Source organism: Vreelandella nanhaiensis, from assembly GCF_003990185.1.
Taxonomy (GTDB): domain Bacteria; phylum Pseudomonadota; class Gammaproteobacteria; order Pseudomonadales; family Halomonadaceae; genus Vreelandella; species Vreelandella nanhaiensis.
In genome coordinates this window covers 57672-114087 of sequence record NZ_RZHF01000016.1, presented here as the reverse complement: position 1 = coordinate 114087, position 56416 = coordinate 57672, and the positions used below count along the sequence as shown (strand labels likewise).

Annotated in this window: 55 protein-coding genes and 2 tRNA genes (1 of these 57 running past the window's edge); 39 read left to right on the top strand and 18 right to left on the bottom strand. The window is 52.5% G+C overall.

The window, feature by feature from the left end:
* The first annotated feature begins 53 nt into the window (after positions 1–53).
* The 8 genes from ELY38_RS12795 to sthA all read left to right on the top strand — a co-directional run bounded on the left by ELY38_RS12795 (position 54) and on the right by sthA (position 7990).
* A complete protein-coding gene (locus ELY38_RS12795) occupies positions 54–1403 on the top strand; it encodes a Na(+)-translocating NADH-quinone reductase subunit A (protein WP_127062668.1) in 1350 nt (449 codons plus the stop codon).
* Positions 1403–2629 carry an NADH:ubiquinone reductase (Na(+)-transporting) subunit B gene (locus ELY38_RS12790; RefSeq protein WP_127062667.1) on the top strand — a complete coding sequence of 409 codons (1227 nt, stop codon included), beginning with the start codon at positions 1403–1405 and terminating at the stop codon, positions 2627–2629. Before ELY38_RS12795 ends, ELY38_RS12790 begins: the two co-directional genes overlap by 1 nt.
* Positions 2629–3450, top strand: a complete 822-nt coding sequence (locus ELY38_RS12785; protein ID WP_127062666.1) for a Na(+)-translocating NADH-quinone reductase subunit C — start codon at positions 2629–2631, stop codon at positions 3448–3450. The genes ELY38_RS12790 and ELY38_RS12785 overlap by 1 nt, the downstream gene beginning before the upstream one ends.
* Before the next feature lie 2 nt (positions 3451–3452).
* The gene (locus tag ELY38_RS12780) at positions 3453–4121 is read left to right on the top strand and encodes an NADH:ubiquinone reductase (Na(+)-transporting) subunit D (protein ID WP_127062665.1); all 669 of its coding nucleotides are present in this window, start codon (positions 3453–3455) and stop codon (positions 4119–4121) included.
* Between the two features lies 1 nt (position 4122).
* Entirely contained in the window at positions 4123–4740 is a 618-nt protein-coding gene (nqrE, locus tag ELY38_RS12775; protein ID WP_127062664.1) for an NADH:ubiquinone reductase (Na(+)-transporting) subunit E, read from the top strand.
* A gap of 71 nt (positions 4741–4811) precedes the next feature.
* Positions 4812–6044 (top strand): NADH:ubiquinone reductase (Na(+)-transporting) subunit F, encoded by a 1233-nt coding sequence (gene nqrF / locus ELY38_RS12770; RefSeq protein WP_127062663.1) that lies wholly within the window; start codon positions 4812–4814, stop codon positions 6042–6044.
* Between the two features lie 221 nt (positions 6045–6265).
* The gene (nqrM, locus tag ELY38_RS12765; protein WP_126949918.1) at positions 6266–6520 is read left to right on the top strand and encodes a (Na+)-NQR maturation NqrM; all 255 of its coding nucleotides are present in this window, start codon (positions 6266–6268) and stop codon (positions 6518–6520) included.
* 78 nt (positions 6521–6598) lie between these two features.
* Positions 6599–7990 (top strand): Si-specific NAD(P)(+) transhydrogenase, encoded by a 1392-nt coding sequence (gene sthA, locus ELY38_RS12760; protein ID WP_127062662.1) that lies wholly within the window; start codon positions 6599–6601, stop codon positions 7988–7990.
* Between the two features lie 115 nt (positions 7991–8105).
* On the opposite strand, the gene ELY38_RS12755 is transcribed toward sthA, so the two are convergent.
* The 5 genes from ELY38_RS12755 to leuS form a co-directional block, all read right to left on the bottom strand.
* Positions 8106–9047 (bottom strand): PA2778 family cysteine peptidase, encoded by a 942-nt coding sequence (locus ELY38_RS12755; protein WP_127062661.1) that lies wholly within the window; start codon positions 9045–9047, stop codon positions 8106–8108.
* Positions 9048–9059: 12 nt separating this feature from the next.
* Complete coding sequence (locus ELY38_RS12750; RefSeq protein ID WP_127062660.1) at positions 9060–9464, bottom strand: PA2779 family protein; 405 nt, start codon at positions 9462–9464, stop codon at positions 9060–9062.
* 103 nt (positions 9465–9567) lie between these two features.
* Positions 9568–10635 (bottom strand): DNA polymerase III subunit delta, encoded by a 1068-nt coding sequence (holA, locus tag ELY38_RS12745; RefSeq protein WP_127062659.1) that lies wholly within the window; start codon positions 10633–10635, stop codon positions 9568–9570.
* Entirely contained in the window at positions 10632–11126 is a 495-nt protein-coding gene (locus ELY38_RS12740; RefSeq protein WP_127062658.1) for an LPS-assembly lipoprotein LptE, read from the bottom strand. Before ELY38_RS12740 ends, holA begins: the two co-directional genes overlap by 4 nt.
* Positions 11123–13708 (bottom strand): leucine--tRNA ligase, encoded by a 2586-nt coding sequence (leuS, locus tag ELY38_RS12735; protein ID WP_127062657.1) that lies wholly within the window; start codon positions 13706–13708, stop codon positions 11123–11125. The genes ELY38_RS12740 and leuS overlap by 4 nt, the downstream gene beginning before the upstream one ends.
* A 162-nt stretch (positions 13709–13870) precedes the next feature.
* Between leuS and ELY38_RS12730 the strand changes: the two genes are divergently transcribed.
* Positions 13871–14392, top strand: coding sequence for a zinc ribbon-containing protein (locus tag ELY38_RS12730; protein ID WP_127062656.1), 522 nt, complete (start codon positions 13871–13873; stop codon positions 14390–14392).
* Between the two features lie 101 nt (positions 14393–14493).
* Here the strand turns inward: ELY38_RS12730 and ELY38_RS12725 are convergent, their stop codons facing one another.
* Entirely contained in the window at positions 14494–15810 is a 1317-nt protein-coding gene (locus ELY38_RS12725) for a hypothetical protein (protein WP_127062655.1), read from the bottom strand.
* 342 nt (positions 15811–16152) lie between these two features.
* On the opposite strand from ELY38_RS12725, the gene ELY38_RS12720 reads away from it, so the two are divergent.
* The 3 genes from ELY38_RS12720 to ELY38_RS12710 all read left to right on the top strand — a co-directional run bounded on the left by ELY38_RS12720 (position 16153) and on the right by ELY38_RS12710 (position 17820).
* Positions 16153–16701 (top strand): nucleotidyltransferase family protein, encoded by a 549-nt coding sequence (locus tag ELY38_RS12720; RefSeq protein WP_127062654.1) that lies wholly within the window; start codon positions 16153–16155, stop codon positions 16699–16701.
* A gap of 175 nt (positions 16702–16876) precedes the next feature.
* On the top strand, positions 16877–17299 hold the full coding sequence (locus ELY38_RS12715) for a GFA family protein (protein ID WP_185858982.1): 423 nt from the start codon (positions 16877–16879) through the stop codon (positions 17297–17299).
* A 110-nt stretch (positions 17300–17409) separates the two neighbouring features.
* Positions 17410–17820, top strand: coding sequence for a VOC family protein (locus ELY38_RS12710; protein WP_127062653.1), 411 nt, complete (start codon positions 17410–17412; stop codon positions 17818–17820).
* Positions 17821–17832: 12 nt separating this feature from the next.
* On the opposite strand, the gene ELY38_RS12705 is transcribed toward ELY38_RS12710, so the two are convergent.
* Positions 17833–18711, bottom strand: coding sequence for a LysR family transcriptional regulator (locus tag ELY38_RS12705; protein WP_127062652.1), 879 nt, complete (start codon positions 18709–18711; stop codon positions 17833–17835).
* A 161-nt stretch (positions 18712–18872) separates the two neighbouring features.
* Between ELY38_RS12705 and leuC the strand changes: the two genes are divergently transcribed.
* From leuC to ELY38_RS12630, 15 genes are all read left to right on the top strand, one after another.
* The gene (gene leuC, locus ELY38_RS12700; RefSeq protein ID WP_127062651.1) at positions 18873–20324 is read left to right on the top strand and encodes a 3-isopropylmalate dehydratase large subunit; all 1452 of its coding nucleotides are present in this window, start codon (positions 18873–18875) and stop codon (positions 20322–20324) included.
* A gap of 3 nt (positions 20325–20327) precedes the next feature.
* Positions 20328–20975, top strand: a complete 648-nt coding sequence (leuD, locus tag ELY38_RS12695; protein WP_127062650.1) for a 3-isopropylmalate dehydratase small subunit — start codon at positions 20328–20330, stop codon at positions 20973–20975.
* Between the two features lie 116 nt (positions 20976–21091).
* Positions 21092–22171, top strand: a complete 1080-nt coding sequence (leuB, locus tag ELY38_RS12690) for a 3-isopropylmalate dehydrogenase (RefSeq protein ID WP_127062649.1) — start codon at positions 21092–21094, stop codon at positions 22169–22171.
* Between the two features lie 129 nt (positions 22172–22300).
* Positions 22301–23413, top strand: a complete 1113-nt coding sequence (gene asd / locus ELY38_RS12685) for an aspartate-semialdehyde dehydrogenase (RefSeq protein ID WP_127062648.1) — start codon at positions 22301–22303, stop codon at positions 23411–23413.
* 179 nt (positions 23414–23592) lie between these two features.
* Positions 23593–25311 (top strand): type IV pilus assembly protein FimV, encoded by a 1719-nt coding sequence (locus ELY38_RS12680; protein WP_127062647.1) that lies wholly within the window; start codon positions 23593–23595, stop codon positions 25309–25311.
* Positions 25312–25339: 28 nt separating this feature from the next.
* Entirely contained in the window at positions 25340–26275 is a 936-nt protein-coding gene (gene truA, locus ELY38_RS12675) for a tRNA pseudouridine(38-40) synthase TruA (RefSeq protein ID WP_127062646.1), read from the top strand.
* Entirely contained in the window at positions 26272–26913 is a 642-nt protein-coding gene (locus ELY38_RS12670; RefSeq protein WP_127062645.1) for a phosphoribosylanthranilate isomerase, read from the top strand. The genes truA and ELY38_RS12670 overlap by 4 nt, the downstream gene beginning before the upstream one ends.
* A 77-nt stretch (positions 26914–26990) precedes the next feature.
* Positions 26991–28250: a tryptophan synthase subunit beta gene (gene trpB, locus ELY38_RS12665; RefSeq protein WP_422822338.1), complete on the top strand. Its 1260-nt coding sequence runs from the start codon at positions 26991–26993 to the stop codon at positions 28248–28250.
* A gap of 22 nt (positions 28251–28272) precedes the next feature.
* Positions 28273–29076: a tryptophan synthase subunit alpha gene (gene trpA / locus ELY38_RS12660; protein WP_127062644.1), complete on the top strand. Its 804-nt coding sequence runs from the start codon at positions 28273–28275 to the stop codon at positions 29074–29076.
* Positions 29077–29168: 92 nt separating this feature from the next.
* On the top strand, positions 29169–30176 hold the full coding sequence (gene accD, locus ELY38_RS12655) for an acetyl-CoA carboxylase, carboxyltransferase subunit beta (protein ID WP_127062643.1): 1008 nt from the start codon (positions 29169–29171) through the stop codon (positions 30174–30176).
* The gene (gene folC, locus ELY38_RS12650) at positions 30157–31449 is read left to right on the top strand and encodes a bifunctional tetrahydrofolate synthase/dihydrofolate synthase (RefSeq protein WP_246009137.1); all 1293 of its coding nucleotides are present in this window, start codon (positions 30157–30159) and stop codon (positions 31447–31449) included. Before accD ends, folC begins: the two co-directional genes overlap by 20 nt.
* A 34-nt stretch (positions 31450–31483) precedes the next feature.
* Positions 31484–32164 carry an SPOR domain-containing protein gene (locus tag ELY38_RS12645; RefSeq protein WP_127062641.1) on the top strand — a complete coding sequence of 227 codons (681 nt, stop codon included), beginning with the start codon at positions 31484–31486 and terminating at the stop codon, positions 32162–32164.
* A 3-nt stretch (positions 32165–32167) separates the two neighbouring features.
* Entirely contained in the window at positions 32168–32740 is a 573-nt protein-coding gene (locus tag ELY38_RS12640; RefSeq protein ID WP_127062640.1) for a CvpA family protein, read from the top strand.
* Positions 32741–32853: 113 nt separating this feature from the next.
* Positions 32854–34374 (top strand): amidophosphoribosyltransferase, encoded by a 1521-nt coding sequence (gene purF, locus ELY38_RS12635; protein WP_127062639.1) that lies wholly within the window; start codon positions 32854–32856, stop codon positions 34372–34374.
* A 41-nt stretch (positions 34375–34415) separates the two neighbouring features.
* Positions 34416–35615, top strand: coding sequence for an O-succinylhomoserine sulfhydrylase (locus ELY38_RS12630; protein ID WP_127062638.1), 1200 nt, complete (start codon positions 34416–34418; stop codon positions 35613–35615).
* Between the two features lie 101 nt (positions 35616–35716).
* Here ELY38_RS12630 and ELY38_RS12625 read toward each other — a convergent pair whose 3' ends face one another.
* A complete protein-coding gene (locus ELY38_RS12625; RefSeq protein ID WP_127062637.1) occupies positions 35717–35995 on the bottom strand; it encodes a hypothetical protein in 279 nt (92 codons plus the stop codon).
* Between the two features lie 355 nt (positions 35996–36350).
* On the opposite strand from ELY38_RS12625, the gene ELY38_RS12620 reads away from it, so the two are divergent.
* The 3 genes from ELY38_RS12620 to ELY38_RS12610 all read left to right on the top strand — a co-directional run bounded on the left by ELY38_RS12620 (position 36351) and on the right by ELY38_RS12610 (position 39033).
* Positions 36351–36908 (top strand): cytochrome b, encoded by a 558-nt coding sequence (locus ELY38_RS12620; protein ID WP_127062636.1) that lies wholly within the window; start codon positions 36351–36353, stop codon positions 36906–36908.
* A gap of 117 nt (positions 36909–37025) precedes the next feature.
* A complete protein-coding gene (locus ELY38_RS12615) occupies positions 37026–37610 on the top strand; it encodes a YceI family protein (RefSeq protein WP_127062861.1) in 585 nt (194 codons plus the stop codon).
* A 145-nt stretch (positions 37611–37755) separates the two neighbouring features.
* Positions 37756–39033: an MATE family efflux transporter gene (locus tag ELY38_RS12610; protein ID WP_422822337.1), complete on the top strand. Its 1278-nt coding sequence runs from the start codon at positions 37756–37758 to the stop codon at positions 39031–39033.
* A 15-nt stretch (positions 39034–39048) separates the two neighbouring features.
* On the opposite strand, the gene ELY38_RS12605 is transcribed toward ELY38_RS12610, so the two are convergent.
* From ELY38_RS12605 to ELY38_RS12590, 4 genes are all read right to left on the bottom strand, one after another.
* Positions 39049–40533 carry an NCS2 family permease gene (locus ELY38_RS12605; RefSeq protein ID WP_127062634.1) on the bottom strand — a complete coding sequence of 495 codons (1485 nt, stop codon included), beginning with the start codon at positions 40531–40533 and terminating at the stop codon, positions 39049–39051.
* Between the two features lie 233 nt (positions 40534–40766).
* On the bottom strand, positions 40767–41957 hold the full coding sequence (locus ELY38_RS12600) for an amino acid aminotransferase (RefSeq protein ID WP_127062633.1): 1191 nt from the start codon (positions 41955–41957) through the stop codon (positions 40767–40769).
* Complete coding sequence (locus tag ELY38_RS12595; RefSeq protein WP_127062632.1) at positions 41958–42296, bottom strand: 4a-hydroxytetrahydrobiopterin dehydratase; 339 nt, start codon at positions 42294–42296, stop codon at positions 41958–41960. It lies immediately after the preceding gene.
* Positions 42297–42332: 36 nt separating this feature from the next.
* Entirely contained in the window at positions 42333–43229 is an 897-nt protein-coding gene (locus tag ELY38_RS12590) for a GGDEF domain-containing protein (RefSeq protein WP_127062631.1), read from the bottom strand.
* Positions 43230–43522: 293 nt separating this feature from the next.
* Here ELY38_RS12590 and cobA point away from each other — a divergent pair, with 293 nt between their 5' ends.
* From cobA to dcd, 4 genes are all read left to right on the top strand, one after another.
* Complete coding sequence (gene cobA, locus ELY38_RS12585; protein WP_127062860.1) at positions 43523–44317, top strand: uroporphyrinogen-III C-methyltransferase; 795 nt, start codon at positions 43523–43525, stop codon at positions 44315–44317.
* Positions 44318–44458: 141 nt separating this feature from the next.
* Entirely contained in the window at positions 44459–45622 is a 1164-nt protein-coding gene (locus ELY38_RS12580) for a coiled-coil domain-containing protein (RefSeq protein WP_127062630.1), read from the top strand.
* A gap of 146 nt (positions 45623–45768) precedes the next feature.
* Positions 45769–46569, top strand: a complete 801-nt coding sequence (apbC, locus tag ELY38_RS12575; protein WP_127062629.1) for an iron-sulfur cluster carrier protein ApbC — start codon at positions 45769–45771, stop codon at positions 46567–46569.
* 9 nt (positions 46570–46578) lie between these two features.
* Entirely contained in the window at positions 46579–47145 is a 567-nt protein-coding gene (dcd, locus tag ELY38_RS12570; protein ID WP_127062628.1) for a dCTP deaminase, read from the top strand.
* A gap of 95 nt (positions 47146–47240) precedes the next feature.
* Here dcd and purN read toward each other — a convergent pair whose 3' ends face one another.
* Together purN and purM are read right to left on the bottom strand one after the other, a co-directional pair.
* Complete coding sequence (gene purN / locus ELY38_RS12565; RefSeq protein WP_127062627.1) at positions 47241–47978, bottom strand: phosphoribosylglycinamide formyltransferase; 738 nt, start codon at positions 47976–47978, stop codon at positions 47241–47243.
* A complete protein-coding gene (gene purM / locus ELY38_RS12560; protein WP_127062626.1) occupies positions 47975–49042 on the bottom strand; it encodes a phosphoribosylformylglycinamidine cyclo-ligase in 1068 nt (355 codons plus the stop codon). Before purM ends, purN begins: the two co-directional genes overlap by 4 nt.
* A 197-nt stretch (positions 49043–49239) precedes the next feature.
* Here purM and ELY38_RS12555 point away from each other — a divergent pair, with 197 nt between their 5' ends.
* Positions 49240–50352: an AI-2E family transporter gene (locus ELY38_RS12555; RefSeq protein ID WP_127062625.1), complete on the top strand. Its 1113-nt coding sequence runs from the start codon at positions 49240–49242 to the stop codon at positions 50350–50352.
* Positions 50349–51053: a DnaA regulatory inactivator Hda gene (gene hda, locus ELY38_RS12550; protein ID WP_127062624.1), complete on the top strand. Its 705-nt coding sequence runs from the start codon at positions 50349–50351 to the stop codon at positions 51051–51053. The genes ELY38_RS12555 and hda overlap by 4 nt, the downstream gene beginning before the upstream one ends.
* 65 nt (positions 51054–51118) lie before the next feature.
* Here the strand turns inward: hda and ELY38_RS12545 are convergent, their stop codons facing one another.
* A complete protein-coding gene (locus ELY38_RS12545; protein WP_127062623.1) occupies positions 51119–51493 on the bottom strand; it encodes a phasin family protein in 375 nt (124 codons plus the stop codon).
* Between the two features lie 331 nt (positions 51494–51824).
* Between ELY38_RS12545 and ELY38_RS12540 the strand changes: the two genes are divergently transcribed.
* Positions 51825–53201, top strand: a complete 1377-nt coding sequence (locus ELY38_RS12540; RefSeq protein WP_127062622.1) for a class II fumarate hydratase — start codon at positions 51825–51827, stop codon at positions 53199–53201.
* Between the two features lie 23 nt (positions 53202–53224).
* Here the strand turns inward: ELY38_RS12540 and ELY38_RS12535 are convergent, their stop codons facing one another.
* Complete coding sequence (locus tag ELY38_RS12535; RefSeq protein WP_127062621.1) at positions 53225–54298, bottom strand: endonuclease/exonuclease/phosphatase family protein; 1074 nt, start codon at positions 54296–54298, stop codon at positions 53225–53227.
* Positions 54299–54474: 176 nt separating this feature from the next.
* On the opposite strand from ELY38_RS12535, the gene ELY38_RS12530 reads away from it, so the two are divergent.
* Together ELY38_RS12530 and ELY38_RS12525 are read left to right on the top strand one after the other, a co-directional pair.
* Positions 54475–54551: transfer RNA gene (locus ELY38_RS12530), tRNA-Val, on the top strand.
* An 18-nt stretch (positions 54552–54569) separates the two neighbouring features.
* A tRNA-Val gene (locus ELY38_RS12525) sits at positions 54570–54646 on the top strand.
* Between the two features lie 592 nt (positions 54647–55238).
* Here the strand turns inward: ELY38_RS12525 and ELY38_RS12520 are convergent.
* Both ELY38_RS12520 and ELY38_RS12515 read right to left on the bottom strand, forming a co-directional pair.
* A complete protein-coding gene (locus ELY38_RS12520) occupies positions 55239–55700 on the bottom strand; it encodes a GAF domain-containing protein (protein ID WP_127062620.1) in 462 nt (153 codons plus the stop codon).
* A 73-nt stretch (positions 55701–55773) separates the two neighbouring features.
* A protein-coding gene (locus ELY38_RS12515) for a MetQ/NlpA family ABC transporter substrate-binding protein (RefSeq protein WP_127062619.1) crosses the window boundary here: on the bottom strand, positions 55774–56416 show its 3' portion. 149 nt of this gene lie beyond the right edge of the window; 643 of the gene's 792 nt are visible here — the last part of the coding sequence; the start codon falls outside the window, past its right edge; its stop codon occupies positions 55774–55776.

Sequence of the window (56416 nt, the reverse complement as noted above, 5' to 3'; positions counted from 1 at the left end):
AAGCATTCGAACCCCTTACCTTCGTATATCCGATCCATCAACTGGGCGAGACTATGATCGAAGTCAAAAAAGGCCTGGATCTCCCCATCACGGGAGCGCCCGAGCAGCGTATTGAAGATGCGCAGCCTGTGCGTTACGTGGCAATCCTGGGTACTGACTATGTTGGCATGAAGCCAACCATGGAAGTTCAGGAAGGGGATAAGGTCAAACTGGGCCAACTGCTTTTTACCGACAAGAAAGTTGAGGGTGTGCGTTTTACGGCACCTGCGAGCGGTGAAGTAGTCGCAATAAACCGTGGCGAAAAGCGTCGCCTACTCTCTGTGGTCATTAAAGTCGACGAAAATGAAGAAGCGATGACATTCGCCTCTCACGAGCGTTCTACTTTAGCGCAACTTGACCGTCAGTTAGTCGTCGACCAACTGGTTGAGTCAGGATTATGGACAGCGTTACGCACGCGTCCTTTCTCACGCACGCCAGCCATCGACAGTGTTCCTGCTGATATTTTTGTAACGGCTGTGGATACCCATCCGCTAAGTGCTGATCCTGCGGTTATCATCAACGAAGATACCCAGGCGTTTGAAGACGGCCTCAAGGTGCTAACCCGCCTGACCGAGGGCAACGTTTTCCTGTGCACGGGTACTGATGGCAATATCCCTGGCGGGGATGTTGAGGGTGTGAAAGCTGAGAGCTTTGCTGGCCCGCATCCAGCTGGCCTGGTAGGCACGCATATTCACTACCTTTCGCCAGTGGCGCTGCATAAAAGAGTCTGGCACATCGGTTATCAGGATGTAATGGCGCTCGGCAAGCTGTTCACCGAAGGAAAGCTGAGCACTGAACGTGTGATTGCCATTGGTGGTCCGCGTGCTGAGAAACCTCGCCTCGTGCGTACCCGCATGGGCGCCAGTACCGAGGAACTACTGGCAGGCGAAGTCATCAAACCCGACGACACTCGCGTGATTTCCGGTTCTGTGTTCTCTGGCTTTACAGCTGAGGGAAATCTGACCTACCTGGGGCGCTTCAGCAACCAGATCAGCTTGCTTGAAGAGGGCAACAAGCGCGCTTTAATGGGCTGGCTGTCGCTAGGTGCAGATCGCCATTCGGTTCTGGGTATTTATCTTTCCCGCATTAAAGGCCTGCGTAACTACGCGCCGACTACTTCTACTAATGGTTCCGAGCGAGCCATGGTGCCGGTAGGTTCGTACGAGACCGTCATGCCATTGGATATCATGCCGACTCAGCTGCTGCGTTCGTTGATCGTGGGCGACATTGAAGTTGCCATGCAACTCGGGTGTCTTGAGCTAGACGAAGAGGATCTGGCGCTGTGTACCTATGTTTGCCCAGGCAAATATGAGTACGGCCCCATCCTGCGTGACAACCTCACCATGATCGAGAAAGAGGCCTGATGATGGGTATTCGACAAACACTCGATAGTCTCGAGCCGCATTTCCATAAAGGCGGGAAATATGAAAAGTTCTATCCGCTTTATGAAGCGGTAGATACGATCTTCTATTCCCCGCCCAGCGTTGCTAAAACCACGGCTCACGTGCGTGATGGTATCGACCTGAAGCGCATCATGATCACCGTTTGGTTGTGCACCTTTCCGGCCATGTTCTTCGGTATGTGGAACGCAGGCTGGCAGGCAAACGTGGCAATCGATGCAGGCTATGCCTCTATGGGGGGCTGGCGCGAAGCTATCTTGATGACCTTGGCAGGCGGGCACGACGCTGGCAGCTTATGGTCTAACTTTTTACTGGGCGCCACATACTTCCTTCCTATCTACTTGGTAACCTTTGCCATTGGTGGTTTCTGGGAAGTACTGTTTGCTATTAAGCGTGGCCATGAAGTTAACGAAGGCTTCTTCGTGACCTCGGTGCTGTATGCGCTGATTCTTCCAGCGACCATTCCGCTTTGGCAGGTAGCCCTCGGTATCACCTTTGGTGTCGTGATTGGTAAGGAAATTTTTGGCGGCACAGGCAAAAACTTCCTTAACCCGGCGCTTACCGGTCGTGCTTTCCTCTACTTTGCTTATCCGGCGCAAATTTCCGGCGATGCAATCTGGGTAGCGGCTGATGGCTATACCGGTGCTACGGCGCTTTCAATAGCATTTCAGGATGGTATGGACACACTGACCAATACCTTTAGCTGGTGGGACGCCTTCCTTGGCTTTGTTCCAGGCTCAGTGGGTGAGGTGTCAACGCTTGCGATCATGATTGGAGCGCTGGTGCTGCTTTATACACGGATTGCCTCATGGCGAATCATGCTGGGTGTATTCCTTGGTATGGTCGCGACCAGCACGTTGTTCAATCTGATTGGTTCAGACACTAACGCCATGTTCGACATGCCATGGTACTGGCACTTCGTGATTGGTGGCTTTGCATTCGGTATGGTCTTCATGGCAACCGATCCGGTCTCTGCTTCCATGACCAACCAGGGACGCTTGATTTTTGGCGTGCTGATTGGTGTGTTGACGGTGCTGATTCGGGTAGTCAACCCGGCTTTCCCGGAAGGCATTATGCTGGCAATTCTGTTTGCCAACCTGTTTGCACCGCTGATTGACCACTTCTTCGTCCAGGCCAACATCAAGCGCCGCGTAAAGCGTACTGGCGTACCGGCCGAGGAGACTGCCTAATGGCACAAGGTAATAACTCCATCAAGAAGATTCTGATTGTGGCGTTTTCGTTGTGTATCGTGTGCTCGGTTATCGTTTCGACGGCCGCCGTGGCATTGCGTCCTGCACAGCAGCTCAATCAGGAATTAGACCGCAAAACCAACATCCTTAACGTGGCGCGCCTATATGAGCCGGGTATGGATGTGGAAGAAGCTTTTCGGGAGCAAATCACCGCGCGTGTCGTCGAGCTTGAAACGGGCGAGTACACCGATGAGTTTGATCCTGAAACGTTCGATGGCTTCGAAGCCGCACGTGATCCGGCAACGGGCCGTACGCTGTCTGGCGACCGTGATATTGCAGGCCTCTCGCGCGTTGAAAACTACGCGACCGTTTACCTCGTAGGTGAAGAAGAAGACCCCGACCAGATCGTTCTGCCCATTCGTGGCCAGGGCCTTTGGGGCCGTATGATGGGCTTCTTGTCGGTTGAAGGTGACGGTAATACGATCGTAAGTATCACTTACTACGATCATAGCGAAACGCCGGGCTTGGGTGCTGAGGTTAATAATCCGCGCTGGCAGGCTCAGTGGGAAGGTAAAGAGATTTACGATGAAGAGGGCGACCTCTCACCGGCAATCCACCTGACCAAAGGCGGCGCTAGCAACGAAAATGAAGTAGACGCGTTATCCGGCGCTACGCTCACCAGTAATGGTGTCACCAACATGCTGCAGTTCTGGCTGAGCGAAGAAGGTTTTGGTCCGTACCTTGCGAAATTCCGCAGCGGTACTGAGCCGGAAGACGCCGAAAACACCGATACTGACTTCGAAGACGGTGAGGGGGCTTAATCATGGCGGACGTAAATGCAAAAAGCGTTTTAACAGCGCCAATCTTCCAGAACAACCCGATTGCACTTCAGATATTGGGGATCTGTTCGGCGTTGGCGGTAACCACCAGCATGAGCGTGTCGTTGGTAATGGCTTTGGCCGTTATTTTTGTAACGTCGCTCTCTAGCTTCTTCGTATCGCTGATCCGGAATCATATTCCATCCGCGATCCGTATTATTGTGCAGATGACCATTATTGCTTCTTTGGTAATTGTGGTTGATCAGATCCTCAAGGCCTACGCTTATGAAATGTCCAAGCAGTTATCGGTCTTTGTTGGCCTGATCATTACCAACTGTATCGTAATGGGTCGTGCTGAAGGCTTTGCCATGTCTAATACGCCGGGCATGTCGTTTTTAGACGGCATCGGTAACGGTCTAGGCTATGGTTTCGTGCTATTGGTCGTTGGTTTCTTCCGCGAGCTGTTAGGTGCGGGTAGCGTGTTTGGCTTTACTATCCTGCCGATGGTTCAAAACGGCGGTTGGTATGTGCCTAATGGCCTGATGCTATTGCCGCCATCTGCCTTCTTTATTATCGGTCTGTTGATTTGGGTGCTGCGCTCAATCAACCCCGAGCAAGTAGAAAGCACTGAATTCAAGATGAAGGAAAACTCTAAGCCGCAGGAGGCCGTGTAACATGGAACACTATATAAGCCTTTTCGTTGCTTCAGTTTTCGTTGAGAACCTGGCGCTGGCCTTCTTCCTGGGGATGTGTACCTTTCTTGCGGTATCTAAAAAGGTATCCTCAGCGTTTGGCCTGGGTATCGCGGTTATTGTAGTACTGACTATTTCAGTGCCAGTTAATAACTTGGTATTCAAGCTTCTGCTCGCGGAAGGTGCGCTCTCTTGGACGGGAATTAGCGGTGCTGAAAATATTGACCTCTCTTTCCTTGGGCTCTTGAGCTATATCGGTGTTATTGCAGCGCTAGTACAAATCCTCGAGATGTTTCTGGATAAGTACGTGCCTGCGCTGTACAACGCGTTGGGCGTATTCCTGCCGCTTATCACCGTAAATTGTGCCATCTTAGGTGGTGTGCTGTTCATGGTTGAGCGTAATTACAACTTCGGCGAGGCCGTTATCTACGGTTTCGGGTCCGGCGTTGGTTGGGCGCTAGCTATTACGGCTTTGGCAGGTATTCGTGAAAAGCTGAAGTACAGCGATGTACCAGGTGGCCTGCAAGGGCTGGGTATCACGTTCATCACCGTAGGTCTGATGTCGTTGGGCTTCATGTCCTTCTCGGGCATTCAGCTCTAATCGGGGCCGGTTTTTCCCGGCGGTACAAGGTACCGTCGGGTTACAGGAAACCTTAGCAATAGGAAACCGACATGGTTGATACAACTATCATCTTGCTCGGTGTTGTCATGTTCACGATCATCGTTATCAGCTTAACGGCGATCATTCTGGCAGCGCGCAGCAAGCTCGTGAGTAGCGGGGACGTGACCATTGAGGTCAATCACGACCCTGAGCACACCCTGACGACTCAAGCTGGTGGCAAGCTTTTAAACACGCTGGCAGCAAACGGTATTTTCCTTTCTTCTGCGTGCGGTGGCGGTGGTTCATGCGCCCAATGCAAGTGCCGTGTGGAAGAGGGTGGTGGTTCCATTCTGCCGACCGAAGAGTCCCACTTCACCATGCGTGAAAAGAAAGAGGGCTGGCGGCTCTCTTGTCAGGTGCCTGTTAAGCAGGACATGAAGGTCGAAGTGCCTGAAGAAGTGTTTGGCGTCAAGAAATGGGAAACCGAAGTAACGGCTAACCCCAACGTCGCTACCTTCATCAAGGAACTGAACCTTAAACTGCCGGAAGGTGAAGAAGTTGCTTTCCGTGCCGGTGGTTATGTTCAGCTGGTGGCTCCCCCTTACGATATCAAATTCTCTGATTTCGATATCGAGGAAGAATATCGCGGCGACTGGGAAAAATTCGGCCTGTTCGATGTATCCCATAAGAACAACGAGGAAGTGATTCGCGCATACTCCATGGCGAACTACCCGGAAGAAAAGGGCCTCCTCAAGTTCAACATCCGTATCGCCACGCCGCCTCCAGGAAGCAACCATCCGCCTGGTCTGATGTCTACCTATGTCTTCAGCCTGAAGCCGGGTGACAAGGTGACCGTAATGGGGCCGTTTGGTGAGTTCTTTGCCAAGGATACCGATGCAGAAATGGTCTTTATCGGCGGTGGTGCTGGTATGGCCCCCATGCGTAGCCATATCTTCGACCAGCTTAAGCGTTTGAAGTCTGATCGCAAGATGAGCTTCTGGTACGGTGCGCGTTCCTGGCGTGAAACCTTCTATAACGAAGAGTACGATCAGCTGGCCGAAGAGTTTCCCAATTTCGAGTGGCATCTGGCGCTGTCAGATCCGCAGCCCGAAGATAACTGGGAAGGCCCAACTGGCTTTATCCATAATGTGCTCTATGAGAACTATCTAAAGGACCATCCTGCGCCTGAAGATTGTGAATACTACATGTGTGGGCCACCCATGATGAACGCTTCTGTGATCAAGCTGCTGCTGGATCTTGGGGTTGAGCCTGAAAACATCATGCTGGATGACTTCGGCGGTTAAGTACCCAACGCTGCAGTTTGCCTTCGGGCGCAAGGGGCTGGCCATAAGGCTGGCCCTTTTGTCTATGCGCGTTTATCTAGGCAGGTGTTAAAAGCGGTGCTGACGCTGATAAGTCGCAGGTCACTGAGGTATAATACGCTAACAGCAAATAACCATAGGGCACTTATTGGTTAAACAGTTGTCGGCAGGTAAGGCTTTAATAGCAATACTGGGAGATTAACATGGCAATCTGGCTACTGGTGTTTGGTTTTATGGCGCTGATCATGGGCGCAATGGCGGTTGGCGTTTTGATGGGTCGCAAGCCTATTGCGGGTTCATGCGGCGGCCTGAACCAAATCGGCATGAAAGACGGCTGTGATATATGTGGCGGCAAAGACGAAGTATGCGAAGAAGAGAACCGTAAACGGGGCAGCGTGCGCCGTCGCAGCGATGAAAGCCGCGGGGCAGACCTTGGCTACGAAGCCACTCGTCGCTAGCCAAACGTGTGGAAATAGTGAGGCGCAGCCGAGAGATCCGCTGCGCCTAATTTTTGGGAACAAGGAGACGCAGCGAGTATGGCGGTTCACAATTACGATGTCGTGGTTATCGGTACGGGCCCTGCGGGGGAAAGTGCAGCCATCAATGCAGCCAAGCACGGTTTGCGCGTGGCGATTATTGAAAAACAGGCGCAGGTAGGCGGTAACTGCACACACTGGGGCACCATTCCTTCCAAGGCGTTGCGCCACCAGGTCAAGCAGATCATGGCGTTTAACACTAACCGTATGTTCCGCGATATCGGTGAGCCTCGCTGGTTCTCTTTCCCTAAAGTAATGGAGCGCTCGCGCGGCACGATCGACAAGCAAGTGGAAATGCGTACCACCTTTTATGCCCGCAATCGTATTGACCTGTTCCACGGCATTGCCCGCTTCAAGGATGAACATACTGTCGTCGTGCGTGGTCAGCACGAAGGGATGGAAGAGCTCGTCGCCAAAAAGATCGTCATTGCGACTGGCTCGCGACCCTACCGCCCGGCAGATATCAACTTTCGTCACCCACGTATCTACTGCTCCGACACCATTTTAAGCCTTTCTCATACGCCGAGGACCCTGGTAATTTTCGGGGCTGGCGTTATCGGCTGTGAATACGCGTCGATATTTTCAGGGCTTGGTCTGAAGGTTGACCTGATCAATAACCGCGATAGCCTGCTGTCATTCCTGGACGATGAGATCAGTGATGCGCTCTCTTACCATTTACGTAAGCACGGCGTTCTGATCCGTCATAATGAAGATTACGTAAGCGTTGAAGGCGATGAGTCAGGTGTTGTGGTGCAACTGAAATCGGGTAAAAAGATCCGCGCTGACGCTTTTCTGTGGGCGAACGGGCGCACTGGCAACACGGATAGCCTTGGCCTTGAAAATATCGGTCTGCAAGCAAATAGCCGCGGGCAGCTAAGTGTGGATGAGCACTACCGTACGGCAATTCCGCATATCTATGCTGCGGGTGACGTCATAGGCTGGCCAAGCCTTGCCAGTGCCGCTTATGATCAGGGGCTTAACTCTTCCAACGAACTGCTTGATAAAGAGTATCGCTTTGTCAGCGATGTGCCCACCGGTATCTATACCATTCCCGAAATCAGCTCATTTGGTCCTAACGAGCGCGAGCTAACCGAGGCCAAGGTCCCTTATGAAGTTGGCAAGGCATTCTTCAAGGATACCGCGCGGGCTCAGATTACGGGCGATGTCGTGGGCATGCTGAAGATTCTATTCCATCAGGAGACGCTGGAAATTCTAGGCATTCACTGCTTTGGGGATCAGGCCTCCGAGATCCTGCATATCGGCCAGGCCATCATGCAGCAGCCGGGCGAGGCAAATACCCTCAAGTACTTTGTGAATACGACCTTCAATTACCCCACTATGGCCGAAGCGTATCGCGTGGCGGCGCAAAATGGGTTAAATCGAGTGTTTTGACGTATCGCTGTATACGTAAAAAGGGGCCAAATGGCCCCTTTTTGTTTTTGCAGAGTTATGCGTATCTATAAAAAGATCTTGGTTTAAAGTTAGCCTCTACACTTCGTCCGCACATTTAAATATCAGTCAATAATGCTTGAGCGCGCTCCTGCCAGCTGCCTTCAATCGACGCTGCTTGCATTAAGGCGTTGCGTGCTTCTTCGGGTTTATTTTGCTGCAGTTGTAAAATCCCCAAGTTAAGCCAGGCAGCGCCCATATAGGCATCGTGCTGGGTGGCGGCTTCGAAAGCGGTAATCGCTTTTTCAGGCTGGCCATCGGCATAAAGGGCGTTACCCAGGGCGAACTGTCCAAGCGGGTTGGCAGGGTAGCGTTCGACCAGCGCCTGCCAACTGGTTAATGCCTCTTTAGGCCCATGAGTTTCTTCGTAGGCGCTAATGGCTTCCAGCGCGTTACGCGCGGTAATGCCTTCTGGCAATGTGCCGGGGTTGGCAACAATAAAGCCCCAGCGATCACTGCGTGCCCAAGTCGCATCAAAACGGCTAAACGACAGCGTATGGCGCTTATGCTCGCCGCTACGTAAAAGGATGGTTTCTTCTGGCAGGTCAAAGCCGATTGCCACTGCATAGTGCCACATAGGGTAGATAGGCAGCGATAGGTTCTGCATGACTACCACCGGATCGCCCGCTTCCAGATGTCCCAGAAGCGCATCCATGGTGCCACGGATAGGGTAGGCGAGTTGGTGGTGGCGGCGAACGGTTGCCAGCATCTCCGGTTGCACGCTGCCGTCACGCCCCGGCAAAAATACCTGAGGGATCAGCTCATCAACGTTTGTGTCCACGCCTTGGTAGTTAAGAACCATGGCCAGTGTCGCCGGGCCGCACTGATATTCAGTCTGGGAAAAAAACGGGACGTCGTTGTTTTCAACCTGGGGTGCCAGTGAGGCGTAGGTACTATCCAGCAAGACCGGGTTTTGTGCGCAGGCGGAAAGTGCTAATGGAAGTACTAACGCGAGCATGAAAACGCCCGCATAGCGGGCGTGAGACAGCAATATTTTCATCGGTGAACAAGCTTAGCGGGTAAACGGATAAACGTCGGTCAGGCCGAGAATATCGGTAATCAACAAGATGATGAAAACGGCAAACAGAGCGCCTACTACGCCACCGCCTGCACCCGCAGGAAGCTGCTCAAGCTGCTGGGCCATCTGTTGGGCTTCGGCATCGCTTAGCGCAGCAACACGCGCATCTACTTCAGCAAGGTCTACACCCTGTTTAACCAATTGCTCTTGCACGTCGGCGCGGGCGAGGATCTCATTGATTCGTTCACGGTCAGCACCGGCACGGTCATTGGCCAGAACTGACTGGGTTGATACCAGATCCATCGACTGGGGAGACACCGGGGCAGCAGCAACCGGCAGACTGGTAATAACCAGAGCCGCGATCAACAGCGTAGAGAGGTAAGCGCGCAATGTTTTCATCGTCTTCTTCCTTATAGACTAGTCAGAGAGGTCTGGTATTTTACTGCTGGAATCAAGAGTATAGAAATAAAACGCGTGGGTTTTAAGTCAATTATGCAAGATGCTAATTATTTGCACTAATGCGATAAGTCCAGGCAGTTTCAGCAAGGATGCCTTTGCCGCCAGCCATGGTCATTGCCAAGTCGTGCAGGCCTGGCCATAGAGGCACGGCAGAGGCGCCTTTTACCGCAAGATCAAGCCGCTGGGCCATCAATAAAAGCTTATGCAAGCGCTTCATAGAAAGTCGCTTGATTGCTTTCTGATATGCAGGGCGGCGTTTGTCAAAGATCATCGGCTTTTGCGTTTTACAGGCATGATCAAAACTTTGGCCCTGATCTAAATGCTGATGCAAAGAGAGCAGGGTACGCAGCTCGCGGCTTAATGCCCAGAGCACGATAGGCGCTTCAACCCCTTCACTGCGTAGTCCCTGCACAATGCGTGAAGCGCGGCTGGGCTCGCCCTTCAGGCAGGCATCTGCCAGGTTGAACACATCATACCTTGAGCTGTCCTCCACGCCTTGAGCAATACTCTCAACATTTAAGCGCGTCCCCTGAGGGTGAATCAGCGCGAGCTTTTGAAGCTCCTGGTCGGCTGCCAGCAGGTTGCCTTCAGTACGTTCACCTAGGAGTCGCGCGGCTTCCAGGTCGATTTGTAACCCGTGTAGTGCTGCACGGTCACGCAGCCAATAACCCAAGCGTGAATTATCCACCGGCCATACCGGCACAAACAGACCGTGCTTATCGAGCGCCTTAAACCAGGCGCTTTTCTGTTGCTTAGCGTCCAGTTTGCCCATGCTGAGAAGTAGCACATCATCACTGCCGTCAAGCATCTCAGCGTGCTGTGCCAAGGCCTTGCTGCCTTCCTGGCCGAGCTTGTGTGTACCTAAGCGCACTTCCATCAGTTTGCTGGTGGCAAACAGAGAGAGGTTGCTGGCCGCTTCCAGTAAACGGCCCCAGGCGAAATTGGCGTCAACATCCAGTACTTCGCGCTCTTCAATACCTGCTTGCCGAGCGGCTATCCGCACGGCATCGCAGGCATCGCGGTGTTGTAGCGGCTCGTCGCCGGCCACAATCACTACCCTGGGCAATTTTTTGGCAAGCGCTGCTGGCAACTGGTCGGCAAAGACCTTCACTCAAAGCCCTCAATATAAGCAAGACGCTCCAGAATACGCTGGGCCAGTTGGCGGGCCAGCACTTGCTCGGCCTCCTGAAAAAGCGTTTCCCGATTCAGCAGATCGTCATCATTGACCCGAATGCGTGTGCTAACGGCCACGGTGGCGTTATTAAGTGCATAGGCGTTTGTATCACGCTGCTGTACTGAAAGCGTGGTGCTGAGCGTCAGCTCATGCTCCCGGCTGGACCGGCTGTCGCTTCCAATACGCCGCTGCAGCATGGAAGGCGTTCCCAGGGTGACGCGCCAGAGCGCGCTCGGGGTTACTTCCGTGCCCATTTGTTGCAGGCGGGTGCGCAGATACTGTGCAGTGGCGCTGTTGCTGTCACCTTCAAGAGCCAATGCAGGTAAGTCAGGCACCGAGCCGGTGCCCCGTAAATGAAAGCCACAGCCGCTGAGTAGCACCGCCGCTGAAGCGGCGATGCTAGTGGTTAGAAACGTGCGTCGGTTCATCCGCTTACCACGATGTTTACCAGCTTGCCCGGTACAACGATGACTTTACGCACCGTTTTACCTTCCAGGTGGCGCTGGACGTTGTCGTTTTCCATCGCGAGCTTCTCGATGGCTGCTTTATCCGCACTGGCTGGGGCTTCCAGGCGAGCGCGTAATTTACCGTTTACCTGAACCACCAGTTCGATACTATCGCGGGCCAGGGCGGCTTCATCAATGGTGGGCCAGCGAGCCTCAATGGCTGGCTGGGTGTGGCCCAGGTTTTGCCACAGTTGGTGGCACACGTGGGGAGTAATGGGTGACAACAGCAGTACGCAGGCTTCCAGTGCTTCGCGGCTTACCGCCAGGCCAAGTTCAGAGGTATCCTCGAACTTGCCAATTGCATTGGAAAGCTCCATTACGGCGGCGATAGCCGTATTGAAAGTGGTACGACGGCCGATGTCATCACTGGCTTTCTTGATCGTCTCATGGGTTTTACGGCGCAGCGCTTTGTGGTCATCGTTAAGCGCGTCAACGGCTAGCTCGCCTGGGATGCCCGCTTCAAGATGCTCACTGACCTGGCGCCAAATCCGCTTGAGGAAGCGGTGCGCGCCCTCTACGCCGGAATCAGACCACTCCAGTGACTGTTCGGGCGGGGCGGCAAACATCATGAACAGGCGCACCGTGTCGGCACCGAACTTGTCGATCATCGACTGTGGGTCAACGCCGTTGTTTTTCGACTTGGACATCTTTTCGATGCCGCCCATCTCAACTGGCTGGCCGTCGCTCATCAAGATGGCACTTAACGGGCGACCTTTTTCATCACGTTTGACTTCTACATCCGCCGGGTTGAACCACTGCTTGCCGCCGTTATCAGCATAACGGTAGAAAGTTTCGGCGATGACCATGCCCTGGGTAAGCAGCTGCTGGAAAGGTTCATCAGAATCCACCAGGCCAAAATCACGCATCAGTTTATGGAAGAAGCGCGCGTAGAGCAGGTGCAAAATGGCGTGCTCTATACCACCGATATAAAGATCGACCGGCAGCCAATAGTTAGCACGCTCATCCAGCATGGCGTCGTGGTTGTCCGCACAGCAGAAGCGTGCGAAGTACCAGGAGGACTCCATAAAGGTATCAAAGGTATCGGTTTCGCGTACCCAGCCGTCGCCCAGGTCGGAAAACTCGGGCATTTTCTTAAGCGGTGAGCCTGAAGCATCGACGGTGACTTCCATGGGAAGCGCAACCGGGAGCTCCTCGTCGGTTAATGGCACGGTTTGGCCTTCCGGGCCGTATTTAACCGGAATCGGCGCGCCCCAGTAGCGTTGGCGAGCAACACCCCAGTCGCGCAAGCGGTAGTTGGTTTTTACTTCACCACGGCCCATTTCAGCAAGCTTGGCGGCAATCGCGTCAAAAGCTTGCTCGAACTCAAGGCCATCGAACTCACCAGAATTGATCAGCGTGCCGTGCTCAACGTAGGCCGCCTGGGTCAGATCCGGCGTTTGGCCATTTTCATCGGCAATAACTGGTTTTATTTCAATGTTGTACTTGGTGGCAAACTCCCAGTCGCGCTGGTCGTGGGCCGGTACGGCCATAACGGCGCCGGTACCGAACTCCATAAGAACAAAGTTGGCGACATAAACCGGCACTTTATCGCCGGTCAGCGGGTGAACCGCCCTATGTCCGGTCGCCATGCCGAGTTTTTCCTTGGTCGCCATTTCTGCTTCTGAGGTGCCACCTTTTGCGCACTCTTCGCAAAATGCTGCCAGCTCGCTGTTCTGTTCCGCTGCCTGTTTGGCAAGGGGGTGGCCAGCGGCAACCGCCACATAGGTAACGCCTAACAGTGTATCTGGGCGAGTGGTGTAAACCGCCAGCGGCTCGGCCGCGCTGCCGTCGGCCGCTTCGATATCAAAGGTCAGCTCGACGCCACGGGATTTTCCAATCCAGTTGCGCTGCATGGTCTTGACCTGTTCAGGCCATTCTACTTTGTCCAGATCAGTTAGAAGCTCATCGGCGTAGTCGGTGATCTTCAAGAACCACAGCGGGATTTCCTTGCGCTCAACCAGAGCGCCTGAACGCCAGCCGCGACCATCGATGACCTGCTCATTGGCAAGTACAGTCTGGTCAACCGGGTCCCAGTTCACCGTGGACATCTTCTTGTAGACCAAGCCTTTTTCCACCAGCTTGGTAAAGAACCACTGCTCCCAGCGATAGTAGCTGGTATCGCAGGTGGCAAATTCACGGCTCCAATCGTAGGCAAAGCCCAACGCCTTCAATTGGTTACGCATGTAATCAATATTCTGATAGGTCCACTCGGCAGGCGGTACCTGATTCTGGATTGCCGCATTTTCTGCAGGCATACCGAAGGCATCCCAGCCCATGGGCTGCATGACATTCTTGCCCTGCATGCGCTGGAAACGTGAAACAACGTCGCCGATAGTATAATTACGCACATGGCCCATATGCAGCTTGCCGCTGGGGTAGGGAAACATGGATAGGCAGTAAAACTTTTCGCGATTCGCGTCTTCTACTGCTTTGAAGCACTGATGTTTGTCCCAGTACTGCTGGGCGTCACGTTCAATTTCACGAGGGCTGTAGTGTGCGTCCATCGGTTTATTTAATGCCTTGGCGTATTCGCCCAATATGGGCGCAATAGTGAATGGTAGATGACAACTGTCAGATAAGTAATGTCGATTGTATCCTATGAAGGGGTATCCTTGAACGGCAAGCTGATGATGGGTAACACCTGCGTCGACAAAAGGAGAGGCACCATGAGTGAACAGCATAATGACCACCGGTTGCGGGAAGGCTACGAACGCTTGCTGGAGCGCATGCAGGATGGCGCAAACGAGTTAACCTGGGACAATCTGCAAAAGGATTTAGACGACGCAGTCGCTTTTGAGGCAGAGCTTGAAGAGTACACCAAGGATGAGCTGGCCCTGCTGCGCGCCTGGGTTGAGCGCGACCTGAAGGATATGCGCCACTACCTGGCCGATACCGGCATGCAGGTGGCCACATGGCTGGGGATTGATATCAGCGGACTTTCGCGCCGCGTGGCAGAATCGCTTTTATCCATTGCAGACCGTAGCGTGGTGGAGCGCGAACGTTTTGATGAAAACCTCGAAGCCGCCCGGGCTGATTACTGTGAAGGTGAAGTAGCCGCGCCAGGTCTGATGGCCTGCGTGCACTGTGATGCTCAGGTAAGCCTGCCTCACGTGACACGCTTGGAGCCATGCCACCAGTGCGGTCATCGCTATTTCTACCGGTTTCCCGGTAAGGTTATCGAAACCTGAACGAAACTGATAAACCGTAAGACATTCGTAAGCACCACTAGCCGGGGGCACTCAAAGGGGCTGCCCCCGGCTTTTCTAACGTCTTGTGTAAGAGCTGGGCGTTACGTCACCAGATAACTCATGACGGCAATCGAGCCTAGCGTCAGCAGGCTCATGATCGCTGCATAAAGCAGATTATTCTTCATCATGCGATAGCCGCTAATTCCGTAGCGCCCCTGTAGCGTCAGGTTAATGCCCGATAGCGGCCCAACGCTGGTACCCACGGCCCACGAGCACAGCCCAACAAACGCAAACAAGGTATGCTCGCCGCCTTGCAAGCTTACTATTGAAGCCAGCACCGAAACGCCGATAATCGGGTGAAGACCTGCCAGAGCGCTCAGCACAATCCCGATAAAACTTGCCATGCCCTGTGACGCACCAAAGGACTCAAACAGCGTCCATTCACTGCCCGCTACGGCGGCCACCAGCGTTGAAAGGCCAAGTGTCAGCAGCCCTGCGGATAAAAATAGCGAGATTTCCCCGCGCATAGCGGGTAAGCGGTTAATCGTGTGCTGATGGATGCGCCGCAGCGTATAGCGCGGACCTTCATGCAAGTTATATAGCAAGGCAACAGTGGGGATTAAAAAGGTAATAATCCCGACAATGGAAAGCTCAGGCGTCAGCCAGAAATGAAATACCATCACCAGCAAAGCCATGGTAGCTGGCATTAGCAGGCTACGCGGCGCCAAAGAAAATCCGTAAACCTCACTAAGGTCAAACCGGCGGCCAAGTTCAAACGTGGTGAGCAACCCCGATACCATGGCAAGCGGCAAGCCGAACAGCGCCACATAGGAGTATTCCATCCTTGGTGCAAGGGCGATCACCACGCCCATGGAAGCAAAAAAAGGTGACCATGTGGCGGCGCTGGCAAGCCCGCGGTTAAGCGCTAGATACTGGGGAATGGAAAGAGGGCCTGAGCGCGCCAATCGATCACCTACCATTATAATCGTCGACATATTTAAGATAGTGCCCAGAAAATGCACGCCCAGCCACGTACGTAAAATGCCACCGCTACCAGTTAGCCGTTTACCCGGCGCTTTTTTCCGGCCCTGCTGTTTACCCACCAGTGATATAAAGCTGACGCCGACCAGCATCGCGGCAACAAAAGCGTTGCCCTGCAACATGGCAGGCCAATCTACTTCAGCGTCATACACAAAACGCGCCACAAACAGCATCAAAAGGCCCAGGCCCATCAACACCCCCGCCTGAACCCGCGAGCGCTTGGGAATATCCCGCCACAACAGTGCCACTGCCAACCACAGCAAATAGCTCACTATATGCGTGGTAGGCATCCAGCCAGTAAATGCCAAAATCTGAGCGATTAACCCAAGCAGAATCAGCACGCCCGCCAAGCGCTGCCGAGAAGTAGTTTCTTGCATGCTAAACCCTTAAGAGTGAATTAGCAGGCTAATAGGATTTGCGCAGTAAGGCTAGCGTCAGCCATTAGATAATATGGTTTTGTCGTGTGTGGTAACAATTATGCGAGGAACTAGCTACTGAACGGGGAGTGCTTTTGGTCACTTTATGAAACCAACGATTCTTGGGCAAAGATGGAGTTCGGCGATCTTACTGTTCACTCGAAAACGAAATTAAACGAACTCTTTGACCGTAATTTCAAGATCATTGATATTTACGAACACGATTCAAAGGTATGACGTTGCTGGGTAAGACAAAGCACAGGCACACTTATTTTGTGGCTGCTTTGAAGGTTATTTAGTTCAATGAGTCATAACACAAAGGTTGAACAGTGGATTTCCCAAGATAAAAAACGCATGAAAGCGCTATACGTAGCGGCTGAAATGGGGCTATCCAATTGGTGCCTTGCGGCAGGCTTTGTGCGCAACCTTGCTTGGGACAACATGCATGGGTACTTACACCCAACCACGCTTAACGATATTGCTCTGATCTACTTTGATGAAAGCGATGTTACTGAAGTGAGGGATCGCCATATTGAAGCGAGGCTCAAAAGCGTTTCCGATTTTCCTTGGTCGGTGAAAAACCAGGCAAGAATGCATAAGCGCAACATAGATCGCCCGTATACGTCTACCTCGGATGCCATGAGTTATTGGGTGGAGGTGGAAACCGCCGTTGGCGCAGCGCTGGATGATAGTGGTGCGCTTGTGTTAGTGGCGCCTTTTGGTGTTGGGGCGTTATTCGATTTTACCATTACGTTGAACTCGAAAAGACCCAAACCACATGAATTTAGGCACCGGGTTGCCGAAAAAAAGTGGAGGGAAACTTGGCCTCGGTTGAGGGTGATCGGTGGTTAAGCCTGGCATTTGTAGACAGGCCAGTTAGGCAATTTTTTTGTGTTGGCCATCGTTGCTGGGATATGAACTGTACCTGTACTAACAGGCAAGCTAAAAGTTTGTTGACTATATAACGTAAGTGGCGAGCAAAATAGTGAAAGGCCCGTATTTTTCTTTTTAGAGTTTAGGAGGAATCATGGCAACTGACATTCAACATCTAGGGAAATGCCTTTGCGGTGCTGTTGGCGTGGCTCTTAAAACGCAAGGAAATAATATAAGTGCGTGCCACTGCTCCATGTGTCGAAAATGGGGCGGCGGCCCTCTTCTCGTTGCCGAGTTTGCTCATGAGGTAAGTTTTACGGGCGCTGAGCATATTACTACTTTCAGCTCCTCCGAGTGGGCTGAACGCGGATTTTGTAAGCAGTGTGGTACACACCTGTTTTACCGATTAAAGCAGGAAAGGCACTACGCCATTCCTGTCGGTTTGCTGGACAGTAGCGACTGGACCTTTACCGAACAAATTTTTATCGACCAGAAGCCCGATTTTTACGCCTTTTCAAATAACACCAACATGCTAACGGAGGAAGAGGTGTTTGCTCAGCATTCAAATAAGTCATAAGTCATAAGTCATAAGTCATAAGTAGTAAGTAGTAAGTAGTAAGTAGTAAGTAGCGCTAAAGAATATACCCATCGAACAGGCTGAAGGGAAAACGATAGGCAGGAGGAAAAGTGAGTTTGCTGGTTAATATCGATGTCGATGATATTGAAATAGCAATCGAATTCTACCGTTCAGCGTTCGGGCTGAGTGTTAGCCGCCGTTTTGGTGTACTGGGCGTTGAGATGTCAGGCAGCTCAGTGCCGATCTACCTGCTTGCAAAATCACCTGATTCAATCGCTGCGCCTGAAACCAGTCTACAGCGCTGTTACAAGCGACACTGGACGCCCATTCATTTGGATTTCGTCGTCGATGATATAGAAACGGCTGTTCAGAAGGCGGTTTCTGCTGGCGCGCGGATCGAAAAGCCAGTCGCTACCTATGAATGGGGAAAGCTCGCGCTTATGGCTGACCCTTTTGGTCATGGGTTCTGCTTTGTTGAGTTTCTGGGGAGTGGATACGACGCGCTTGTAGATAAGGTATAGGTGTTTAAGATTTCACCCTTTTTCCATTGTTGTTTCCAACGCATCAATCATTTTCCTTGCCGCATTGGAAAGCGTGCGGTTGGTGTGCACCAAGTAGCCGAGCGGCCTGTGTATCGGGGCGGTATCTATGGCTAGTTCGGCCAGTTCGTCATCAATCATGCCCTCAGGCAGCAGGCTCCAGCCTAATCCGACGCTGCACATCATTTTCAGCGTCTCCAAATAGTTGGTAGCCATACTCACCGGCAGCGTCAGCCCAGCTTCGGCAAACCTTTGTTCAATCAGCGTGCGGGTAAACGTCATCGCTCCAGGCAGCACGCATTTATACTGGCATAAAATTTCAAGCGTGAGAGCAGGGGCGTGGGCTAGCGGGTGGTCCGGGGCGCAAACAAAGCATAGACGGTCACGCCAGAGCTTAACCACGTGGAGTTGCTCAATAGGGTGGGGCGCAAGCGTTACCACCGCGAGTTCAAGCGTGCCATCCTGCACGCCTTGATAGGCGAACTCTGAATCGAGAAAGTGCAGATCTAGCTCAACCTCTGGATGATGCTGAGTATAGTGCTTGAGAATGGGTGGTAGGCGGTGCAGGCCAATATGGTGGCTGGTTGCCAGCGTTAACCGGCCACCTACCTGGCCAGAGAGGTTGGCAAGTGCGCGTCGGCTATCCTCCACTGCTGAAAGAATCCGCTTGGCCTGGGGAAGTAATAGATGGCCAGCTTCCGTGAGCAAAATACGCCTGCCTATCCGATCAAACAGCCGCGTGTTTACCTGTGATTCCAGCGTGGCGATACGTTTACTGACCGCAGGTTGGGTCAGGTAGAGCTGCTCGGCAGCTCGGGAAAAGCTTTGGGCTTCGGCAACAGCTAAAAAGGCCTGTAGGCTTTGGGTATCCATGGGAGGTTCCGTCGCTAAGGTCTGGCTTGTATTCCAGTATGGAATCGTATCTATAAATAACATGAATTGCTTTTATGAGCGACACGCGTAACACTCGTTGCATTACTGGCGCATAGACGTCAGCGCAAAAAACTAGCAGGGCGCTTGCCCGGGAGAGCCATATGTCAGGTCAAACCCTTTACGACAAACTTTGGAATCAGCATTTGGTGAAGCAGCGCGATGATGGCACTGCGTTGATTTATATTGATCGCCAACTGCTTCACGAAGTGACCTCCCCGCAAGCTTTTGAAGGCCTGCGTTTGGCCAAGCGTAAGCCATGGCGCCTGGATGCCAACCTGGCGACGCCGGACCATAACGTGCCTACCACGTTGAAAGAGCGCGCAGAAGGCAACAGTGGGATTAAAGACCCGGTATCGTTGATTCAGGTGCAGACCCTGGATGACAACTGCGTTGAGTACGGTATCGAAGAGTTCAAGATCAACGACCCGCGCCAGGGCATCGTACACGTAGTAGGGCCTGAACAGGGCGCGACACTGCCCGGTATGACCGTGGTATGCGGCGACTCCCATACGGCAACCCATGGTGCGTTTGGCGCGCTGGCCCACGGGATCGGCACCTCAGAAGTCGAGCACGTATTGGCTACTCAATGCTTGCTGGCGCAAAAAATGAAAAATATGCAGGTGCGCGTGGAAGGTGAGCTTGGCCTCGGCGTAACCGCAAAAGACGTGGTGTTGGCGATAATCGGAGAAATTGGTACCGCAGGCGGCACGGGCTACGCGATTGAGTTTGCCGGCAGCGCGATTGCCTCGCTCTCCATGGAAGGCCGCATGACCGTGTGCAATATGGCCATTGAAGCCGGTGCCCGGGTAGGTTTGATTGCCGTCGACGACACTACTATCGATTACTTGGCCGAGCGCCCTTTTGCGCCGACTGCCGAGCAGTGGGAAGCGGCGGTGGCTGACTGGCGGCAGCTGGTATCGGATGATGATGCCACGTTCGATAAAGTGGTTACCCTGAAAGCCGAAGATATCGAGCCTCAGGTGAGCTGGGGAACCAGCCCTGAGATGGTCACCGGTATCTCCGGCCAAGTGCCGGATCCTCAGGCGGCGTTGGATGAAACCGTGCAGCGCAGCCACACTCGGGCGCTTGAGTATATGGGGCTGCACGCCAATCAGAAAATCACCGATATCAAGCTCGATAAAGTGTTTATCGGCTCGTGCACTAACTCCCGTATTGAAGATTTGCGTGAAGCCGCCAAGGTTGCCCAAGGTAATAAAGTGGCCGACACGATTAAGCTCGCCATGGTAGTGCCGGGTTCTGGCCTGGTGAAACGCCAGGCGGAAGCCGAAGGCCTGGATAAGATTTTTATCGATGCTGGATTTGAGTGGCGCGAGCCAGGCTGCTCCATGTGTCTGGCCATGAATGCCGATAAGCTGGGTGCAGGTGAGCACTGCGCATCGACTTCCAACCGCAACTTTGAAGGGCGTCAGGGGTACGGTGGTCGTACGCACTTGGTGAGCCCTGCGATGGCGGCGGCAGCAGCGATTGCAGGCCACTTTGTTGATGTGCGCAGTTTATCCGCCAACGATGCTACCCACGCCCAGGAGGCTTAAGCCATGAAAAAGTTTACTCGTTTTGAAGGCGTGGTTGCCCCGCTTGATCGCGCGAACGTCGATACGGATTTAATTATTCCCAAGCAGTTCTTGAAATCGATCAAGCGAACTGGGTTTGGCGTTAACCTGTTTGACGAGCTGCGTTATTTAGATGAAGGACAGCCGGGGCAGGATTGTTCCAATCGCCCGCTGAATCCTGATTTCATGCTGAACCAGCCGCGCTATAAAGGGGCCGAGGTGTTGTTAGCCCGGCGCAACTTTGGCTGTGGCAGCTCGCGTGAACACGCGCCCTGGGCGCTGGAAGATTTCGGTTTTAAAGTCGTCATTGCACCAAGCTTTGCGGATATTTTTTACAATAACGCGTTTAAAAACGGCATATTGCTAATCACGTTAAGCGAAGAAGAAGTCGACCGTCTGTTTGTCGGCGTTGACGCCAACGAAGGCTACCAGCTGGATATCGACTTGGAGAACCAGCGGGTAATCACACCGGGTGGCGAAATTCTTGAGTTTGAGGTGGACGCGTTCCGTAAGCACTGCCTGCTCAATGGCCTGGATGATATCGGCATCACCCTGCAAGACGAAGATGCAATCCGTGCCTTTGAGCAGAAACACAAAGATGCCCGGCCTTGGTTGTTCCGCCAGCCTGCCTGATACAGCCACATAAAAGCCATTTAGAATAGCTAAAAAGACATACATAGCGTGGTGCAACCTCATGGCAACGCGCTAAGCGGCGGTAAGCCGTGCTGACTCTTTATTAAGGATTTAACATGACCCATAAGGTGCTTCTTTTACCCGGCGATGGTATCGGTCCCGAGATCGCGGCTCAGGCAGCGCGCTTATTAAAAGCGTGCCAAGAAGCGGGATTGGATATTGAAGTTGAAGAAGCGCTGGTCGGCGGCTCGGCCTACGACGTGCATGGCGAGCCGTTGCCCGCTGAAACACTTGAAAAAGCCAAGGCGGCCAGCGCTATCCTGCTTGGCGCGGTGGGTGGCCCTAAATGGGATAAGATCGAAGATCTTTCCAAACGCCCGGAAAAAGGCCTGTTGGGCCTGCGCAAGAATCTGGGTTTGTTTGGCAACCTGCGTCCGGCCATGCTTTACCCGCAGCTGGCTAGCGCTTCCAGCCTGAAACCTGAATTGGTGGCAGGCTTGGATATCATGATCGTACGTGAATTGACAGGCGGCATCTATTTTGGCCAGCCGCGGGGTATTGAAGAGCGCAATGGTAAGCGTGTAGGTTTCAATACCTATATTTATTCCGAAAGCGAGATTGAGCGCATCGGCCGCGTAGCGTTTGAAATGGCCCAAAAGCGCGGTAAGAAGCTCTGCTCGGTGGATAAAGCCAATGTGCTGGAAGTCACTATCTTATGGCGTGAAGTAATGGAGCGCTTGGCGCCTGAGTACCCGGACGTTGAGCTTTCCCATATGTACGTGGATAACGCTGCGATGCAGCTGGTACGCGCGCCGAAACAGTTCGATGTCGTCGTGACGGGCAATATGTTTGGCGATATTCTTTCTGATGCCGCCGCTATGCTCACAGGTTCAATTGGTATGTTACCTTCAGCCTCATTGAATGAAAGTGGGCAGGGTATGTATGAGCCTTGTCACGGCAGCGCGCCGGATATTGCAGGGCAAAATATTGCCAATCCACTGGCCATGATGCTGTCTGTTGCCATGATGCTGCGCTATTCGTTGAACGAAACGGCAATGGCAGAACGCATTGAAGCGGCCGTGGGCAGCGTATTGAATGACGGTCTGCGTACGGCGGATATTGCTTCTGATGGAATGCAGACTATCGGTACCGATGCTATGGGCGATGCTGTATTGGCCGCATTTGCAAAGTGTTAAGCGTGTTGTTAAGCATGTTAACTAATTAATTGGAAAGATATGATGACGTCGACCACCCAAAGGGGTGGCCGACGTCATTTATAAGTTCTGTGTATAATATGGGTCTCATTCTTTGCTGGAGGACTTCACATGTTGAAAGTCGGTTTCGTGGGATGGCGTGGCATGGTTGGTTCTGTGCTGATGCAGCGCATGCAGGAAGATGGTGATTTTAACGGCATTGAGCCGGTCTTTTTTACCACTTCCCAAGTAGGCCAGCCTGGCCCCGACATCGGCGTAGACGTACCTCCGTTAAAAGATGCGTTTGCCCTTGAAGACTTGAAAGCGCTGGACGTGATCGTAACCTGCCAGGGCGGCGATTACACCAAGCAGGTATACGCGGATCTACGCAAAAACGGCTGGCAGGGTTTCTGGATTGATGCGGCCAGCACGCTGCGTATGGAAGACGAAGCCACCATCATACTTGACCCGGTTAACCGCAAGGTAATTGATGCGCAGCTTGCCAAGGGCGCCAAGACCTTTGTGGGCGGCAACTGCACCGTTAGCCTGATGCTGATGGGCCTGGGTGGCCTGTTTGAAGCCGATATGGTCGAGTGGATGACCTCCATGACCTATCAAGCGGCTTCCGGTTCGGGCGCCAAGCACATGCGTGAACTGCTCAATCAAATGGGTCAACTGCGCGATAGCGTTAGCACCGAACTGGCTGATCCTGCCAGCGCGATTTTGGAAATTGATCATAAAGTGACCGCCGCAATGCGTGGCAATGACTTCTCGATTGAGAATTTTACTGCACCGCTCGCTGGCAGCCTGCTGCCCTGGATCGATAGCAAACTCGAGAATGGCCAGAGCCGTGAAGAGTGGAAGGGCTTCGTTGAGACCAACAAAATTCTGGACCGTGGCGAAAACCCTGTGCCGATTGATGGTCTTTGCGTGCGTATCGGTGCCATGCGCTCACACAGCCAAGCCTTTACCATCAAGCTGAAGCAGGATGTGCCGCTTGATGAAATTGAAGAACGCATTGCCCAGCACAATGAGTGGGTCAAGGTGATTCCCAACGATAAAGAGGCCACGGTTGCAGGTTTAACGCCCGCTGCCGTTACCGGCACGTTGAATATTCCGATCGGCCGTTTGCGTAAGCTCAATATGGGCGGTGAATACCTTTCAGCGTTTGGCGTGGGCGACCAGCTTTTGTGGGGCGCCGCAGAACCACTCAAGCGCATGCTGAAGATTCTGCGCGAGCAATAAGCCGGCAAGCATGCAGGTTTATAAACGGGGAGCTAAAAGCTCCCCGTTTTTTTGTAAGTGGCGGCGAAGGCAAGTTTTCTATAGAGATAAGAGTATGCGCTAGCTTCTAATGTATGTTAATTATGATTAGACTGAAGAGTGGAGCATGATTGCAACATGGCAGGGAGCTAATCAATAACGTGTTTAGAAAAAAATTATCGCTGCAGATAGCCTGTAAACCGCTCACTTTACTTGGACTGGGCGCCGCTAGTTTTTGTACTTTAGCCGTTGAGTTGGGGCCTGCCTCGGTTACCTCTCCCTTGCAGGCACCGTTAGCCGCAACCATACCTTTACTTGATTCAGAGGCTTATTCGCTGGATGAGCTTGAGGTTGCTATTGGCAAGGAGCCTGCTTTCGCCGCTGCGGGACTAGAGTGGATGCCCGAGATCGATAATGTACATACCGAACTGCAGGAGCAGCAGGGCGTTCGTCAGGTTGTAGTGCGCTCACCTCAGCCTATCTCGGCCCCCTGGCTTGATTTGCTGCTAACGGTTGAGTACCCAGAAGGCCAGCTAACACACCCTGTCACGCTGCTATTTGATCCATCTGATTATGCGCTCGGTGCCGCCAGTCAAGCCACTGCTTCTAGCGCCCACATCGAAACATCATCCAATAGCGTGCTCGTGTCAGAAAATTTAAATACTATAAATGGTGCGAAAAATGTAGAGGTGCTGAAGGGCGATACGTTATGGCAAATTGCCCTGCGCAGCAAACCTGACCATATTAGTGTGCCGCAAATGATGCTGGCGCTGGCAGAGGCAAATCCGTCTATTTTTCCTGCGGGTGACATCAATAGTTTACGTGCGGGGCAAACGTTGAATGTGCCCCATGCATCGCAGTTAAACGGACGCACACGTACTGATGCCGCTCAGGCTGTACAGGCAATGGTTGCCCATGGACAGCATCATACTGCTCAGCCTGCTCCTGAACTTGTAAAAGAGGCAGGCGATCAGGTCGAAACGCGGGTAGCTCCTGTGGCCGTGCCTCAATCAACCCAAGGGACTGAACAAGGCAATGCCATTGCTGAGCTCGCAGCACAGCTGAACGAAAGCCAGGCAAACTGGCAGCAGGCACAGGTAGAGCGTGAGCAACTGCGCCTGGAACTTGAAGGGCTGCGGGAAAGTGTCAGCGCACTCAAGGAGCGCATGAGTGAGCTTCAGCCTGCCTTGCCTGACGCAATAGCGCCTGCAAGTGCTGGATTGCCTGTTGAGACTGCGCATATTGACCAGCACGGTGCACACCCAAGCGAATTACTGACCGGATTGGAGCGCTATCAGTGGCCGCTGATTAGCTTGGCGTTAGTGCTTCTTCTGGCTGGGTTGATATGGCGTCGAAAGCAGCGTGAGGGTGAAGAGCATGGCCACAAGCAGTACTGTGAAGACATTTCCCTTGCTGGGCCTGCTCCTTTTAGATCTGATGTTGTGTCGTCTGGTAAACAGGACTTCCAAGCTCAATCGGAGAATATACCGTTATCTTGCGTAGACAAAACAAGTATAAGGTACACTTTTTCCGGTCAAGCAGCGCAAGCAGATAAAGAGGGTGACCGGAAAATAACCTCGGGCGACGCAGAAATAAAGCAATCATCAGAACGTGCTGATCTTTCCCGAAGTCAGGCGGCGGGGTTGACAGGGCAGCGCCTTGAACCTTTGGTAGCGGAAAAACAGCACATCAATAATGATGTGCCGCCAACCGGCTATCGCTTAGAAGTTAACGATGCAGTTGATTCATCCGGTTTTGTATCCGCAAACTCAACACCGTCGGCGCCCTCTGTAGGGAATAATACGCCAAACAAAACGCAGCAAGCTCAGTGGAAAATCGAAGAGGTAGCATTCAAGCCTTCAGGCCGGGATAATAGTTAACCTTTTGAACTCTTGATGACGTGGCTTGATGACCCTGTTCTACCACTTTGACGAAACACAGCCGCTGAAAGGCCGCTTGGCGATGGGCATTGAATACGATGGCTCGCGCTTTTGCGGTTTTCAACGTTTAAAGCATGCCGCTTCCGTGCAGGGGGCTTTAGAAGATGCCTTGACGAAGGTAGCCAACGCGCCTGTACAGATCCATGCCAGCGGGCGTACTGATTCAGGTGTTCATGCCACACGCCAAATCATTCATTTTGATGCACCCGCTGAACGTTCTGAAAAAGCCTGGATTTTTGGCGCTAACACGAATTTACCTCGCGATGTAGCAGTGCGCTGGATCAAGCCGGTATCAGATGACTTTCATTCGCGCTTGGGAGCATTAGGCCGACGCTATCGATATCTGGTGCTCAACCAGATTAGTCGCCCGGTACTTGAGCGCAATAACGTTACATGGTGCCGTGACCCGCTGGATGCTGACGCCATGCATCGTGCTGCCCAGGCGCTGGTGGGTGAGCACGACTTTACAAGCTTTCGCGCGGCGGGCTGTCAATCAAAGACCCCGTGGCGACAAATGCATTTTGTGGATGTGAAACGCTATGGCCCGCTGGTGATGATTGATATTCAGGGCAATGCGTTTTTGCACCATATGATTCGCAATATTGCAGGGGCGTTGATAAGCGTGGGGCGTGGCGCCCAGGATGAAGGCTATATTGAACGATTGCTGGCACTTAGGAATCGTAAGCTTGGGGATGTAACGGCTTCCGCCAGTGGGTTACATTTTGTCGACTCGCTTTATGATGAGCGCTTTGATCTGCCTAAAGAGCCGTTAGGACCTAATTTGCTCGCCTTTACCGGCGAGTGGACGGGTGAGCGAGCGCTTCCGGACAGCCCACGGGTGGCTGCGCGTCGTAAGCTTACCTTCACTAAAAAAGCGTCAGATCCAGCTCAGGAGAGTTTATGAATCAGATTGGCAGGCGGAAGCGGACGCGCATCAAGTTCTGTGGCCTGACCCGGGCTGAGGATATTGAGCGCGCGGTCATGCTGGGTGCGGATGCGCTGGGCTTTGTAATGTGGCCCAAAAGCGCTCGGGCGATTACCTGTGAGCAGCTGGCGATGCTTTCAGCCGCTGTGCCTGCTTTTGTTACCCGCGTGGGGCTTTTTGTCGATCAGAGTCCTGAGTTAATAACCGCCTGCCTGCCGTACCTGGATTTGATTCAGTTCCATGGCAATGAGTCAGCGGCATTTTGTGCCCAGTTCGATCGCCCTTGGGTAAAGGCGCTGCGAATGCGTGATGACATCGACCTGCACCAGGCAGCCGACCAGTATCATGGCGCCCAGGCGCTATTGCTGGATGCGTATCGCCCAGGCGTACCGGGTGGCACTGGCGAGGTGTTTGATTGGTCGCGAATCCCTACAAATCTTGCAAAACCTGTTATTCTCGCTGGCGGGCTAACGGCTGCAAATATTGCCTCCGCCGTGGGCCAGGTTGCTCCTTATGCTGTTGATGTTTCAGGTGGAATTGAAGAAGCGCCTGGCTGTAAGGATGCAGAAGAAATGGCTATGTTTGTTAATCAAGTGTCGTTGGCCGACGCTCGCTAAGCACGCCGCGCAGTTGCCCCTGTACAGCTGCGTACCCTGTTTTTTCAATATTTGCCTGCGCTGGCAATCTGTGAGGTATCTCTGTGACTGTCTCAGCAACTGGTGCTCACGAAACTGTTTCTGGAACCCGGTTCAGCGACCTGACCCGAATGCCGGATGTCCGCGGCCATTTTGGCCCCTACGGCGGTCGGTTTGTGTCAGAAACTTTAAGCTATGCGTTGGAAGATCTTGAGAAAACTTACTTAAGCTTGCGCGATGATCCTGCCTTTCAAGCAGAGTTTGATCACGACCTGGCCCACTATGTGGGGCGTCCATCGCCGCTTTACCATGCCGAACGATGGTCCAGGGCGCTGGGCGGCGCGCAGATCTGGTTGAAGCGAGAAGACCTCAATCACACCGGCGCCCACAAGGTAAACAATACGATTGGCCAGGCGCTGTTAGCCAAGAAAACGGGCAAACCGCGGGTTATTGCTGAAACGGGCGCTGGTCAGCATGGCGTAGCGACTGCAACGGTCGCCGCACGCTTGGGACTTACGTGCGATGTATATATGGGCGCCGAAGACGTTCAGCGCCAAAAGCTTAACGTCTATCGCATGCGTTTGCTGGGCGCCCGGGTAATTCCGGTGGAGTCGGGGACCCGCACCTTAAAAGATGCCATGAATGAAGCGCTGCGCGATTGGGTAACCAACGTTGATACGACCTTCTACATTATCGGGACAGTGGCAGGCCCGCACCCATACCCCCAGCTGGTACGCGACTTCAATGCGGTGGTGGGGCGCGAAGCGCGGCGTCAGTCGCTTGAACAGATTGGCCGTTTGCCTGATGCGCTGATCGCCTGTGTCGGCGGTGGATCTAATGCCATTGGGCTTTTTTATCCGTTCGTCGAGGATGATGCAGTTGCGATGTATGGCGTTGAAGCGGGCGGCGACGGTGTTGAGACCGGCCGTCATGCTGCGCCGCTTTCCTCTAATGCCCCGCGAGGCGTACTGCATGGCAATCGCACCTACCTGATGTCTGACGACGCGGGGCAGGTGTCCGATACGCATTCGATCTCTGCGGGACTTGATTACCCAGGCGTTGGCCCGGAGCACGCGCTATGGAAAGACGTGGGGCGAGTAAACTATGTGGCCGCAAACGACAAGGAAGTGTTAGAGGCTTTTCGTGAGCTAACGCAGATGGAAGGTATTATGCCTGCGCTCGAGTCTGCCCACGCCCTGGCCCATGCCAAGGTATTGGCCCCTACCATGCGTTCTGACCAGCACATCGTGGTCAATCTCTCAGGGCGGGGTGACAAAGACATCATGACGGTCGCCAGGATTGATGGCATCGAATTTTAAGGGCAGCTTTTTAAGGGCAAACATGAATCGTATTGATCAGCGTTTCAGTGAACTTAAGCAACAGGGCCGTAAGGCCCTGATCCCTTACATTACCGCAGGCGACCCGGCGCCCCAATATACCGTTGGCTTTATGCATGCGTTGGTGGATGCAGGTGCCGATATTATTGAGCTTGGCGTACCGTTTTCAGATCCTATGGCGGATGGGCCGGTGATCCAAAAAGCTTGCGAGCGAGCGCTTAAGAAGGGCACTCGTCTAGTGGATCTGCTGGATATGGTGGCGGAGTTTCGCCAAGCTGATACCACTACACCGGTGGTGTTGATGGGGTATCTAAATCCGATTGAGCGCATTGGCTATGAGGCTTTCGCCGATAGGGCGGCTGAGGTTGGTGTAGATGGCGTTCTGGTGGTCGATATGCCGCCAGAAGAGGCCGATGAGTTCGGCCCGCTATTAAAAGTACGTAATTTAGCATCGATTTTCCTTATCGCGCCTACCACTTCCCATGCGCGAGCCGCTACAATATGCGCCCACGGTGAAGGTTACCTTTATTATGTTTCACTTAAAGGTGTCACCGGTGCGGCAACGCTTAATGCCAGCGATGTAGCCGAACATCTGGCGCCGCTGCGTGATATGACTGATTTGCCGCTCTGTGTTGGCTTCGGTATTCGCGACGGTGTCACAGCTGCAGAGGTGGCTAAAGTGGCCGATGGGGTGATTGTCGGCAGTGCGCTGGTTAATCGTATTGCCGAACATGCAGAAACACCCGAAATTATCGCGGGCCAGCTAAACAGCGTACTAGCAGAGATGCGAACTGCAATGGACGCCTGACGCTGCCCCTCATCGTCTAGACTGTATTTGATTGACGACACTCATCAAGCTTGGCGTTACCAGGCATTGACGTAAATGGAAGCCTTTTTGATATGAGCTGGTTAGACAAGATAGTGCCCTCTATGGGGCGTATCCAGCGTAAAGACCGTCGCGCTAGCGTGCCCGATGGCCTCTGGCGCAAATGTCCCAAGTGTGAAGCGGTTCTCTATCTTCCTGAGTTAGAGAAGCATAACAGTGTATGTCCTAAATGTGACCATCACTTGCGGTTGACCGCACGTAAACGCTTGGACTGGTTCTTGGATAAAACTGGACGGGCAGAGATTGCAGCGGAGCTTGAGCCCACTGATCGTCTGAAATTTCGTGACTCCAAGAAATATAAAGACCGCCTAACAGCAGCGCAAAAGGATACTGGCGAAAAAGATGCCCTGGTTGCCATGCGCGGCGAGCTGGATGGACTGCCCATCGTGGCCGTGGCCTTTGAATTTACCTTTATGGGGGGGTCCATGGGCGCTGTGGTCGGCGAGAAGTTCGTGCGTGCCGCCACTGTTGCTCTGGATGAAGGTATCCCCTTGGTATGCTTCGCCGCTTCAGGCGGTGCGCGTATGCAGGAAGCGCTGTTTTCACTGATGCAGATGGCGAAGACATCGGCTGCGCTTGAAAAGCTCAAACAGGCGGGCGTACCTTATATCTCCGTGCTGACTGACCCTGTATTTGGTGGGGTTTCTGCTTCTCTTGCCATGCTGGGCGACTTGAATATTGCCGAACCTAATGCGCTTATCGGCTTTGCTGGCCCGCGGGTAATCGAGCAGACCGTACGCGAGACGCTGCCGGAAGGTTTTCAGCGAAGCGAGTTTTTGCTGGAGCACGGAACGGTTGACATGATCGTGCATCGTCACGAAATGCGTGCGCGTGTAGGTGGCGTACTGCGTAAGCTGACGCATCATGATGCGCTAGTCAACGCCGATGATGCCGTTGAAAGCGTTAACATGGCTGGCCCTTCGGCTGTAGAAGCCTCTAGTACCACTGATGCTGACGCTATCCGTGATGAAGCCGGTACAGATTCAATCGACAAGAGCGATGATGCCCACCGCAATGCCTAAATCTTTGACTGAATGGCTTCAGCATCTAGAGACCCTGCATCCTACAGGGATTGATCTAGGCCTCGAGCGCGTTGCATGCGTTGCTGAGCGTATGGGATTGTTTGAAAACCCCATTGCCAAACAGGTAGTGGTGGTAGCCGGTACCAATGGCAAGGGGTCGACCCTTGCCATAGCAGATGCTGTTGCTCGTGGTCATGGCCTTCGCGTAGGCACTTACTCCTCTCCCCACCTGTTGCGCTATAACGAGCGCGTTAAAATAGATGGGCAGGAAATTGCAGATCAACCCCTGATCGAGGGTTTCGAGCGCGTTGAACGGGCGCGCCTGCAAGCGCCCGAAATAAGCCTTACCTATTTCGAAGCAGGTACCTTGTGCGCTCTCTGGTGTCTGGCTCAGGAAAGCCTTGACCTGGCTGTACTTGAAATCGGCTTGGGCGGGCGTCTTGACGCCGTGAATATCATTGACGCTGATGTGGCCGTGGTCACCACGATAGCTCAGGACCATGCCAGCTTTTTGGGAACCGATATTTCACAGATCGGGCTTGAAAAAGCAGGAGTTTTTCGGCCTTTGCGTCCAGCCATATTGGGTAGCGAGTCGCTGCCCAGCAGTGTGGCTGATACTGCTATTGCGCTGGCAGCGCCTGTTTACCGTCTGGGGCTCGCGTTTAGCCATAGTGCGGGTAGTGAAGGCAATTTACTATGGTGTTGGCATGGTCTGACTTCCGAGGGAGATACGATTTCCCTGGATGCGCTTCCAGACCCTGGCCTGCCTATCGATAATGCAGCGACAGCGCTTCAAGCATTGGCAATGACGGGGCTTGTGTTAACGCAAAAAGCCACGCAAAACGCTCTGGCGCAAGTGCAATTACCAGGCAGGATGCAGTGGCTGGGGCAGTGGTGCCTTGATGTAGGGCATAATCCGCATGCTGCGGCTTATCTGGCGCGCCGGTTGCCTGCGCCGCCAGAAGGTGGACGTCAATGGGCGCTGATTGGCATGCTAAATGATAAAGACGCCGATGGCGTGATCGCTGCGCTTGCGCCGCGTATTACTGACTGGGTGTGCGTAACGCTTGATGGCGAACGCGGACGTAAGGCAGATGAGCTTGCTAAGCGTATTACCGCCCAGGGCGGACGTGTACATTGCTGTGCTGACTCTCCTGAAGCAGGTGTTGATGCATTGGCGCCTTTGCTGGCCTCCAAGGATCGTGTTTTGGCAACCGGGTCCTTTTTTACAGTCGCAGCCCTGCTGGCTCGGCCATTGCCACAGGCCCAGTAGCTTTTAAGGCATAGCTCGCTTGAGGGAGAAGATAATGAAATACGGTAAAACAGAGCGCATCAGTGGTATCGTGATCCTGCTTGCCCTGTTGGCGATTTTTGTACCTTGGCTGATGAGTGATCCCGCGCCTCGCGAAGAGCGGCCTCAGCCCACTTTTATTATCGAGCAGCCTGTTGAAACGGCGCGCCGTGACGTGGCAGCACCCCAAATGCCGTCTACGGTTAGCCCACCATCATCCAGCAATGTGACGAGCAGTGACGAGCTGAATGCGCCGATCAACGCCTCTCCTGCACTGCCGCAAACTGATCAAATTGATGCGCCCAGCGAAACGGCGACAGCAACTCAGGAGCCGAGTTCATCGTCCAGCGAACCGGCGCCAAAAAATGATCCGATTGCTGATCTGGTGGCAGCCAACAGTTCAACAGGCAGTGGTAACCAAAACGGTTCATCCTCCTCAAGTGCTTCTGGCCCAACATCCACCCAGCAGGGTGAGTGGGCTGTTCAGGTAGGCAGCTTTGGTGATGCTGATAATGCAAGGCGGCTTGGGAGCCAGCTTTCAGATGAAGGGTTCAGCGTTTTCCAGCGCCAGCGTGATAACAATTTAACGACGGTGTTGGTAGGTCCTTATGCCTCCTCTGAAGATGGCGAAGCTGCGATGGCATTAATTAAGCAGCGGGCCAATGTGCAGGGCCTTTTAGTACGGGTAAGAGATTAAACAATGGCGTTAACGTGGATTGATGCTGTTTTTCTGGCCGTACTTGCGCTTTCGATGTTGTCAGGTTTCGTACGCGGTTTTGTTAGAGAAGCATTAGGGCTCGGTGCATGGGTAGTCGCGCTGATGGTCGCCCGCGTGCTTGCCGAGCCGGTCGCTGAACTGATGAGCGGGTTCATCGACAGTTTCGATGCCCGTCTAGTGCTGGCGTTTGCGCTGGTAATCTTTGCCGTCATTTTACTTTGTGGAATTGTTATTCGTTTGGTACACGCTGCGGTAGAATGGGTGGGAATGGGGCTTTTGAATCGCTTTGCCGGGGCGGCGTTTGGGATCGCACGTGGTGCGGTGATTCTCTTGGTGGTGACGGTATTGATTACGCTGACACCTCTGGCCGAGCTTCAGGCGTGGCAGCAGGCGTCGCTACGTCCGACCTTTATCGAATTACGCGACTGGGCGGTCAGCCAGCTGGATCAGTGGGAGCGTGAGCTGCCCGAGGCGCCTGCCTCACTGCGCGATATATCATTGCCTGACCTTCGCACGCGAGATGGGATTACGCCTCCGTCAATGGATAGTCAGTAGTATCTGCTGCTACCTGTCGAAACTTAAGAGCCGACATTAAAAGCAGTCTGAAAAGTTTCAAGAATGTACGGGCTTGTTTCGGCAAGCCATGGCACTAAAGCGAGGTAACTTGAATGTGCGGTATAGTCGGCCTTCTGGCCAAGCAAGCGGTAAATCAGGGGATCTACGATGCCCTGACCGTACTTCAGCATCGGGGCCAGGACGCTGCCGGCATGATGACCTGGAACGAGGGACGCTTCCTACTGCGCAAGAGTAACGGGCTGGTGCGTGATGTTTTTCACACCCGCCATATGGCTCGCCTCAAGGGTAGCCTGGGCATTGGCCACGTACGTTATCCAACGGCTGGTTCTTCAAGCGAAGCGGAATCTCAGCCGTTTTATGTCAACTCTCCTTACGGTATTGCGTTGGCGCATAACGGTAACCTGACCAACTCCGAGCAGTTAAAGCAGGAGTTGTTCTCGACCGATCTGCGTCACATCAATACCAGCTCCGATTCTGAAGTGCTGCTTAACGTGTTTGCCCATGAGCTGGGCAAGCAGGGCCTGCACCTGGAAGCGGAAGATATCTTTGATGCCGTACGTAGAGTGCATCGGCGCTGCAAGGGCGGCTACGCGGCGGTCGCGATCATTAACGGTTTCGGTATGGTGGCTTTCCGGGATCCTCATGGGATCCGCCCAGTCGTATTTGGTACTCGCCAGACCGATAGCGGCCAGGAAGTGATGATTGCCTCTGAATCGGTGGCGCTAGATGTTGGCGGTTTTGAGCTTGAGCGTGATCTGGCACCGGGGGAGGCGATTTTTGTCGATATGCAGGGCCAGTTCCATACTCAGGTATGCGCTGATCGTCCGCTGCTGCGCTCATGCATTTTTGAGCACGTTTATCTGGCGCGCCCAGACTCCATTCTGGACGGCGCTTACGTTTACGGTACGCGCATGCAGATGGGACGCAAGCTAGGGGATCGCATTCTCAACGAATGGCCGGATCACGATATCGATGTCGTGATTCCGATTCCTGATACGTCACGCACCTCTGCGCTGGAAATGGCTCAGCACCTTGGAGTCACTTACCGCGAAGGCTTTATGAAGAACCGCTACATTGGCCGAACCTTCATCATGCCGGGCCAGACCCAGCGTAAAAAATCAGTACGTCAAAAGCTCAACGCGATTGATGTTGAGTTCAAGGGCAAGAACGTCCTGCTCGTGGATGACTCCATCGTACGTGGTACTACCTGTAAGCAGATTATCCAGATGGCCCGCGATGCTGGCGCCCGCAAGGTCTATTTTGCTTCAGCCGCGCCGCCGGTACGCTATCCAAACGTATACGGCATTGATATGCCGGCTGCCACCGAGCTGATCGCTCACGGTCGTACAGAAGATGAAGTGGGCGAGCTTATCGGTGCAGACCGCATCTTCTACCAGGACCTTGAAGATCTGAAAGACGCCTGCCGCGAAGTCAACCCGGAAATGGAAGCCTTTGACTGCTCAGTCTTTGATGGCAACTATGTGACGGGCGATATCGACGAGGCCTATCTGGCGGTGTTGGAAGCAAGCCGCAACGATTCTGCCAAGGATCAGAGTGCTGGTGATCATGCGCTAGTGGATATGCACAATCAGGATGATGATCTCGACGACTAATTTCTGGTCACAGACGCTTACTGAAAATAAGGGGTACGCCCATGCACAATGATAGCCAACAAGATGAGTGGTCGTTAGAGACGCTGGCAATCCGTGCAGGCCACCACCGCACCTTTGAACAGGAGCATTCGGAGCCGATTTTCCCGACTTCCAGCTTCGTCTATGAGAGCGCTGCTGAGGCGGCGCGTAAGTTCGGTGGAAAGGAACCCGGTAACGTGTACTCGCGCTTTACCAACCCGACCGTGCATACTTTCGAGCGCCGCTTGGCGGCGCTTGAGGGCGGTGAACGTTGTGTCGCGACAAGCTCGGGTATGGCGGCCATTTTGTCTACAGCACTTGCGCTACTATCTGCAGGCGATGAGATTTTGGCATCGCGTTCGCTGTTTGGCTCTACCGTTAGCCTGTTCGATAAGTACCTGGGCAAGTTTGGGATTACCACGCGCTACGTTGAACTTTCCAATCTTGAAGCGTGGGAAGCTGCTATTACGTCTAAAACACGTTTATTATTTGCTGAAACGCCCTCCAATCCACTTTCTGAAATTGCGGATATTCCGGCATTGGCCGCACTGGCAAAGCGCCATGATGCGTGGCTTGCAATTGATAACTGTTTCTTGACCCCGGCGCTTCAGCAGCCCATAGCGCTAGGTGCCGATCTGGTCATTCACTCTGCTACCAAGTACTTGGACGGGCAAGGAAGGGCCATCGGCGGCGCTGTGGTAGGCAAGCACGAGGTGCTGGAAGAAATTTTTGGCGTAGTGCGCACCTGCGGGCCTTGCCTGAGCCCGTTTAATGCCTGGATATTTACCAAGGGGTTGGAAACGCTTTCACTGCGTATGAAAGCCCATTGTGAAAATGCATTGACGCTGGCTCGCTGGCTGGACCAACACCCAGCGGTAAGTAAAGTGCATTACAGTGGCCTGGAAACGCATCCACAGCATGCGCTTGCTAAGCACCAGCAGAAAGGTTTTGGCGCTGTTTTGGGGTTTGAAGTAATTAACGGGCAAGAGGGTGCCTGGCAGGTTATTGATGCTACCCGTTTGCTCTCCATTACGGGCAACTTGGGCGATGTCAAAACCACCATCACCCATCCCGCTACTACAACACATGGCCGTTTATCGGATGCCCAAAAAGAAGCAGCCGGTATTTCGCCGGGGTTAATTCGCGTAGCCGTTGGTCTTGAAAGCCAGCAGGATATTCAGCGCGACCTGGCTCGTGGCCTGGATGCACTGGCCTCTAGCTAAAAGATGGTACCATCAATAAAAAACCCACCTTGCGGTGGGTTTTTTTGATGCTTGTAAAACGTAAGCTTCAACTGCCTTTCAATCAGCAGCAATTATCTACTTCAAGAAGCGTTGCGGTGCGGCAGGTCTGCTGGGGCAACCTTGTCATCGCTATTGATTGGATGATGAGCTTTGGAGCTCGGGGCGATAACTCGGTTTTTTGCAGCGTCGCCATTTACTAGGGGCAGATCAGCCGGCGTCATGTAAAGGTTGTCGACGCTATGGCTTGCTGAAGAGCTTGAGTGAACAATTTTATTGAGTTCACCTGATCCCTGTTCAGCCAGAACAGCAGTAGAGGTCAATGTCATGGCGATGGCGGCGATAAGAGTAAATTTTTTCATGAGTGGCGCTCTCTAATAAAAATACGAATTCAGTTTTAAGTCATTACGACGTGTCGTCTCAGGACGTGCGCTAATATTAAGCGCGCAAAATAAATAAGAAAATTGATTAAAATTGTCTTTTCCTTACTACTTTATTGAATGGTGTAGGGCGATCTTCTTGGAGATACAAAAGTAAGCATATATAGAATTTGTTAGCCGGTTATTCAGTGGTTTTTACGAATGAAGTATTCTGCTTTTTTCAGCAGTCATATTCATCACATGTCAGTATGCTTTACTGGTAAATTCGCGATTTGCTTCATATTAATGGCACATACTGGCCAGTGACCTTGTAAAAATGGATAAGGAATAAAAAAAGATGTGGCGTAACACACGCACGCGCTGGGGAGCGGTGAGTATTCTTTTTCACTGGCTAAGTGCTCTGGCAATTATTGGCCTGTTTATACTCGGCTGGTGGATGACAGGGCTTGGCTATTATGACAGTTGGTATAATTTTGGCCCTTGGGTTCACCGCTCAATCGGTATCTTGCTGTTGTTGGGCACCTTTGCCAGGATCATTTGGCGTTTATTGCAGCCTACGCCTGCCGGTGAGGGTAGCCGCTTAGAGAAACTTGCCGCACACCTTGGTCATATTGCGCTCTACGTGATTTTGCTGATTGTCATGTGCAGTGGCTATCTGATTTCGACGGCAAGCGGGCGTAGTATTAGTGTATTTGGCTGGTTTGATGTACCCGCTTTGGTCTACGGGCTTCCGAACCAGGCCAGCATTGCTGGCGATATTCACTGGTACAGCGCGCTGGCGCTCGTAATCCTGGCCGCTGGCCATGCACTGGCCGCCTTCAAGCATCATTGGATCAATAAGCGCGATACGTTGATTCGAATGATCAATCCCGTGCATCGCCCCAGAAAAATATAAGTGTGAAACTGCTGGGTTGGAAATCTTGCACCGGCAGAGTTTGAGAAAACGAGTTTCGAACGCTGCGACCACCTTATACTCGTAGCGCCTACTATGGAAAGTAAGGAGATATTGATGATGTTGAAAAAGACTGCATGTGCATCTGCCATTGCTGCTGCGTTACTGGTACCCCTGAGTCAGGCGCAGGCAGCCGACTATCAAGTGGATACCGAAGGCCAGCACGCTTTCGTTCAGTTCAAGATCAGCCACCTGGGCCTGTCCTATCTGTTGGGCAGCTTCAAAGAGTTTGACGGCCAGTTCACCTATGATGCTGATGACCTGGATGCCTCTTCTGTAGAGTTTGAAGTTCAGGTAGATAGCTTGGATACCAACCACGCCGAGCGCGATCGTCATATTCTAAGCGGCGACTTCTTGAACGCCAGTGAGTATCCGACCGCTACGTTCACATCAACCGGTTTTGAAACAACCGGCGATAACGAAGGTATTCTTACCGGTGATCTGACGCTGCACGGTGAAACCCAGGAAATCGAAATGCCGGTTACCCTGATTGGCGAAGGCGACGACCCGTGGGGCAACTACCGCGCTGGTTTTGAGGGCAAAACAACGTTGACGCTGAGCGATTTTGGCATCGACATGAGCGATTTTCCCGAGCCGATGCATGAACTTGAGCTCTATGTGACGTTCGAAGGCATTCGTCAGTAAGCTTTTATAGTTAAAACGCCACCACCTTTGTTGGGTGGTGGTTTTTTTGTTTATAACATCGTGATTTGATAACAGGAGCCTGAGCTTGTCTCATACCTTACAGCAGCGCGAGTTGGCAATAACCTTATGGCGCCAGACATGGCCGATGGCAATTGGTGTGTTGGCGCTATTAGGTTTTCAACTTGTAGATAGTGCTTTCGTTGCTCGTTTAGGTACGGCTCCCTTGGCCGCGCAGTCGTTTACCTTTCCGCTTTCGTTTCTAATCATCGGCATCCAGGTGGGTATGGGAATTGCGATTGCAGCACTCATATCGCGTGCCTTGGGGGCGAATGAGCATGCCCGTGCGAAAAGATTGAGTAGTCTGGTGCTCATTGCTGGTGGTGCCATCATTGGCATTATCTGTATCGGATTATGGTTTTTTTATGAGCCCATTTTCCGCCAGTTGGGCGCGGACACCATAGCGCTTTCGTACATCCGCATCTACTGGGGGCCGCAACTCTTTTCAGCATGGCTGGGTGCGCTGCTTTATTTTATCTATAGCGTGTTCCGTGCCTATGGCAATACCCGGCTTCCGGGAAAAATGATGGTGCTGAGTAGCGTTGCCAACCTGGTGTTGGATCCGCTTCTCATCTTTGGTTTTGGCTCGTGGGATGGTTGGGGTTTGCCGGGAGCCGCGTGGGCAACGTGCATTGCCTTTACGCTGGGCCTGGCGATTACCACTCAAAAGCTTATGTGCAAACAGTGGGTAACGCAGGTCGGGGTCTGGGAGGAGGCAAAGCGCTCCTGGCGACCCTATCTGGGAATTGCCGCACCGGCCATGGTCAGCCAGTTGATGCCGCCCTTGGCTGGCATGATAACCATTTCAGTGGTAGCCGGGTTGGGTGACACGCAAGTGGCGGCATGGGGGCTAGCTAGCCGTTTAGAGACCTTGTCTTTAATGGTAATCCTCGCCATGACCATGTCGCTTCCTCCCTGGTTAGGCCGCTGTTATGGCGCAGGCGATTGGGGGCAAATCCAGCAGCTTATGCGTTTGGCGCTTAAAGTTTCCATTGTATGGCAGCTATCGCTTGGCTTACTGCTGGCGCTATGCGCGCCGTGGCTTGCCATGGCGCTAGCGGGTACGCCTAATGTACAAAGTGAGCTTGCTCTGCTGATTCGCTTTTTACTGCCAAGTTATGCCGCGCTTGGCGTCTGTATGCTGGTTGTGTCGGCAGGTAATGCGCTGGGTTGGCCGCTGCGCGCCATGCTTCTTTCCAGTGCACGGCTGTTCATCTGTTATCTACCTTGTTTATGGGTAGGCTCACAGCTTTTTGACTGGTGGGGGCTGGCCGCTGGTGCGGCACTGGGTAATGTTCTGGCGGGCTTGATGGCTTGGGCTGTTCTTCGACGCATACTATCCCGCCCGCAACGGCAGGCAGGATAGAGTGTCTAGAATGGATTAGCGCTTGGGCGACGCTTCCTGAAAAGAGAAATACACAAATAGCAGCGCCATTGCCAGATAGCCCATTACAAATTCAGGCGCGGCGTTAAAGGCAAGTTTTGGTGCGTGCATCAAGCCGATAAACGAAAATCCTGCCGCAATGGCTGCAAATGCCGCCGCCCGTCGAAACTGATGATCAATAACAGATACGGTCATTGCACCCAGTAGAATTGCCATAAACATGGCGCCTTGCCCCATCACCACAATGGCGCTGGAAATATCGCTGACAACCTCGCCTGCGCCGCGGTTAAACCGGGTCATGATGTAGTTGGCGAAGTAAGGCAGCATGGCAAGCGCCACTGCCGGGTAGTAGCGCGTGTCGTTGGCTTGAAATGCGGTGGCAATCATCGACATGCCGACAAAAACCAGGATGGGCGCTACAACCGAAACCGGAATGATGGCAGCCAGAACGGCAATTAAGCCGGTCATGGTGGCAATTGCATAAACTGCTCCATTGAGAAGACTATAGCCGCGCCCTGCACCCATCCATTTGGCGCCTACGGTGGCAATGTAGACGGTGGTAGGAAACACACCGCCAAATAGCGCGCCTATCATCGTGCCAACGCCATCGGCAGCTTGGCACTCGCGTACGTCATATTTGTCTCCGGCCGCTTCCATTGCTTCAACGTTGTTCATGGTTTCAATAGCGTTGTAAAGCGTGATGGGAAGAACCACGGTCAGCACTGCCAGCATGCCGGTAAATAACAGGCCAAGGCCTTCAAACCAGGCAAGGTTGGGTAGCAGCGGGTAGAAACCCAGGTGGGTAAACGCATCACTGAAGCGCTCGCTACCTGCATCGCCAATCAGGTAGGCCATTGCGGTGCCAATAACAATTGCAAACAGTGACGTAGGCAGTTTGAAGGGCATGCTTACCCGCGCGACAAGCCCGACGATAATAATCGCCAGTACTAAAAGTCCGATAACGGGCACTTCCAGCGTTTTAAACAGCATTTCGCCTGCTATGAATGTAAGCGCGACGCCTGCAACAGCACCCAGCATGGCTGCACGTGGTAGATGATATTGAACCCAGCGGCCAATGATACTGATGGCCGCTTCGATGGCGCCGCTGATAAAGCAGGCCGCTACTGCGACTTTCCAGGCAAGCTCGACATCGCCGGTTAGCTGTTTGGCAGGAAGCAGCACGCCAAACAGGAATACAAACATGACCGGCGTTGAAATACCGTACGAGAGGGCGGTGACATCGGTGCGGTTTTCCTTGCGTGCCAGCCTAGCTGCACTCCAGGCGTAGTAGAAGTTGCCTACCATGACTGCGATAGCCGCTCCCGGTAGCACCTGGCCATAGACAATGGAGGTGGGGAATCCCATGCCCAGCATGGTGATCGCAATAACTATAAAGTTGGCGATATTATTCTGGAACAGAGCGAAGAACGCGTCAGTGTCTTCTTTCTTATACCAGGGGTAATGTGTGCTGGCTGCCGCCATAAAAGGCCTCGTTCGTAAGAGATTTATACAGCGCAGTACCTTAAAGCCAGTCGACAAATAGAGGTTTGACTACTTGGTCAGGTGCTGTGTTGCAGGGAACGCCGCACGGGCGCCCCAGGCTCTGGCGGCAAGCGCGCAATTGTACACAACAATAAAACCGTTCCCAAGGGGCATTCCTACCAAGCAAAACGCCCAGGCAAAGCCTGGGCGTTAAACGGTGCTGACGAGAGCGATTAATCGTTTACAGCAGCAATCGCCTTGGCCAGGTAAGGCAAGTTCTCATGAGAGAAGCCAGCCACATTTGCGCGGCCGGAGCGCACCATGTAGATGCCAAATTCATCACGCAGACGATCAACCTGTTCAGGCGTCAAGCCGGTATAGGAGAACATGCCGCGCTGTTCGGCAACGCAGGCATATTTCTGATCCAGGCCATAAGGCTTCAACGCTTCAACAAAGTCACGACGAAGCGTATTGATGCGGTCGCGCATTTCGGTCAGTTCTTCACGCCACATAGCCGTAAGCTCGGCATCGCTTAAGATTTCGCTGACAATGGCTCCACCGTGAGCCGGCGGGTTGGAGTAGTTTTCGCGCGCAACAATGGCAACCTGGGAGCGTACGTTTTCCATTTGCTCGGTATCTTTGGCAACCATGATGAGACAGCCTGTCCGTTCGCAGTAAATGCCAAAATTTTTGGAACAGGAGCTTGTGATGATCACTTCATCAAGCTTTTCTGCCAGAAGACGCACACCGTAAGCGTCTTCATCCAGCCCTTCACCAAAGCCTTGGTAGGCGAAATCGACCAGGGGTAGCAGGTTGCGCTCGCTCAGAACGTCCAGCACTTCCTGCCATTGCGCTTGGGAAAGGTCAAAGCCGGTCGGGTTGTGGCAGCATGCATGCAGCACAACCACATCACCCTCGGGAATCTTTTTCAACGCGGCCAGCATGCCGGTGAAATCAAGGCGGTTATCGGCATCAACGTAGGGGTATTTATGCAGTTCAATACCCGCAGAGGTGAAGATGCCGTGGTGATTAGGCCAGGTAGGATCGCTAACCCAAATACCCTTGCCGGGCAGTTGAGTGGCAATAAAATCTGCTGCCAGACGCAAGGCGCCTGTACCGCCAGGTGATTGAGTGGCGCTTGCACGTTTGGCAGTCAGTACTGGTGAGTCGTTCCCCAGCACCATAGGCAGTACGACATCGCTGTAAGCCGGAGCGCCATGAGAACCAATATAGGTTTTGGTGCTTTCGTTCTTGAGCAGGCGAGCTTCGGCTTCCTTGACGGCGCGCATTACCGGCGTATTTCCCTTGGAATCGCGGTAAACACCTACGCCCAGGTCAACCTTTTGTGGATTGGTATCTTTTTTGAAAGCTTCTATCAGTCCGAGAATGGCATCTCCAGGGACTCGCTCTATATGCTCAAACATTTACTCAGCTACCTCGTCGGTTCTGGCGGCAAGAATGAAATCATTAAGGTGCAGGCCGTTAATTTGATGGGTCCACCACATCACGGTCGTTTTACCCCACTCAGTGGTAATAGCGGGGTGGTGTCCAGCCTGCTCGGCTATCTCGCCAACGCGTTGCGTAAATGCCAGTGCGTTGGCAAAGTCACGAAACGAAAAACTTCGTGATAGCTTCATGATGCCATCGTGCTCGACAATCCGCCACTCTGGTAATTGTGCAAGATACGCTTGGCGTTCGCTCTCATTAACAGACGGCGCATTTTTATGGCACGGTTTACAAGTGCTATCAGCTAGTAGTGACATGACAACCTTCCTTAATGAGGCAGTTATCGGTGCCTGTTAAGATAGAAGGCAAACACAGTCCCGGCCAACGTCTTTAGCGCTATAAAGAGCTTGGTCGGTACGTTCAATTAAATTCTTCAGGGGTTCGCCGCATCGGTACTCTGTTACGCCAATGCTAAGCGTAACTTCACCCGTACCTACGCTAAAATCATGTTGAGAAACGGCCTTGCGTAATTGATCAGCAAGCTTATGACATTGTTGAAGTGATGTTAATGGCAGCGCTACCATAAACTCTTCACCGCCCAGCCGGGCTACCATATCCTCGCAGCGAAGAAGCGCTTTCATTTTAGTGGCCAGCTGCCTTAATACTTCATCACCCTGTAAATGCCCCCAGCGGTCATTAATTAATTTAAAGTGATCAATATCGATCATCATAATAGATAAAGGGGTACCGTGGCGGGCGCTCAATGATGCCAAATGAGAGAGGTGCTTCATCAGCTTGCGGCGATTAGGTAATCCGGTAAGGGCGTCGGTATCGCAGAGCCGGCGCAGTCGCTGCTCCTCAATAACCTGATCAGTGATATCCATCATCATACCGGTCCAGAGTACGCCGTCAGAAGCTGGTGCAGGATTGGCAGAGACCGCGATCCATTGTGACTTGGCATTGGGGGTTGGTAGTCGAAAGCGTGTAGTGAGCGGTAGCATCCAGCGCGCTGAACGTTCAATAGCTGACATAACCCTGGGATATTCACTGCCGGTCAATGGCTCAAGTAGCCCACCTGCGTCATGGGCTAGCTGGACGCGATCAATATGTCCAAGTGCATTACCTCCACCTTCCAGATAAGGAAATTTCATATGCCCACTGGATGAGCGATAAAACTGGAAAATGACCCCAGGTATTAGTGGGACAAGACCGTCAGCGCTTAATGGTATAGGCATGTCTTTCACGGACATACGCGAAGCTCCAAACGAATGTCAAAAAATGGTTGTAAAGACTAGCCTTGTTCGCGTAACAGAGTTGTAAGCTATTGCTGACAAATTAACATATTATTAATAGTAAATTTATATTAGTTAATTCTATATTAATATAAGGGGCGGTTTTATCATTTTGAATTACGATTTTATAGAAATGATGCTTTTTATTTGCATAATTTTAGTGTGTGCTGGCTATAAGTTATTATGTTTTATTAACATAGTTTATGGAATTTAATCTTGAAATACAGGGATGAAAGAAAGTGAGTATTAAAATGATAGGGGAGGCGAGCGGTTTAGTCAGTTTAGTAGGAGCCGGACCTGGCGACGCTGAGTTATTAACGATCAAGGCTTATAAACGGTTACAGCAGGCTGATATTGTTCTTTATGACAGGCTGGTTAGTGAGGATGTGTTGGCTTTGATATCAGACCATGCGCAGCGGTTTTATGTTGGCAAGGTCCGCTCTTTACATAGTGTCCCGCAGCCAGAGATTAGCCAAGCATTAGTAGGGTGGGCAAAAGAAGGCAAGCAGGTTGTCAGGCTTAAAGGCGGCGATCCTTTCATATTCGGCCGTGGCGGGGAAGAGTTGGAGACGCTCATTGCCAATAATGTGGCGGTTGAAGTGATACCGGGTATCACAGCGGCATCCGGCTGCGCAGCTTATGCCGGCATTCCGCTTACCCATCGAGACTATGCCCAAGCCGTTCATTTTGTCACTGGCCATTTAGCCGATGGTGAGCACGCGCTTGATTGGGAGGGGTTGGCTCGTTCCGGGCAGACATTGGTTTTTTATATGGGGTTAAGCAGTGCTGAAGTTATAAGCCGCGAGCTGATGGCCTATGGTCTGGCGTCTGATACGCCTCTGGCAGTGATCGAGCAAGGCACAACCCGGGCCCAGCAAACACATGTGGGAACGCTGAGCTCGCTTCCTGACGCGTTGAGCACGGGTCAAATCAAATCACCAGCGTTATTGATTGTAGGTCGCGTAGTGTCGCTGCATTCAAGACTCGCATGGTTCGAAGGTACTCAGCCGACTGCATTAAACACGCAAAATGATCTACCTTGTTGAGTAGAGCCAGCGTTAATACGTTGAATTCGCTAATGGACTGGCGAGATGCCATTTGATGTGTATGATAATAATGAATGTTACAAAATGTACGCACAATTACCGCTGCTGATTTGGGTAGCCTAAGATAGAGAGGGACGCAGAATGTCAGAAGCAGACCGCCCGGAGCCTCAAGTTCCAGCAAATCGATTGGATACAAAAACCCTGTTTAAGGATAACCGCGTCAGGGCAATAGCAGGCATCGCCGCTATCGCGGTTATCTGGGCCATTATGGCGCAATCCAACGCCAGCACGCATAAGGATCGTATTGAAACGCTTGAAGAGCGGCTTGCAAGTGTTGAGCAGGATAATCGTCGATATAGTCGGCGCATCCAGGAGATCGACCAGGCCGAAACTGATTTATCGGCGATGCAGGCGGAAATGGCATCCCTTGAAGAGCAGCGTAACGAGGCAAATTCGGCACTAGAAAGTGCGCAAAATGATGTGACGACCACGCAAGCGCGCCTAGATGAGCTAACGTCGCAGCGCGAAGTGCTACAAGAAGAAGTTGATTCGTTAACTCAGCAACTTGAAAGCGCTGAAAGCGATATGCAGTCGCTGCGTGATGAGCGTGATGAGATCGTCACCACCCGTGATGAGGCTGAATCAGCGCTTCAGCAGATTGAAGATGCCCGTGAAAGTGCGGATGAAGCCCGCCAGGAGGCTGAAACTGCCCGCCAGCAAGCTGAAGAGCAGCGTCAGCAGGCTATTGAAGCGCTAAACAGTGCCGAAGATAAGTTGTCTGAGGTTGAAGAACAGATTGCTCAGGCCAATGAAGAGCTGTCTAATCTTCAGGAGCAAGTATCATCAGTGCAAACAGAGCTGGATGAATTTGAAAGTACACGTGAATCCATTGCCAATGAGCGCGATGAGTTGCAAAGCGAGGTCGATTCGCTGATAGAACTGCGTGAACAGGAAGAAGAAAGCCTGAGCCAGGTTCGTAGTGAGATGGATGACCTGATGGTGGCGCTGGATATTGGTCGTAACGAAGTAGCCAACGTCGAAAGCGATATTAAAGAGCGTGAAGAGCAGCTCTCCCGGCTGGAATCTCAGCTTCGCGAGTGGCGTGAAGAACTCTCCTCGCTCGACCAGCGTCTGGGCAGCGTCGATGATGTTGCCAGTGATGAAGTGCCTACGCTTGCCGGTCAGCAAGAGAAGGCTGCGCCTGAGGCTGACTCTTCTGACAATGCCGGTTCTGAGCAGAATAGCCAGAACCAAGAAGCGGCTAATGATACCGACGGCAACCAGCAGCAAAGCAGCAATCAGTAACTTCTCTCTTGGTCTTTCAAATAATCGTACAAGCGGATGCTGGCTTACCAGCATCCGCTTTAGGTTTGTTGGTTTATGAATACTCGCTCAGCGAGTATCATTTGCTTAAAGCGAATAATCTACCCCTACAAGAGGAGTGCGACTAAATGGATGGCGTTAAATATATTGTCGCAGTGGCATCAGGCAAAGGTGGTGTGGGCAAGTCGACGGTAACCGTTAACCTGGCTCTGGCGCTTTCTGCCCAGGGTTATCGTGTGGGAGTGCTGGATGCCGATATCTATGGGCCAAGTCAGGCTCAAATGCTGGGGGTTAAGGAGGGAGTGCGTCCTCAGACGGCTGAAGGTAACAAGTTTTTGCCGTTAGAAGCACATGGCTTACAAGCCATGTCCATGGCATTTATGGTGAATACGCGCGAAGCAATGGTATGGCGCGGCCCGATGGTAGTAGGGGCGTTTCAGCAGATGCTCACCCAGACACAGTGGGATAACCTGGATTTTCTGTTGATTGATATGCCGCCCGGTACCGGGGATATACAGCTTACCCTGGCACAAAAGGTGCCGGTTTCAGGAGCGGTCATTGTCACCACACCCCAGGATATTGCCCTGCTGGATGCCCGCAAAGGCATCGAGATGTTCCGTAAAGTAAATGTGCCGGTGCTGGGGGTCGTCGAGAACATGAGCCTTTATCATTGTGAAAATTGTGGCCATGAAGCTGCCATTTTCGGTACAGGCGGTGGCGATCTTATTGCCGAAGAGTACCAGACAACGGTGTTGGGCCGACTGCCGTTGACCCTATCAATTCGCGAGCTGGCGGACTCGGGTAAGCCAAGCGTAGTGTCAGAACCTGACAGCTCGGTAAGTCAGACGTTTGCAGAGATTGCTCGACAGGTTGCCCAGTCAGTGAGTGCCAGCGAAAGCGATGGCCCCACAATTTCTTTTAGCGAGTAGACGCAATACATGAGCATTAAATCAGATAAGTGGATCCGTCGCATGGCGCAAAGCGACGCCATGATCGAACCGTTTGAAGCTGAGCAGGTTCGCTATGTAAATGACCAGCGGGTTATTTCTTACGGTACTTCAAGCTACGGCTACGATGTTCGTTGCGCTGATGAGTTCAAGGTTTTCACTAATATTCACTCAGCCATTGTCGATCCCAAAGCGTTTGATGATAAGAGCTTTGTCGATGTAAAAGGCGATGTGTGCATTATTCCCCCCAACTCGTTTGCGCTTGCAAGAACCGTTGAGTACTTTCGCATTCCGCGTAATGTGCTGACAATCTGTCTTGGCAAATCCACCTATGCGCGCTGCGGTATTATCGTTAATGTCACGCCGCTTGAGCCAGAGTGGGAAGGGCATGTAACGCTTGAGTTCTCAAACACAACCAATTTGCCCGCCAAAATTTATGCCCATGAGGGCGTTGCGCAAATGCTGTTTTTAGAATCCGACGAGGTGTGCGAAACCTCGTATAAAGATCGGTGCGGGAAATACATGGGGCAGCGTGGTGTTACCTTACCGCGTACGTGAATGCTCAACCGCGCCTAGCTAGATAGCCCAAAAAAGCCTTACGGTTTCCCGTAAGGCTTTTAGTTGGTTTTTAACGTTTAACCTAGGCTTGAGCGTTAATCGTCAACGTTTTCATCCAGCTCTTCAGCGGCATCTTCGTGTGAAAGCCGCATGCCATGGGCGGGCAGGAGGTGGCCATCCATTTTGGCGCCTTCGGCGCTATATTGAAGCCGTCCTTCGAGAAACCACTGTACGGCGATAGGGTAGATCAAGTGCTCGCGGGCGTGAACCTTATCCTTGAGCGTGTCTTGGGTATCGTCGATGCTGACCGCGAGCTCTGCCTGAAGCACTACCGGGCCACCATCTAGCTCTTCGGTCACAAAGTGCACGCTGCAGCCGTGGCTGGCTACCTTGTCCGCCAGAGCTCGCGCATGGGTATTAAGCCCTTGATAGGAGGGAAGGAGGGAAGGATGAATATTAAGCATCCGGCCCAGAAAACGTTGCACAAAGCGCGGCGTCAGAATGCGCATAAAGCCTGCCAGCACAATCAGATCAGGCTCGTGACGCTCAATAACCTTGATCAGAGCGCCGTCATACGCATCGCGGCTATCATATTCGCGATGGGGCAAGACAACAGCTTCAATGCCCGCTTCGTGGGCACGTTTCAAGCCGTAAGCATCGGGCTCGTTGGAGATAACAGCCACAATCTCGCCGCCTAAACGATCATGAGACTGCGCGTCAATCAATGCCTGAAGGTTACTGCCACTGCCTGAAATCAGCACCACCACACGGCGCGCACCAACAGGCTCTGGCGCCATATCGGTTATCGTATCGCTGTATTGGGTACCACTCATGCTGACAAGTTCTCCAGCACTACCGCTTCATTCTGACGCTTGATAATATGGCCGATACGGTAGACCGTTTCACCCTGAGCCTGCAGATGCTCCATGGTTTGCTCAGCTTCTTCAGCAGGCACTACGACTACCATGCCGATGCCGCAGTTGAGTACACGGTGCATTTCGGTCTCGTTAACATTACCCTGCGCCTGAAGCCAATCAAACACAGCTGGGCGCTGCCAAGTGTTGATATCGATATGGGCCGCCAGGTTGTCAGGAAGGACGCGGGGAATGTTCTCCAACAGACCGCCGCCTGTAATATGAGAGAGGGCATGAACGGAAAGCGAGGTGCTGCGCATCAGGGAAAGCAGGGATTTTACGTAGATACGCGTTGGTGCCATTAACGCATCGCCTAGCGGGGCGTTATCCACCTGGGCATCCAAAGGGGTGTTGCTGACCTCAAGAATTTTACGGATTAGCGAGTAGCCGTTGGAGTGAGGGCCTGATGAGGCCAACCCAAGCAGAACGTCGCCTTCGCCTACTTTGCTGCCGTCTAGGATTTCAGACTTTTCCACGACGCCAACACAAAATCCAGCCAGGTCATAGTCACTGCCTTCGTACATACCCGGCATTTCGGCGGTTTCGCCACCTACCAGCGCGCAGCCTGCCAACTCGCAACCTGCGCCAATGCCGGTAACAACGTCTGCGGCAATATCCACATCTAGTTTACCCGTAGCATAGTAGTCAAGAAACAGCAGTGGTTCGGCGCCAGCAACAATCAGATCATTGACGCACATGGCTACCAAGTCGATGCCAATGGTGTCATGTTTGCCAAGATCCATAGCCAAGCGCAGTTTGGTGCCTACCCCGTCGGTACCCGATACGAGAACCGGCTGTTTGTAGCCTGCGGGTAGCTCACATAGGGCGCCAAAGCCGCCTAGACCGCCCATTACTTCAGGGCGAGTGGTGCGCTTGGCAACGTGTTTGATGCGGTCAACTAGGGCGTTTCCGGCATCAATATCGACACCGGCGTCCTTATAGCTGAGTGAAGGGGTAGCCGGAGAAGTGGAAGTCTCGGTCATGACAGTTCCTGTGAAGCCTATAGCAGTACGGGTAGTGCTGGCGCGTTGGCCAGTGCTGGGCAATAACTGCAGTGGATTGTAACACTCAGCGACGTGAGCCGCACCGCCGGTATGCAGGTAAGGTCTTTGTTAGGGTAACTTTTGTTATTATCAGTACTTCAAGTGCTATTGATGAGTCCAGGAAGGAGAGTCATGCAATGCGAAACACATGGTTAGGAATCGTGCTGGTAGTGGTAGCCATAGGGTTGGTGTATTTGCTGAACTCAGTATTAATGCCTTTTGTTGCCAGTATGATACTCGCCTACCTGGCTGACCCTTTGACCAATTATTTCCAACGCCTGGGGTTAAAGCGCCCATTAGCGGTAAGCCTTGTGTTTTTGGTGTTATTGATTGTATTAACCGCCTGCCTGCTTATTTTCATACCGCTGGTTGTACAACAGATCAAGCAATTGGGGGAGGCAGTACCTGACATTTTCATGTGGGTTGAAAATGTCCTTGCTCCTCAAATTCAGGAGTGGACAGGCTACGATCTGCGTGCCGAAGTCACGAATGTACGCGAAGTACTGGTCGAAAACTGGCGAGATGCGGGAGGCTATCTTGCCCAGGCCTTGGGGCATATTGGTCGCTCAGGTATGGCATTAATGACTTGGATAACCTATATCGCACTGATTCCGGTCGTCACCTTCTATTTACTACTCGATTGGAACCGGATGCTGCGTAATGTTGCAAGCCTGGTGCCGCGCCAATGGGCGGATGATACGTTTCGTCTGGCCAGGCGTTGTGATGAAGTGCTGGCCTCGTTCTTAAGAGGGCAGTTGCTGGTCATGTTAAGCCTTGGGATTATTTATGCCACTGGGTTAACACTGATGGGGCTCAATTTTGGTTTACTAATTGGGTTTGTGTCCGGAATCGTCAGCTTTGTGCCTTTTCTGGGCTTTATTGTGGGTATTACGGTTGCGCTAATTGTTGCGTTATTTCAATTCGGTACGTGGTGGGCAGTGCTGGGTGTGATCGTGGTATTTAGTATCGGTCAGGCAGCAGAAAGTGTCATACTACAGCCTAAACTCCTGGGCGATAAAATTGGTTTACACCCTGTGGCAGTTATTTTTGCAGTGTTAGCGGGTGGCAATATATTTGGGTTTACCGGCGTACTATTAGCATTACCTGCGGCTGCCGTTTTCATGGTGCTTCTCCGGGAGCTGAACGACCGTTATAAGCAGAGCACACTGTATAAATCTGAACAACGCTCATTATCGCCTTCAAATCACCATGATGGGCTAGGTCGTCACGACGAAAGGGAGTCATCATGAGCCGAATGCCGGCACAGCTGCCGTTAGGAGTGGGGTTGCGGGATGATGCAACCTTTAATAACTATTACGCTTCAGCGGCAAATGCATCACTGGTCGAACATTTGGCCCAGCAATTCCAAAGTAATTCGGAGCCCTTTGTCTATTTGTGGGGGGCGCCTGGAAGTGGGCGAAGCCATCTTCTTCAAGCGGCCTGCCATGCGGCTTCCGATGCTGACAAGCGTGCGCTGTATCTACCCTTGGCTGATCTTGGCCATTTTCCGCCCTTGATGCTTGAAGATATTGAGCGGCTGGACCTGGTGGCTATCGATGATCTTGAGTATGTGGTGGGACGAAAGCGGTGGGAGGAGGCATTGTTTCATGCGTTTAATCGGCTACGTGATGCAGGAAAGCAACTGGTGATTGCCTCAAGTGCCGCGCCTCGCCAGCTGGACGTTGCACTGCCGGACCTTGCCTCGCGGTTAACCTGGGGAGTCACCTTTCATTTGCACCCCTTGAACGATGAGGAGCGGCTGGCCGCACTTAGGTTGCGCGCGAATGTTAGGGGAATGCAGCTGCCAGATGATGTAGGGCGTTATATCTTACACCGTGGTCCAAGGGAGTTAGGAGAGCTTTGCCGTGCCATTGAAACGCTTGACCAAGCATCGCTTTCGGCCAAGCGTAAGCTAACGATTCCCTTCGTCAAATCTGCATTAAATTGGTAAGGCACGCCCGCTGGATAAACCAGTGAGCGTGCCTGTAATCATACGCTTTTTATATATTTAGTGAGTTAGGCAGGCTGGCGCATTTTGCTGGTAGCCGTTTGGGCCTGTTTAACACTTTCCTGCGTTAGCTTCTGGCTTTTCTGAAAGTAGTCCCGTTGAAGGGACACGACTTTATCGGCGTCGTCCTTTACACGCTCGGCCATCTGCCTCACAACCTGCTGTTGGCCTTCCATGTAGTGACGCAGTTCCTGAGGATCTTTTATAGAGGACAGCTGACGCAGTTGCTGAATACCGGCATCTGTATAAGCTTGGCTCGCTTCCATTTGTGCGTTCAGCATCCTTTCTGCGTAATCAATCGTCAGCGCTGCATAAGCACGTGCAGGGGCCATGAAAACGTTATCGAACTGCTGGTTCATTTCATTGGTATTGAAAGTATTCATGTAAAACTCCTGAATCGCAACGAGGTGCTCGATAGTAAGGCATCTAATAGCCACGTTTTGCCGCCTTTAAGCTAATCACGTCGGCTTACCGCTAATTCTGACTAGCCAATATATCTGCATGGCAGCATAGCAGCCGTTTTTGTGCACTGCAATATCCGCTGGTAGGAAGATATTTACAAGAGATATAAAGGTATTTCCTATAGCAGGTATGCGTATGTATTTACCCGATCCATAAGAGCGACTAGCTTGAATAGCTGACATGACTGCGAATGGACTTGCCGATGTGATCATCTGTAAATAAGGTTGATTACTATTTAAAGGAGGTTGATAGATGGATACTCGAGTTGAACGCGACAGCATGGGTGAGTTGAGCGTACCTGCCAATGCGCTTTACGGCGCGCAAACGCAGCGGGCTATCAATAACTTTCCTGTCTCTTATACGCCTATGCCAGCCGCTTTTATTCATGCCGTGGCGCGTATTAAATTAGCCGCCGCCCGTGTCAATCAGCAGCTGGGGTTGCTTGATGATGCAAGAGCCCACGCTATTCAAAAAGCCGCTCAAGCGGTGATTGACGGCGAGTATGATGACCACTTTCCCATCGACGTGTTTCAAACGGGATCCGGCACTTCAAGTAATATGAACGTCAATGAAGTGTTAGCTACGCTTGCGAGTCGTGAAGGTGTCGATGTAACGCCGAACGATCATGTGAATATGGGGCAATCTAGTAACGACGTCATTCCCACGGCGATCCATGTGTCAGCTGCAATTGCGGTCAATGAGTCGCTACGCCCCGCCTTAGAGCATTTAAGAGCGTGTATTGATCAGCGGGCGGGGGAGCTTAAGCATGTGGTCAAGACCGGGCGAACACACCTGATGGATGCCATGCCACTGCGCATGGATCAGGAGTTAGGCGCGTGGTCAAGCCAGGTCGGCCAGGCGATTGAACGGTTGGATAGCGCCATGAGCAGGTTGTGCCGTCTGGCGCAGGGCGGTACAGCCGTGGGTACGGGCATCAATGCGCCTGAAGGGTTTGCCGAGCAGGTTGCTAAAGAGTTAAGCGAGCAGACAGGGTTGCCGTTTGTCCCTAACGACAGCTTTTTTGCCAGCCTTTCCTCGCAGGATGCGGCCGTTGAACTCTCTGGGCAGTTAAAAGGGTTGGCCTGCGCCATCATGAAAATTGCCAATGACCTGCGCTGGATGAATTCAGGGCCTCTGGCGGGCCTGGGGGAAATCGAGCTTGAAGCCCTTCAGCCGGGCAGCTCGATTATGCCGGGGAAAGTCAACCCGGTGATTCCTGAATCAGCAGCTCAAGCGGCGGCTCAGGTTATTGGCTTGGATACCGCTATTACCGTGGCCGGGCAGAGCGGCAATTTCCAGCTCAATGTTATGCTGCCCCTGGTAGCAACCAACCTGCTTACTTCTATCACGCTGATGAGTAATACGTCGCGCCTGCTGGCCGATCGGGCTATTACCACGTTCAAAGTTCGCGAAGACAACTTGCAAAGCCCACTCGCTCGGAACCCAATACTGGTGACCGCGCTCAACAGTGTCATTGGCTATAACGCAGCGGCAGCGGTTGCCAAGAAAGCGTACCAGGCCGGACGCCCCATTATCGATGTGGCTGAAGAGGAGACCGATCTCGACCGTGAAACGTTAGAGCGCCTGCTTGACCCCATGGTGCTAACCCAAGGCGGAGTACCCAAGTAACAGCAGGCGGAAAAGCAGGGAGCTCAGGTTTCCTGCTTTTCGGTTTTGCCTTCTTGAATGGTTTCCCTGGCCTCTTCATGCTCTTCGCTGCTCGCCTCAGGGGTTGCCTGCTCATCCTGGCGATCGGGTCGATAGCAGAAAGTGGCCAGGATGGGAAAGTGGTCAGAGCCAAAGGCCTCAAGCCGCTGCATATTACTTAGCGTAAAGTGATGGGTAACGAAGATGTGGTCCAGCGGCCAGCGCAGTAGGGGGTTCTTGGCGTGAAAGGTGCTAAACATGCCCCGACCACGCCGAGGGTCCAGCATGCCACTAACCCTGCAGAATAACCGTGTAGTAGTCGACCAGGCTACATCGTTAAGATCGCCTGCAACCAGTGTCGGCTGAGGTTTCTCGTGTACTTCCTGCCCGACCCACAGAAGTTCGGCATCACGCCATAGCGATTTCTCACTTTCTGCTGGAGCAGGTGGGCGAGGGTGAACGGCATAAAGGCGAATGTGATCGCCGCTTTCAAGCGTCACCTGGGTATGAATGGAGGGTATATCATCTTGAATCAGCCATTTGACCGAGGTGTTTTCCAACGGTAAGCGCGAATAGAGGTGCATACCGTAAAGATTGTCTAATGGCACTTTTGTGCTGTAACACCAGGTTTCATCGAGATGAGGATCGAGCTGGTCTTGCCACCACTGATCCGATTCTAGGGTTAAGACGATATCCGGTTGGTGCTGATTGATCATGTTGATTAACCCATCCGCTTGGCGGTTGGGCATTAAAACGTTAGCAATCAATAGCGTTATGTACTGATCTTTAGGTGCATCTTTTTCCGTTTTGTTTACCTGTACGCGCCATAAACGTGTCCAAGGCAGAATGTAACGGCATTGAAGGCCGACAGTAATCAGCGCCGAAACCCAAGTAATGGAACGCCAGATGCCAGCGTCAAGCAATACAAGGCCTGCCAGCCCGCAAATAAGCGCAAGAATAGCCATTTGCACCCGGGGAAATTCAAAGCAGCGGATCCACCACCAGCGTAAGGGGATGCGCGCCACCAGTGTTGCTGCAAGGAGTATCAACGCCAGAGACGCAATCAGGGGGGGAAGCACTCTCTATCTCCCTATATCAAAAGAATTTCAAAATTGTTTTCTAAGTTTAAAAAGTTAAAACACTTTCTGTTAGTAGCGATTTTATCGACATATAGAACGTAAATCTGTTATTGCGAAAGAAAAAAGTTGCTTGCAATGTAGTGATAATTAAGTAGAATACGCATCCGTTGCAAGACAGGACCATAGCTCAGTTGGTTAGAGCGCCACGTTGACATCGTGGAGGTCGGCGGTTCAAATCCGCCTGGTCCTACCATTATCGCAATCCTTTTTCAGGACCATAGCTCAGTTGGTTAGAGCGCCACGTTGACATCGTGGAGGTCGGCGGTTCAAATCCGCCTGGTCCTACCAAGTTCAGCCCAGTGCTTAAGCACTGGGCTTTTTTAGTTATTTGCCGATAAGCCTGCTCGACTTACGTTATCAATCGTATTCAGTTTCTAGTGGCAGAATAATGAAAAACACCTCAGTGACGAGAAGTTCTATAGGGGCATGTCATATGGCATCCGACTGCTTGCCCAGGGCGTTTTTTAACAGTATTCCCCCGTCAATAATTCCTTAACATAACGTGTATAACATACGAACAAGAATTTGTGTTAGCTATCATGCTGGATTTTATGGAGTGTTTAGCTACCCTGCTGAAAAGCATACTTCAAGGATGAAAATATGTATTTTAACGTAATACCCCGCTGGTTTACTTCCCTGGGTGGTCAAGTAGGTATGCAGACTGGCGTGCGGCCCGTTAGCAGTGATATCGAAAGCGCCGAGCTTGAGGACTATTTCAAAACAGCTCGGGAGTTAGGGCTGAGTCGTCAAAAGGCCGAGAAAATACTTAACCAAACATTGTGCAAAGCGCGACGCGGGTCTGAGCTATCCATGAGCGATGTTATTTTTCGAGCCTTTTGCACCATCCATCTTCACACTTATCACTAAATGCTTGAAAGCCTCAATGAAGATCCGTCTGGCGTTGAAAGGTAGCAACCAAGGCTTCGATTCCTACCTGGTCATTTAGCGTAAAGCGTGCTGGCAGGGGGCTATCTAAGTCCAGAACCCCCCATAGGTAGCCATCAATAATGATGGGTATGACCAGTTCTGAGCGTGATTCAGCATCACAGGCGATATGGTCCGCTACTGCGTGTACATCATCGACTCGCTGAGTGCGTTGCTGACGCGCTGCTGCGCCACAGACGCCTTTGCTAAACGGAATGGGGTGGCAGGCGGGCTTGCCTTGAAAAGGCCCCAGTCCGAGCATTTCTGGCTGGCGTTGAAGATAAAATCCTACCCAGTTCAAATCGGCAATCTCCTGCTGGATGAAAGCACAAGTTTGAGCGCTATTGGTAAGCCAGTCACGGGTATCCAGTAATGCTTCCAGCTGACGGTTCAATAGCGTGTAATCAATAGATGGCATGGTAATCTCTTTCTTGAACACATCAGGCCAGCGCTAAGGCTGGCCTGATAAGGCGCTGCTGATTTTAAATAGCCTATTCAGTCCAGCCGGGAACGGCGGCGCCCTTGAACAGCTCTTCGGCTTTAGCCGCCACTTCGTCACGTTGGTATGCATCAACCAGCTGGCGAATATCCTCACGGTCCTCGTCGCCGCCGCGTACGGCAATCAGGTTCACGTAGGGCGATTCCGGACCTTCCTTGATGAGTGCATCGTCAAGCTCCAGGCCAGCAGGCTGTGCAAACGTATTGTTGATAAAAGCCATGTCTACATCAGGCAGTACGCGGGGCAGCTGGGCAGCCTCGATTTCGCGGAAGCGGAAGTTGTGGGGGTTTTCAGCAATATCAATCGGCGTTGCTTCAAGATTTTCAGGATCGTTGAGCGTAATCAAGCCATGATTGTGCATTAGAATTAGCGCGCGTCCTTCATTGGAAGGGTCGTTAGGTAGAGCGATTTGGGCGCCGTCCGGTAGGTCTTCAATGCTGTCAAATTTCTCTGAGTAGGCGCCGATCGGATAAACAAAGGTATAGCCTGCTACGGCAAGATCGTAACCGCGATCATTGACCATGGCGTTCAGGTAGGGCGCGTGCTGGTATGCATTGGCGTCTAGGCTGCCGTCGGCCAGGGCTGCGTTAGGCGTTACATAATCGGTAAATTCAATGATTTCTACGTCGAGGCCG

What these genes read in the sequence shown, in the direction of transcription:
- leuS (WP_127062657.1), bottom strand. Translation starts at nt 13,708, where the DNA reads ATGGACGCACACTACAGCCCTCGTGAAATTGAACGTGACGCCCAGCAG.
- ELY38_RS12670 (WP_127062645.1), top strand. Translation starts at nt 26,272, where the DNA reads ATGAATCAGATTGGCAGGCGGAAGCGGACGCGCATCAAGTTCTGTGGC.
- ELY38_RS12725 (WP_127062655.1), bottom strand. Translation starts at nt 15,810, where the DNA reads ATGCAAGAAACTACTTCTCGGCAGCGCTTGGCGGGCGTGCTGATTCTG.
- ELY38_RS12795 (WP_127062668.1), top strand. Translation starts at nt 54, where the DNA reads ATGATCGAAGTCAAAAAAGGCCTGGATCTCCCCATCACGGGAGCGCCC.
- ELY38_RS12705 (WP_127062652.1), bottom strand. Translation starts at nt 18,711, where the DNA reads ATGGATACCCAAAGCCTACAGGCCTTTTTAGCTGTTGCCGAAGCCCAA.
- trpA (WP_127062644.1), top strand. Translation starts at nt 28,273, where the DNA reads ATGAATCGTATTGATCAGCGTTTCAGTGAACTTAAGCAACAGGGCCGT.
- purN (WP_127062627.1), bottom strand. Translation starts at nt 47,978, where the DNA reads ATGAGTGGTACCCAATACAGCGATACGATAACCGATATGGCGCCAGAG.
- ELY38_RS12555 (WP_127062625.1), top strand. Translation starts at nt 49,240, where the DNA reads ATGCGAAACACATGGTTAGGAATCGTGCTGGTAGTGGTAGCCATAGGG.
- cobA (WP_127062860.1), top strand. Translation starts at nt 43,523, where the DNA reads ATGATAGGGGAGGCGAGCGGTTTAGTCAGTTTAGTAGGAGCCGGACCT.
- leuC (WP_127062651.1), top strand. Translation starts at nt 18,873, where the DNA reads ATGTCAGGTCAAACCCTTTACGACAAACTTTGGAATCAGCATTTGGTG.
- ELY38_RS12640 (WP_127062640.1), top strand. Translation starts at nt 32,168, where the DNA reads ATGGCGTTAACGTGGATTGATGCTGTTTTTCTGGCCGTACTTGCGCTT.
- ELY38_RS12790 (WP_127062667.1), top strand. Translation starts at nt 1,403, where the DNA reads ATGATGGGTATTCGACAAACACTCGATAGTCTCGAGCCGCATTTCCAT.
- leuB (WP_127062649.1), top strand. Translation starts at nt 21,092, where the DNA reads ATGACCCATAAGGTGCTTCTTTTACCCGGCGATGGTATCGGTCCCGAG.
- ELY38_RS12750 (WP_127062660.1), bottom strand. Translation starts at nt 9,464, where the DNA reads ATGAAAACATTGCGCGCTTACCTCTCTACGCTGTTGATCGCGGCTCTG.
- apbC (WP_127062629.1), top strand. Translation starts at nt 45,769, where the DNA reads ATGGATGGCGTTAAATATATTGTCGCAGTGGCATCAGGCAAAGGTGGT.
- ELY38_RS12645 (WP_127062641.1), top strand. Translation starts at nt 31,484, where the DNA reads ATGAAATACGGTAAAACAGAGCGCATCAGTGGTATCGTGATCCTGCTT.
- ELY38_RS12615 (WP_127062861.1), top strand. Translation starts at nt 37,026, where the DNA reads ATGTTGAAAAAGACTGCATGTGCATCTGCCATTGCTGCTGCGTTACTG.
- folC (WP_246009137.1), top strand. Translation starts at nt 30,157, where the DNA reads ATGCCCACCGCAATGCCTAAATCTTTGACTGAATGGCTTCAGCATCTA.
- ELY38_RS12520 (WP_127062620.1), bottom strand. Translation starts at nt 55,700, where the DNA reads ATGCCATCTATTGATTACACGCTATTGAACCGTCAGCTGGAAGCATTA.
- sthA (WP_127062662.1), top strand. Translation starts at nt 6,599, where the DNA reads ATGGCGGTTCACAATTACGATGTCGTGGTTATCGGTACGGGCCCTGCG.
- ELY38_RS12545 (WP_127062623.1), bottom strand. Translation starts at nt 51,493, where the DNA reads ATGAATACTTTCAATACCAATGAAATGAACCAGCAGTTCGATAACGTT.
- ELY38_RS12610 (WP_422822337.1), top strand. Translation starts at nt 37,756, where the DNA reads ATGGCAATTGGTGTGTTGGCGCTATTAGGTTTTCAACTTGTAGATAGT.
- ELY38_RS12780 (WP_127062665.1), top strand. Translation starts at nt 3,453, where the DNA reads ATGGCGGACGTAAATGCAAAAAGCGTTTTAACAGCGCCAATCTTCCAG.
- ELY38_RS12620 (WP_127062636.1), top strand. Translation starts at nt 36,351, where the DNA reads ATGTGGCGTAACACACGCACGCGCTGGGGAGCGGTGAGTATTCTTTTT.
- ELY38_RS12785 (WP_127062666.1), top strand. Translation starts at nt 2,629, where the DNA reads ATGGCACAAGGTAATAACTCCATCAAGAAGATTCTGATTGTGGCGTTT.
- accD (WP_127062643.1), top strand. Translation starts at nt 29,169, where the DNA reads ATGAGCTGGTTAGACAAGATAGTGCCCTCTATGGGGCGTATCCAGCGT.
- ELY38_RS12720 (WP_127062654.1), top strand. Translation starts at nt 16,153, where the DNA reads ATGAGTCATAACACAAAGGTTGAACAGTGGATTTCCCAAGATAAAAAA.
- purF (WP_127062639.1), top strand. Translation starts at nt 32,854, where the DNA reads ATGTGCGGTATAGTCGGCCTTCTGGCCAAGCAAGCGGTAAATCAGGGG.
- nqrF (WP_127062663.1), top strand. Translation starts at nt 4,812, where the DNA reads ATGGTTGATACAACTATCATCTTGCTCGGTGTTGTCATGTTCACGATC.
- ELY38_RS12580 (WP_127062630.1), top strand. Translation starts at nt 44,459, where the DNA reads ATGTCAGAAGCAGACCGCCCGGAGCCTCAAGTTCCAGCAAATCGATTG.
- ELY38_RS12590 (WP_127062631.1), bottom strand. Translation starts at nt 43,229, where the DNA reads ATGTCCGTGAAAGACATGCCTATACCATTAAGCGCTGACGGTCTTGTC.
- ELY38_RS12715 (WP_185858982.1), top strand. Translation starts at nt 16,877, where the DNA reads ATGGCAACTGACATTCAACATCTAGGGAAATGCCTTTGCGGTGCTGTT.
- ELY38_RS12540 (WP_127062622.1), top strand. Translation starts at nt 51,825, where the DNA reads ATGGATACTCGAGTTGAACGCGACAGCATGGGTGAGTTGAGCGTACCT.
- leuD (WP_127062650.1), top strand. Translation starts at nt 20,328, where the DNA reads ATGAAAAAGTTTACTCGTTTTGAAGGCGTGGTTGCCCCGCTTGATCGC.
- nqrE (WP_127062664.1), top strand. Translation starts at nt 4,123, where the DNA reads ATGGAACACTATATAAGCCTTTTCGTTGCTTCAGTTTTCGTTGAGAAC.
- hda (WP_127062624.1), top strand. Translation starts at nt 50,349, where the DNA reads ATGAGCCGAATGCCGGCACAGCTGCCGTTAGGAGTGGGGTTGCGGGAT.
- purM (WP_127062626.1), bottom strand. Translation starts at nt 49,042, where the DNA reads ATGACCGAGACTTCCACTTCTCCGGCTACCCCTTCACTCAGCTATAAG.
- asd (WP_127062648.1), top strand. Translation starts at nt 22,301, where the DNA reads ATGTTGAAAGTCGGTTTCGTGGGATGGCGTGGCATGGTTGGTTCTGTG.
- nqrM (WP_126949918.1), top strand. Translation starts at nt 6,266, where the DNA reads ATGGCAATCTGGCTACTGGTGTTTGGTTTTATGGCGCTGATCATGGGC.
- dcd (WP_127062628.1), top strand. Translation starts at nt 46,579, where the DNA reads ATGAGCATTAAATCAGATAAGTGGATCCGTCGCATGGCGCAAAGCGAC.
- ELY38_RS12630 (WP_127062638.1), top strand. Translation starts at nt 34,416, where the DNA reads ATGCACAATGATAGCCAACAAGATGAGTGGTCGTTAGAGACGCTGGCA.
- ELY38_RS12595 (WP_127062632.1), bottom strand. Translation starts at nt 42,296, where the DNA reads ATGTCACTACTAGCTGATAGCACTTGTAAACCGTGCCATAAAAATGCG.
- truA (WP_127062646.1), top strand. Translation starts at nt 25,340, where the DNA reads ATGACCCTGTTCTACCACTTTGACGAAACACAGCCGCTGAAAGGCCGC.
- ELY38_RS12625 (WP_127062637.1), bottom strand. Translation starts at nt 35,995, where the DNA reads ATGAAAAAATTTACTCTTATCGCCGCCATCGCCATGACATTGACCTCT.
- ELY38_RS12730 (WP_127062656.1), top strand. Translation starts at nt 13,871, where the DNA reads ATGAGTGAACAGCATAATGACCACCGGTTGCGGGAAGGCTACGAACGC.
- ELY38_RS12605 (WP_127062634.1), bottom strand. Translation starts at nt 40,533, where the DNA reads ATGGCGGCAGCCAGCACACATTACCCCTGGTATAAGAAAGAAGACACT.
- ELY38_RS12600 (WP_127062633.1), bottom strand. Translation starts at nt 41,957, where the DNA reads ATGTTTGAGCATATAGAGCGAGTCCCTGGAGATGCCATTCTCGGACTG.
- ELY38_RS12755 (WP_127062661.1), bottom strand. Translation starts at nt 9,047, where the DNA reads ATGAAAATATTGCTGTCTCACGCCCGCTATGCGGGCGTTTTCATGCTC.
- ELY38_RS12740 (WP_127062658.1), bottom strand. Translation starts at nt 11,126, where the DNA reads ATGAACCGACGCACGTTTCTAACCACTAGCATCGCCGCTTCAGCGGCG.